Annotated in this window: 57 protein-coding genes (2 of these 57 only partly in view); 17 read left to right on the top strand and 40 right to left on the bottom strand. The window is 69.6% G+C overall.

Annotated features, from left to right (window positions below):
* Both ACPYN9_RS04850 and ACPYN9_RS04855 read right to left on the bottom strand, forming a co-directional pair.
* Positions 1-488, bottom strand: the 5' portion of a protein-coding gene (locus ACPYN9_RS04850; RefSeq protein WP_424464401.1) for a flavin monoamine oxidase family protein. 1,225 nt of this gene lie to the left of the window's left edge; 488 of the gene's 1,713 nt are visible here — the first part of the coding sequence; it begins with the start codon at positions 486-488; its stop codon lies off the left edge, out of view.
* Positions 485-1,993, bottom strand: a complete 1,509-nt coding sequence (locus ACPYN9_RS04855) for an APC family permease (RefSeq protein ID WP_424464403.1) — start codon at positions 1,991-1,993, stop codon at positions 485-487. The genes ACPYN9_RS04850 and ACPYN9_RS04855 overlap by 4 nt, the downstream gene beginning before the upstream one ends.
* 171 nt (positions 1,994-2,164) lie before the next feature.
* On the opposite strand from ACPYN9_RS04855, the gene ACPYN9_RS04860 reads away from it, so the two are divergent.
* Positions 2,165-3,673 carry a PucR family transcriptional regulator ligand-binding domain-containing protein gene (locus ACPYN9_RS04860; RefSeq protein ID WP_424464405.1) on the top strand — a complete coding sequence of 503 codons (1,509 nt, stop codon included), beginning with the start codon at positions 2,165-2,167 and terminating at the stop codon, positions 3,671-3,673.
* A 12-nt stretch (positions 3,674-3,685) separates the two neighbouring features.
* Here ACPYN9_RS04860 and ACPYN9_RS04865 read toward each other — a convergent pair whose 3' ends face one another.
* Positions 3,686-4,270: a hypothetical protein gene (locus ACPYN9_RS04865; RefSeq protein WP_424464407.1), complete on the bottom strand. Its 585-nt coding sequence runs from the start codon at positions 4,268-4,270 to the stop codon at positions 3,686-3,688.
* A 248-nt stretch (positions 4,271-4,518) separates the two neighbouring features.
* On the opposite strand from ACPYN9_RS04865, the gene ACPYN9_RS04870 reads away from it, so the two are divergent.
* From ACPYN9_RS04870 to ACPYN9_RS04885, 4 genes are read left to right on the top strand one after another with little or no spacing between them, the layout of a single operon-like run.
* A complete protein-coding gene (locus ACPYN9_RS04870; protein ID WP_424464409.1) occupies positions 4,519-6,261 on the top strand; it encodes a sensor histidine kinase in 1,743 nt (580 codons plus the stop codon).
* Positions 6,249-6,908, top strand: a complete 660-nt coding sequence (locus ACPYN9_RS04875; protein WP_424464411.1) for a response regulator — start codon at positions 6,249-6,251, stop codon at positions 6,906-6,908. Before ACPYN9_RS04870 ends, ACPYN9_RS04875 begins: the two co-directional genes overlap by 13 nt.
* A 30-nt stretch (positions 6,909-6,938) precedes the next feature.
* On the top strand, positions 6,939-7,499 hold the full coding sequence (locus ACPYN9_RS04880) for an RNA polymerase sigma factor (RefSeq protein WP_424464413.1): 561 nt from the start codon (positions 6,939-6,941) through the stop codon (positions 7,497-7,499).
* The gene (locus tag ACPYN9_RS04885; RefSeq protein ID WP_424464415.1) at positions 7,496-8,446 is read left to right on the top strand and encodes a hypothetical protein; all 951 of its coding nucleotides are present in this window, start codon (positions 7,496-7,498) and stop codon (positions 8,444-8,446) included. Before ACPYN9_RS04880 ends, ACPYN9_RS04885 begins: the two co-directional genes overlap by 4 nt.
* A gap of 84 nt (positions 8,447-8,530) precedes the next feature.
* On the opposite strand, the gene dacB is transcribed toward ACPYN9_RS04885, so the two are convergent.
* From dacB to fdhD, 21 genes are all read right to left on the bottom strand, one after another.
* Positions 8,531-10,123, bottom strand: a complete 1,593-nt coding sequence (gene dacB, locus ACPYN9_RS04890) for a D-alanyl-D-alanine carboxypeptidase/D-alanyl-D-alanine endopeptidase (protein ID WP_424464417.1) — start codon at positions 10,121-10,123, stop codon at positions 8,531-8,533.
* A gap of 71 nt (positions 10,124-10,194) precedes the next feature.
* Positions 10,195-11,394 (bottom strand): serine hydrolase domain-containing protein, encoded by a 1,200-nt coding sequence (locus ACPYN9_RS04895; protein WP_424464418.1) that lies wholly within the window; start codon positions 11,392-11,394, stop codon positions 10,195-10,197.
* Positions 11,395-11,587: 193 nt separating this feature from the next.
* A complete protein-coding gene (locus tag ACPYN9_RS04900) occupies positions 11,588-11,806 on the bottom strand; it encodes a hypothetical protein (protein ID WP_424464420.1) in 219 nt (72 codons plus the stop codon).
* A 102-nt stretch (positions 11,807-11,908) separates the two neighbouring features.
* Complete coding sequence (locus ACPYN9_RS04905) at positions 11,909-12,931, bottom strand: MBL fold metallo-hydrolase (RefSeq protein ID WP_424464422.1); 1,023 nt, start codon at positions 12,929-12,931, stop codon at positions 11,909-11,911.
* Between the two features lie 260 nt (positions 12,932-13,191).
* Positions 13,192-14,175: an agmatinase gene (gene speB, locus ACPYN9_RS04910; protein ID WP_424464424.1), complete on the bottom strand. Its 984-nt coding sequence runs from the start codon at positions 14,173-14,175 to the stop codon at positions 13,192-13,194.
* A gap of 509 nt (positions 14,176-14,684) precedes the next feature.
* A complete protein-coding gene (locus ACPYN9_RS04915) occupies positions 14,685-15,977 on the bottom strand; it encodes a M20 family metallo-hydrolase (RefSeq protein WP_424464426.1) in 1,293 nt (430 codons plus the stop codon).
* On the bottom strand, positions 15,974-16,948 hold the full coding sequence (locus tag ACPYN9_RS04920; RefSeq protein ID WP_424464428.1) for an NAD(P)-dependent oxidoreductase: 975 nt from the start codon (positions 16,946-16,948) through the stop codon (positions 15,974-15,976). The genes ACPYN9_RS04915 and ACPYN9_RS04920 overlap by 4 nt, the downstream gene beginning before the upstream one ends.
* A 10-nt stretch (positions 16,949-16,958) precedes the next feature.
* Positions 16,959-17,741 (bottom strand): amino acid ABC transporter ATP-binding protein, encoded by a 783-nt coding sequence (locus tag ACPYN9_RS04925; protein ID WP_424464430.1) that lies wholly within the window; start codon positions 17,739-17,741, stop codon positions 16,959-16,961.
* Positions 17,741-18,688 carry an amino acid ABC transporter permease gene (locus tag ACPYN9_RS04930; RefSeq protein ID WP_424464432.1) on the bottom strand — a complete coding sequence of 316 codons (948 nt, stop codon included), beginning with the start codon at positions 18,686-18,688 and terminating at the stop codon, positions 17,741-17,743. Before ACPYN9_RS04930 ends, ACPYN9_RS04925 begins: the two co-directional genes overlap by 1 nt.
* A gap of 39 nt (positions 18,689-18,727) precedes the next feature.
* A complete protein-coding gene (locus ACPYN9_RS04935) occupies positions 18,728-19,618 on the bottom strand; it encodes an ABC transporter substrate-binding protein (protein ID WP_424464433.1) in 891 nt (296 codons plus the stop codon).
* 172 nt (positions 19,619-19,790) lie between these two features.
* Positions 19,791-20,384 carry a helix-turn-helix domain-containing protein gene (locus ACPYN9_RS04940; protein ID WP_424464435.1) on the bottom strand — a complete coding sequence of 198 codons (594 nt, stop codon included), beginning with the start codon at positions 20,382-20,384 and terminating at the stop codon, positions 19,791-19,793.
* Positions 20,381-22,057 (bottom strand): thiamine pyrophosphate-binding protein, encoded by a 1,677-nt coding sequence (locus ACPYN9_RS04945; protein ID WP_424464437.1) that lies wholly within the window; start codon positions 22,055-22,057, stop codon positions 20,381-20,383. Before ACPYN9_RS04945 ends, ACPYN9_RS04940 begins: the two co-directional genes overlap by 4 nt.
* A gap of 3 nt (positions 22,058-22,060) precedes the next feature.
* A complete protein-coding gene (locus ACPYN9_RS04950; protein ID WP_424464439.1) occupies positions 22,061-23,074 on the bottom strand; it encodes a dimethylarginine dimethylaminohydrolase family protein in 1,014 nt (337 codons plus the stop codon).
* Positions 23,075-23,237: 163 nt separating this feature from the next.
* A complete protein-coding gene (locus ACPYN9_RS04955; protein ID WP_424464441.1) occupies positions 23,238-23,705 on the bottom strand; it encodes an SRPBCC domain-containing protein in 468 nt (155 codons plus the stop codon).
* A 172-nt stretch (positions 23,706-23,877) separates the two neighbouring features.
* A complete protein-coding gene (locus ACPYN9_RS04960; protein WP_424464442.1) occupies positions 23,878-25,392 on the bottom strand; it encodes an MDR family MFS transporter in 1,515 nt (504 codons plus the stop codon).
* Positions 25,393-25,487: 95 nt separating this feature from the next.
* Positions 25,488-26,702: an ABC transporter ATP-binding protein gene (locus tag ACPYN9_RS04965; RefSeq protein WP_424464443.1), complete on the bottom strand. Its 1,215-nt coding sequence runs from the start codon at positions 26,700-26,702 to the stop codon at positions 25,488-25,490.
* Positions 26,699-27,574: an ABC transporter permease gene (locus ACPYN9_RS04970; RefSeq protein ID WP_424464445.1), complete on the bottom strand. Its 876-nt coding sequence runs from the start codon at positions 27,572-27,574 to the stop codon at positions 26,699-26,701. Before ACPYN9_RS04970 ends, ACPYN9_RS04965 begins: the two co-directional genes overlap by 4 nt.
* The gene (gene modA, locus ACPYN9_RS04975) at positions 27,571-28,407 is read right to left on the bottom strand and encodes a molybdate ABC transporter substrate-binding protein (protein WP_424464446.1); all 837 of its coding nucleotides are present in this window, start codon (positions 28,405-28,407) and stop codon (positions 27,571-27,573) included. Before modA ends, ACPYN9_RS04970 begins: the two co-directional genes overlap by 4 nt.
* Positions 28,400-28,813, bottom strand: a complete 414-nt coding sequence (locus ACPYN9_RS04980; protein WP_424464448.1) for a TOBE domain-containing protein — start codon at positions 28,811-28,813, stop codon at positions 28,400-28,402. The genes modA and ACPYN9_RS04980 overlap by 8 nt, the downstream gene beginning before the upstream one ends.
* Before the next feature lie 114 nt (positions 28,814-28,927).
* A complete protein-coding gene (locus tag ACPYN9_RS04985; protein ID WP_424464450.1) occupies positions 28,928-29,413 on the bottom strand; it encodes a hypothetical protein in 486 nt (161 codons plus the stop codon).
* On the bottom strand, positions 29,410-30,273 hold the full coding sequence (fdhD, locus tag ACPYN9_RS04990) for a formate dehydrogenase accessory sulfurtransferase FdhD (RefSeq protein ID WP_424464452.1): 864 nt from the start codon (positions 30,271-30,273) through the stop codon (positions 29,410-29,412). The genes ACPYN9_RS04985 and fdhD overlap by 4 nt, the downstream gene beginning before the upstream one ends.
* A gap of 246 nt (positions 30,274-30,519) precedes the next feature.
* Here fdhD and ACPYN9_RS04995 point away from each other — a divergent pair, with 246 nt between their 5' ends.
* From ACPYN9_RS04995 to ACPYN9_RS05015, 5 genes are read left to right on the top strand one after another with little or no spacing between them, the layout of a single operon-like run.
* Positions 30,520-31,713 carry a ThiF family adenylyltransferase gene (locus tag ACPYN9_RS04995; RefSeq protein WP_424464454.1) on the top strand — a complete coding sequence of 398 codons (1,194 nt, stop codon included), beginning with the start codon at positions 30,520-30,522 and terminating at the stop codon, positions 31,711-31,713.
* Positions 31,710-32,969, top strand: a complete 1,260-nt coding sequence (gene glp, locus ACPYN9_RS05000; protein WP_424464456.1) for a gephyrin-like molybdotransferase Glp — start codon at positions 31,710-31,712, stop codon at positions 32,967-32,969. Before ACPYN9_RS04995 ends, glp begins: the two co-directional genes overlap by 4 nt.
* Before the next feature lie 2 nt (positions 32,970-32,971).
* On the top strand, positions 32,972-33,445 hold the full coding sequence (gene moaC, locus ACPYN9_RS05005) for a cyclic pyranopterin monophosphate synthase MoaC (RefSeq protein ID WP_424464458.1): 474 nt from the start codon (positions 32,972-32,974) through the stop codon (positions 33,443-33,445).
* Entirely contained in the window at positions 33,427-34,401 is a 975-nt protein-coding gene (locus tag ACPYN9_RS05010) for an NTP transferase domain-containing protein (RefSeq protein ID WP_424464460.1), read from the top strand. The genes moaC and ACPYN9_RS05010 overlap by 19 nt, the downstream gene beginning before the upstream one ends.
* Positions 34,398-34,646, top strand: a complete 249-nt coding sequence (locus ACPYN9_RS05015; protein WP_424464462.1) for a MoaD/ThiS family protein — start codon at positions 34,398-34,400, stop codon at positions 34,644-34,646. The genes ACPYN9_RS05010 and ACPYN9_RS05015 overlap by 4 nt, the downstream gene beginning before the upstream one ends.
* Positions 34,647-34,697: 51 nt before the next feature.
* Here the strand turns inward: ACPYN9_RS05015 and moaA are convergent, their stop codons facing one another.
* The 4 genes from moaA to ACPYN9_RS05035 are packed head-to-tail and all read right to left on the bottom strand — an operon-like array spanning position 34,698 to position 37,227.
* Positions 34,698-35,825, bottom strand: coding sequence for a GTP 3',8-cyclase MoaA (gene moaA, locus ACPYN9_RS05020; RefSeq protein WP_424464464.1), 1,128 nt, complete (start codon positions 35,823-35,825; stop codon positions 34,698-34,700).
* A complete protein-coding gene (locus ACPYN9_RS05025) occupies positions 35,822-36,244 on the bottom strand; it encodes a molybdenum cofactor biosynthesis protein MoaE (RefSeq protein WP_424464465.1) in 423 nt (140 codons plus the stop codon). The genes moaA and ACPYN9_RS05025 overlap by 4 nt, the downstream gene beginning before the upstream one ends.
* The gene (locus tag ACPYN9_RS05030; RefSeq protein WP_424464467.1) at positions 36,241-36,783 is read right to left on the bottom strand and encodes a MogA/MoaB family molybdenum cofactor biosynthesis protein; all 543 of its coding nucleotides are present in this window, start codon (positions 36,781-36,783) and stop codon (positions 36,241-36,243) included. The genes ACPYN9_RS05025 and ACPYN9_RS05030 overlap by 4 nt, the downstream gene beginning before the upstream one ends.
* 39 nt (positions 36,784-36,822) lie before the next feature.
* A complete protein-coding gene (locus ACPYN9_RS05035) occupies positions 36,823-37,227 on the bottom strand; it encodes a DUF1304 domain-containing protein (RefSeq protein ID WP_424464468.1) in 405 nt (134 codons plus the stop codon).
* A 54-nt stretch (positions 37,228-37,281) separates the two neighbouring features.
* Between ACPYN9_RS05035 and ACPYN9_RS05040 the strand changes: the two genes are divergently transcribed.
* The 3 genes from ACPYN9_RS05040 to ACPYN9_RS05050 all read left to right on the top strand — a co-directional run bounded on the left by ACPYN9_RS05040 (position 37,282) and on the right by ACPYN9_RS05050 (position 38,808).
* Positions 37,282-37,842 carry a TetR/AcrR family transcriptional regulator gene (locus tag ACPYN9_RS05040; protein WP_424464470.1) on the top strand — a complete coding sequence of 187 codons (561 nt, stop codon included), beginning with the start codon at positions 37,282-37,284 and terminating at the stop codon, positions 37,840-37,842.
* 100 nt (positions 37,843-37,942) lie between these two features.
* Positions 37,943-38,326 (top strand): ArsR/SmtB family transcription factor, encoded by a 384-nt coding sequence (locus ACPYN9_RS05045; RefSeq protein WP_424464472.1) that lies wholly within the window; start codon positions 37,943-37,945, stop codon positions 38,324-38,326.
* Positions 38,323-38,808 (top strand): SRPBCC family protein, encoded by a 486-nt coding sequence (locus ACPYN9_RS05050; RefSeq protein ID WP_424464474.1) that lies wholly within the window; start codon positions 38,323-38,325, stop codon positions 38,806-38,808. The genes ACPYN9_RS05045 and ACPYN9_RS05050 overlap by 4 nt, the downstream gene beginning before the upstream one ends.
* 231 nt (positions 38,809-39,039) lie before the next feature.
* On the opposite strand, the gene ACPYN9_RS05055 is transcribed toward ACPYN9_RS05050, so the two are convergent.
* The 4 genes from ACPYN9_RS05055 to ACPYN9_RS05070 form a co-directional block, all read right to left on the bottom strand.
* Positions 39,040-40,329: a glycosyltransferase family 4 protein gene (locus tag ACPYN9_RS05055; RefSeq protein ID WP_424464476.1), complete on the bottom strand. Its 1,290-nt coding sequence runs from the start codon at positions 40,327-40,329 to the stop codon at positions 39,040-39,042.
* Positions 40,329-42,596, bottom strand: coding sequence for a glycoside hydrolase domain-containing protein (locus ACPYN9_RS05060; protein ID WP_424464478.1), 2,268 nt, complete (start codon positions 42,594-42,596; stop codon positions 40,329-40,331). The genes ACPYN9_RS05055 and ACPYN9_RS05060 overlap by 1 nt, the downstream gene beginning before the upstream one ends.
* Positions 42,597-42,730: 134 nt before the next feature.
* On the bottom strand, positions 42,731-43,630 hold the full coding sequence (locus tag ACPYN9_RS05065; protein WP_424464480.1) for an oxygenase MpaB family protein: 900 nt from the start codon (positions 43,628-43,630) through the stop codon (positions 42,731-42,733).
* Positions 43,614-44,021 (bottom strand): MarR family winged helix-turn-helix transcriptional regulator, encoded by a 408-nt coding sequence (locus tag ACPYN9_RS05070; protein WP_424464482.1) that lies wholly within the window; start codon positions 44,019-44,021, stop codon positions 43,614-43,616. The genes ACPYN9_RS05065 and ACPYN9_RS05070 overlap by 17 nt, the downstream gene beginning before the upstream one ends.
* A gap of 89 nt (positions 44,022-44,110) precedes the next feature.
* Between ACPYN9_RS05070 and ACPYN9_RS05075 the strand changes: the two genes are divergently transcribed.
* From ACPYN9_RS05075 to ACPYN9_RS05085, 3 genes are all read left to right on the top strand, one after another.
* On the top strand, positions 44,111-45,037 hold the full coding sequence (locus ACPYN9_RS05075) for an SDR family NAD(P)-dependent oxidoreductase (RefSeq protein WP_424464483.1): 927 nt from the start codon (positions 44,111-44,113) through the stop codon (positions 45,035-45,037).
* An 82-nt stretch (positions 45,038-45,119) separates the two neighbouring features.
* Positions 45,120-46,586, top strand: a complete 1,467-nt coding sequence (locus ACPYN9_RS05080; protein WP_424464485.1) for an alanine--tRNA ligase-related protein — start codon at positions 45,120-45,122, stop codon at positions 46,584-46,586.
* Positions 46,587-46,657: 71 nt separating this feature from the next.
* Complete coding sequence (locus ACPYN9_RS05085) at positions 46,658-47,254, top strand: hypothetical protein (RefSeq protein WP_424464487.1); 597 nt, start codon at positions 46,658-46,660, stop codon at positions 47,252-47,254.
* Between the two features lie 57 nt (positions 47,255-47,311).
* Here ACPYN9_RS05085 and ACPYN9_RS05090 read toward each other — a convergent pair whose 3' ends face one another.
* From ACPYN9_RS05090 to ACPYN9_RS05115, 6 genes are all read right to left on the bottom strand, one after another.
* Positions 47,312-47,974: a PadR family transcriptional regulator gene (locus ACPYN9_RS05090; protein WP_424464489.1), complete on the bottom strand. Its 663-nt coding sequence runs from the start codon at positions 47,972-47,974 to the stop codon at positions 47,312-47,314.
* A 108-nt stretch (positions 47,975-48,082) separates the two neighbouring features.
* Positions 48,083-48,508 (bottom strand): NUDIX hydrolase, encoded by a 426-nt coding sequence (locus ACPYN9_RS05095; protein WP_424464490.1) that lies wholly within the window; start codon positions 48,506-48,508, stop codon positions 48,083-48,085.
* A gap of 57 nt (positions 48,509-48,565) precedes the next feature.
* Complete coding sequence (locus tag ACPYN9_RS05100; RefSeq protein WP_424464492.1) at positions 48,566-50,092, bottom strand: trypsin-like peptidase domain-containing protein; 1,527 nt, start codon at positions 50,090-50,092, stop codon at positions 48,566-48,568.
* A 69-nt stretch (positions 50,093-50,161) separates the two neighbouring features.
* Positions 50,162-50,464 carry a hypothetical protein gene (locus tag ACPYN9_RS05105; RefSeq protein WP_424464494.1) on the bottom strand — a complete coding sequence of 101 codons (303 nt, stop codon included), beginning with the start codon at positions 50,462-50,464 and terminating at the stop codon, positions 50,162-50,164.
* Positions 50,461-51,036 (bottom strand): hypothetical protein, encoded by a 576-nt coding sequence (locus tag ACPYN9_RS05110; protein ID WP_424464496.1) that lies wholly within the window; start codon positions 51,034-51,036, stop codon positions 50,461-50,463. The genes ACPYN9_RS05105 and ACPYN9_RS05110 overlap by 4 nt, the downstream gene beginning before the upstream one ends.
* The gene (locus ACPYN9_RS05115; protein WP_424464498.1) at positions 51,033-51,581 is read right to left on the bottom strand and encodes an RNA polymerase sigma factor; all 549 of its coding nucleotides are present in this window, start codon (positions 51,579-51,581) and stop codon (positions 51,033-51,035) included. The genes ACPYN9_RS05110 and ACPYN9_RS05115 overlap by 4 nt, the downstream gene beginning before the upstream one ends.
* A 246-nt stretch (positions 51,582-51,827) precedes the next feature.
* On the opposite strand from ACPYN9_RS05115, the gene ACPYN9_RS05120 reads away from it, so the two are divergent.
* Complete coding sequence (locus tag ACPYN9_RS05120; RefSeq protein WP_424464500.1) at positions 51,828-53,327, top strand: APC family permease; 1,500 nt, start codon at positions 51,828-51,830, stop codon at positions 53,325-53,327.
* 83 nt (positions 53,328-53,410) lie between these two features.
* Here the strand turns inward: ACPYN9_RS05120 and ACPYN9_RS05125 are convergent, their stop codons facing one another.
* A complete protein-coding gene (locus tag ACPYN9_RS05125; protein WP_424464502.1) occupies positions 53,411-54,862 on the bottom strand; it encodes a glyceraldehyde-3-phosphate dehydrogenase in 1,452 nt (483 codons plus the stop codon).
* A gap of 279 nt (positions 54,863-55,141) precedes the next feature.
* Positions 55,142-55,375, bottom strand: the end of a protein-coding gene (gene der / locus ACPYN9_RS05130) for a ribosome biogenesis GTPase Der (RefSeq protein ID WP_424464504.1). 1,314 nt of this gene lie beyond the right edge of the window; the window shows 234 of its 1,548 coding nt (coding positions 1,315-1,548); its start codon lies off the right edge, out of view — the gene reads right to left on this strand; the stop codon is at positions 55,142-55,144.

Consider the following 55,375-nt stretch of genomic DNA (forward strand, 5'->3'; position numbering starts at 1 on the left):
AGATCGGCGGGAGTCTCGGCGTAGAACGCCTTGCCAGCGAGTTCGATGACCGTCGACGGCGTCACCTCGGCGAGCGGGTTCGGGAACGCTTGCGTCTCGAGGCCAAGCAGGTCGACGTAGTGGTAGAACGCGCGCCCCGACTCGGGGAAGCGCATCCCACCGAGGTCAGCGATGACGCTCGGCGCCGCATCGAACGAGCGGGTCTTGAGCCGGCCGCCGATGCTGTCGGCCTCGAAGATGACCGGCTTGAGCCCCATCTTCATGAGCTCGTAGGCGGCGACGACCCCCGCGACCCCGGCGCCGACGACGGCGACCTCGGTACCGTGGCGGTGCTCGGGCACCGAGCCGAGGCCGGCGGGATGCGCGAGGAACTCGTCGTAGCTGAACGGGAAGTCGGGGTTCAGCATGGTCACGGGCGCGGAGTCCTGCGGCTGGGATGCGCCTTCCGCGCGCTGCGGGCCGCTCGGCATCGGGGTCGCGATGGTCACTTGTGCTCCTTCATGATGACGGGGGTCGCGGCCGTTGCCGCGTTGACGTAGTCGTTCTCGCTCATGGCGCCGACGATGGAGTGCTTCCGACCGTACGCGAAGTACAGGGCGACGCCCACGAGCATCCACAACCCGAACACCATCCAGGTGGTGCCTCCGAGCGTGATCATGAGGCCGAGGCACATGACGATGCCGAGGATCGGCACGACCGGGAAGAACGGCACCTTGTAGCTGCGCGGCAGCTCGGGGCGGGCGCGGCGCAGGTAGATGACCGACAGGTTCACCAGCGCGAACGCGAAGAGGGTGCCGATGCTCGTCGCATCCGCCAGCTCGCCGAGCGGGATGAACGCCGCCACGACCGCGATGATGACGCCGACGATCACGGTGCCGGCGACCGGGGTGCCGGTCGAGGGGCGGACGCGGCCGAAGATCTTCGGCACCATGCCGTCGCGCGCCATGCGGAACAGGATGCGCGTCTGCCCGTAGTAGACGGTGAGCACGACGCTGGCGATGGCGATGACCGCGCCGACCGAGAACATGAGCGCGAGCAGGGGCTGGCCGGTGATGTCGGTGAGGATGCGCACAAAGGCCGCCTCGCCGTCGTTGAACTCTGTCCACGGGAGCGCGCCGATGGCAGCGACCGCGACCAGAATGTAGACGACGGTGACGATGACCATCGACAGGATGATCGCGCGCGGCAGGTCTTTCTGCGGGTTATTCGCCTCGTCGCCAGCGGTCGAGGCGGCGTCGAAGCCGATGTACGAGAAGAAGAGGCGGCTCGAGGCCGCGGCGACGCCCGCCGCTCCCATTGGGGCGAGCGGCTCGAAGTTCTGGGTCGTGAACGCGGTGAAGGCGATGAAGACAAAGACGAGCAGCACGAGCACCTTGATGGCGACCATGACCGTGTTGACCCAGGCGCTCTCCTTCGCGCCCCGCACGAGCAGCACCATCGCGACGAGCACGAGCGCGGCGGCCGGCAGGTTGAAGAAGCCGCCGTCGAGCCCGATCGGGTTGGCGAGCGCGGGCGGCAGGGCCAGGCCGAAGACGCCGAGCGTCTCGTTGACGTACTGGCCCGCCCCGACGGCGACCGCCGCGACCGAGACGCCGTACTCGAGCACGAGGCACCAGCCGCAGACCCACGCGACCCCCTCGCCCATAGTGGCGTAGGAGTACGAGTAGCTCGAGCCGGAGACGGGCACCGAGCTCGCCATCTCGGCGTACGAGAGCGCCGAGAGCAGCGCGGCGAGGCCCGCGACCGCGAACGCGATCCACACGGCCGGGCCCGCGAGCGGCACCGCGGTGCCGAGGATCACGAAGATGCCCGTGCCGAGCGTCGCCCCGACGCTGATCATCGTCAGCTGCCACATGCCGAGCGTGCGCTTCAGTCCGCCCTCACCGGACTCGGTGAGCGACTCGTCGCTGAGCTGTTCGAGGGGCTTGCGGCGCAGAAGCTGCGCGCCGAGCGGTGTGCGTGACCTGCCGGTCGTGGTGGGTGGTGTCGCCATTGACGGCTCCCCTTCATTTCGGGAGGTACAGCGCGATCAGGGATCGATCAGCGCCGCCAAACTGTGCCAGTCGTGCTGGGCTCGGCCATCGTATGGTCGCACCACACGACGCTTCCACGGGCGATATGCTCGGTTCGTCGCGAAGATGCGACAGAATGCACGGGAGCTCGCATGCCATCACCTTCGTCGCCACACGGGCAGATCACGCTGCAGCAACTAATCGCCAGACCCGAGCTGCACCTGAACGTCGTCGTCGATGGCGCGCTCGACACGAGCATCCGCTGGGTGGCCTCGAGCGAACTGGCCGACCCGACGCCCTACCTCCTCGGGGGCGAGTTCCTGCTCACCGCGGGCGTCGCGCTGCGCGACCTCGACGACGCGGGGCTGGCCCACTACGTCACCCGCGCCGTGCGGACCGGCATCGTGGCACTCGGCGTCGGCCTCGGCCCCGTCTTCAGCGCCGCGCCGGCCGGCCTGGTCGAGGCGTGCGCCGCCCACGGGCTCACGTTGGTGCTCGTGCCCGACGACACCCCGTTCGTCGCCGTGACCCGCACCTTCGCCGAGATGACGGAGCTGCGGCGAGTGGATGCGCTGCGCACGCTCGCCGATGCGACCCGCAGGCTGCTGCGCGCCGCATCCGCCGACCAACCCGAGACGGCCGTGGCCGCGGCCCTCACCGAACGCCTCCACTCCTGGGTCGCCATCGTCGGCCCCGGCGGGGCAGTGCGCGCCCGGGCCGGACACGTGCCACCCGCACCGGTGCTCGGAGCGCTCGCAGATGCGCCAGACCCGGCACGAGACGGCGCGGCCGTCTACCCGCTGCGCAGCCTCGGCGGCGCCGCGCTCGGCACCCTGCTCGTCGAGTCGGCTCCCCCGGCCGGATCCACAGCCCACGCGTTCCTCACGACCGCGCACGGCATGCTCGAGCTCATCGCCAGGCAGCGCACCTCCGGCAGCGTCGCCCCCGGCCAGCTGCTCGTGCCGCTGCTGCTTGAGCAGGAGGACATCTTTGCTCGACCCAACGACGATCAGGACAGCGAGCTGTGGCGCGGCTTGCTCGCGCAGGCGGCCGGGGGCGACACCCGCGCCAAAACCCTCCGCGTCGTCGTCGGCTGCGCGCCCAGCTCCCCCACCCCCGCGAGCGAGCTGCACCGATGGCGGAGCCTCTTCGACACGAAGCTCGTCACCATCTCCGCGGAGCACCGCACCGTCACGCTCATCACGCGCCTCGACGTCACCGAACGGCGGCTCGCTGCGCTCCTCGACGAAGGCTGGAGCTTTGTCGTTGGTCGCCCCGTCGCGCCCGACCAGCTGCGCGCCTCCGCCGCCGAAGTGCGCGCCCTCGAACGGCGAGCGCGGGAAGACGGCGGGGTCGTGCGTGTCGGCGCCGACCTCGCGCCGGTGCACTCGTTCATCGGAGCCGCCTCCGGTCGCGCGCTCGCCGAGCGTCGCCTCGAGCCCCTGCTCGCCCTCGACACCGAGACCAGAGCCACGAGGCTCGCGCTGCTCCGCGCCTGGCTGCACGCCAACGGCCACTGGGATGCGACCGGCCGCGAGCTCGGGATGCACCGCAACAGCGTGCGGCGCGGGATCGACCAGCTGCGTGGGTTGCTTGGGCTCGACCTCGACGACGCCCGCGTGCGCGCAGAGCTGGTCATCGCCCTCGAATACGTGGAGTAGCGCGTCGAGGAGTTAGCGGCCGAGCCACTCGACCAAGACCCAGAGCAGGACCAGCGCTCCGACGACGATGGCGATCACCGGCGCGGCCGCCACGAGCACCTCACCAACGCTCGCCCCGCCTCGGAAGCGGCGGAGCACGCGCATCGGGGTAAGCGGCTCGCTGACCAGCGTGACGCGACACCCGGCCGAGCGCAGCGCATCCACGACCCCGACTTCATGCGGCGAGAAGGCCGCGACCGTGACGTCGCCGCGCCGCACGATCACTCGCGCGGCGGTGCCCGGCCCCGTCCTCGTCGGAAGCAGCAGGCGCTCGACAACGACCACCTGGTCGATGTCGGCAAGCGGGATCACCCGAGCTCGCCGCACGATGGACCTGAGCACAAGGCTGGCCCCCTCGACCCTCGCTTCGACGAACCGGCCGAAGAACACCGATCCCACGGCGAGCGCTACCGCCCCGAGGATCGCGACGACCGCGCCGCCCGCCGAGGCCCGCGCCCACGGCCCCGCGGCGGCCTCGACGAGCGCGAACCAGGCGAGACCAACGACGAGCGCCGCGGTCGCCCCGACGAGGAACCATCGCCCAGCCCGTACCGACACGCGTCTCCTCCGTTCGCCTCCCCGCGAGCGCCCTGAGCCGGGCGCTGCGCTGCCCTTGTCCACCTCGATCAGCAGGCTGCACGAGCAAGCCACCAGGGTAGCCCCGGCGACCCCGACCGACCCGGCCCGCCCCGGCCCGCCCCGGGTTAGGCTTCGTGCACGCTCCCCCAGCGCGCAGCACCGTGCATCCGCTCCACACTCGACTCGACCGGTGCTGCTCCACTTGGCCGAGTTGAGGTGACCTCGACGTGCACCGTTCCACCCAAGGCCCCGCGCTGCCGGTTCCACTGCGGACCGCGCGCGGCGACGCGCTACGCCCCGCGCTGCTCCTCATCGCCGTGCTCGCGCTGACGCTGGGCGGAACGCAGCTGGCCGTCGGAGCGAGCTCGCCCGCACCGTTCTGGGTGCCCGCCGCCTTCACCGGGGTCTTCTTCGTGTGGACCGCGGCGGGCGTCATCGCCTGGTGGCGGAGGCCGCAGAGCATGGTCGGCGGGCTGCTGCTCGTCGGCGCGGTCGCCATGTTCTTCGGCGGTGTCGGCAACCTCGGCCTGCCCGGGCTCTCGGAGCTGGGCGCCATCTTCGCGACGCTGATCCTCGCCGTCACAGTGCACCTGCTGCACGCCTTCCCCTCCGGCCGCCTGCAGGGACGCCTCTCCGTTGCGACGGTCGTAGCTGGATACGGCGTGACGCTGGTGCTGCAGGTGCCGCTCTACGCGCTACCGCCCGAGTCGACCGGCCACCTGGTCGCCGTGTGGGTGCAAGCGGGCGTCGGCCTCGCCGTGATGGTTGTTACCGCGGTGCTGCTCGTCGGTCGCCTGCGCTCCGCGGACCCGAGGAACCTGCGCGTGCTGCGCCCGCTGTACCTGTACGGCATCCTCGCGGTCCTCAGCATTCCGCTCAGCGCCAACGTGCTGCGTCTCGTCGGCACGCCAGGCGACGTGATCGGCTCGATCCAGCTCGTCATCATCGCCGGCATCCCCATCGCCTTCCTGCTCGGCGTACTCTTCGGCGGGTACTCATCGACCGTGGAAGCCGAAGCGCTCAGCGCGTGGCTCAGCCTGGCCGGCTCCGCTCGAGCCGTGGTCGGACCGGCACTCGCGCGATCGCTCGGCGACGACTCGCTCACGGTGTCCTACTGGGTCGACGACCGCGGCTCGTTCGTCGACGAGGACGGCTTCGAGGTGGATGTGCGCGCACAGGCGGCGCCGCGGCGCTGGGAAGAGGTGCACGTCGAGGCACGCCTCGTCGGCGCCGTGAGCTACGACAGCCGCATGATCGCAGACCCCGAGACGGTGCGCCGCGCCGGGCGCGTGCTCGCCATCGCCCTCGACCGCGAGCGCCTCACCGCAGCGCTCCTCGCCAGCAACGAGGCCCTGCAGCAGTCGCGCCTGCGCATCGTGGAGACCGCCGACCGCGAGCGCACCCGCATCGCGCGAGACCTGCACGACGGACTGCAGGTGCAACTGGTGCTCCTCGCACTCGAGGCGCAGCAGATCGCGAACTCCGACGACGCGCATCCGTCGACAGTGACCGAGGCGACGGAGCTGCGCCGCCGCATCGACGCCGCTGCGGCCGAGCTGCGCAGCCTCGTCCACGCGGTACTTCCCTCTGCGCTCATCGAACGCGGACTGACGGCGGCGGCGGAAGACCTCGTCGACCGGCTCGAGATCCCGGCGCGGCTGGTCAGCGACGTCGACGACAGTGCCCTCGCGCCCGCCACCGCACAGTCGGCGTACCTCATCGTCGCCGAGGCCCTCACCAACGCCGTCAAGCACGCCGACGCACGGTCGGTGAAGGTGCAGATCACGCAAGCGGGCGCGCTCCTGACCGTGACGGTGCACGACGATGGATGCGGTGGGGCACGGGTCGAGAACGGGTCCGGCTTGAAGGGACTCGCCGACCGGATCGACACCCTCGGCGGATCCTTCGAGCTGGTCTCGCCGGTCGGGGCGGGGACGCGAATACGAGTGGAGTTGCCATGCGAGTTGTGATCGGCGAAGACGAGGCGTTGCTGCGCGAAGGCCTCGGGCATGTCCTCACAAACGACGGCTTCGAGGTCGTCGCCGCCGTCGGGACGGCGGTTGAACTCGAGGTCGAGGTCGGGCGGCTGGAACCCGACCTGGTGATCACCGACATCCGCATGCCGCCGACCTTCACCGACGAAGGGCTCGTCGCCGCGCTGCGCATCCGCCAGGCCCACCCTCGTGTCGCAGTCGTCGTGCTCTCGCACTACGTGCAGCGGAGGTACGCGAGCGAGCTCATCGGGCAACGTGATGGCGGCGTCGGCTACCTGCTCAAACAGCGCATCGCCGACGTACGCTCGTTCACCGCCGACCTGCGCCACGTGCAGGCCGGCGGCACGGTCCTCGACCCCGACGTCGTCTCGGTGCTCGTGTCCCGCGCGACGAAGATCAACGGGCCCATCGGCGAGCTGACGCCCCGCCAGCTCGAAGTGCTCAGCCTCATGGCCGAGGGGCGCAGCAACAGCTTCATCGCCGCCCGCCTCGGCACCTCCGAGAAGGCCGTCGTGCACCACACGTCGAACATCTACGACGCGTTCAGCCTGCCCGTCGCATCCGACGACCACCGGCGCGTGCTCGCGGTGGTGCGCTACCTCGCCGTCGCGGGCGATTTGTAACAGGCGGGCGTTTCTGGGCATGTAGGTGATGTGAGCCCGAACAGACTCGAGAGCCAACGCGCAGAGCGCTTCTCCGCGCTGTACGACGACGCCTACGTCGACGTGCTGCGCTTCATCGCCAGGCGCGCATCCCTCGACGCCGCTGAGGACATCGCGCACGAGGTCTTCCTCACCGCGTGGCGTCGCTTCGACGACGTGCCCTCCGTTCGCGACGAAGCCCGAGCCTGGCTGTTCGGCACCGCACGCAATTGTCTGCTGCGCGAGTGGCGCGACAGCGGCAAGCGGACCGCGCTCGGCGTGCGCATCGCGGACGCCGAAGAAGCTCAGCTGCTCAGCGACGAGGCGCGGACGGCCGACACGCGCCTCGACCTCGCCGCAGCCTGGAAGCGACTCGAACCAGCCCACCAGGAGGTCCTGTCGCTCGCGATTTGGGAACAGCTTCCTTCGTCGCTCGCCGGAACAGTGCTCGGCATCAGCCCCCAGAGCTACCGCGTTCGCCTGCACCGCGCCCGGGCAGCGCTCCGTCAGCACCTCGACGACCCGACACCACAACCGCACTCCCCCTCGACTGTGACGGAGCACCAGCCATGAACGGCGACGACGACATCCTGCAGCAGCTGCGCAAGCTCGATTCTGCGGCCTTCACAACTCTGACCGAGAAGCAGCGCGAGAAAGCGCAGGCGGTCAAAGCGAGCATCCTGGCCACAGATCCCGACCAGAACCAGCAGTCGGCCCCAACGATCCGCCGAAGCAAGGGCCGCACACGCACACGCACACGCACACGCACGCGCCTCGCATGGAGCATCGGCCTCGTCGCCGTGACGGGCGCAGCCGTGGCCGCACTTGTCTTCGCTGCCACCACCTATCTCGGCAGCCAGGCCCCCGTTGTCGGCAGCGCACCCGATGCGACGAGCACTGCGACGCCGACGCCGCTCCAGGCATCGGAAGACCCGCAGCTCACGGAGCCCGAAGCCGTCGCGGCCTGTGTTGAGGCGTGGCGGCCAGACCCCTCCGTCCAATCACCAGAGCGGTACAACGCCACCTATGTCAACGACAAAGCCATCGCGAACATTGTGGACGGCGAATGGCAGATCACCCTCGTCCCGACGCAGCAGACTCAGGCCGAATGGAACCTCTACTGCAACTCGACCGGCGAGCTCGTGACGATCTACACGAACGGGTACGAGGATTGGCCGACTCTCGAGCCAACACAGACGACCACGAGCGGCGCGACGATCTTGCTAGCCGCCATCCGGGAGCCGGAAACCCTCATGGAGGCGAACATCGGTGGGACACTCGGGCTGAACGAAGGCGGCTGTTGGATCGTGATCCAGGGCGAGTACCGGACACTCCTGCAGTTCCCGTTCGGGTCGCAGCTTACTCAAGACGGTCTCAGCGTCGATGTACCCGGGGTGGGAACAGTGGGCGTAGGTGACACGATCTCGGGCGGGGGCGGCGTCGGGCCAGCCGTGCCAGAAACGCCTGCAGTCTGCGGCGGCCCCGCACAGTCCATGGTGTTCTGGCAGGCAGCCACCTGACCCGCCAGGGACGGGCGGCACGATCTTCGAGCTGGCCACCAGCTCTACCACGTCGCAATCGAGACGTGACGGCCACGCGTGCGGTCAGTACGCCTGCTGGATGATCGCCGCGACCTTGCCGACGTCGTCGTTTGCCTCGAAGACGCCGGCCATGCCGTCGTAGAAGGCCTGGTTGACGATGATCGTGAAGGCCAGGTTGCGACCGCTCTCGGTCTGCATGACACCGCCGAGGGTCTTCGTGCCGAGCCGGAGCCGGCCGTTGAAGGCGTCCGCGCTGGCGAGTGTCCCCGTCTTCGCGTACACCTTCCCCGCCGCCGGGCTGTCCTCCTGCACGTCGGCGAGGGAGCCGTCGACGCCCAGGACGGGCAGCGTGTCGCGCCAGCGCTCCGCATCCGGTCGCTCCGCCATGAGCGTCTGGATCTGCACGGCGTTCTTCGGCGTGATGTAGTTGCCCTCGAGCCCGGAGCCGTCGATGAGGGATGCGCCCGTCGTGTCGAGGCCGGCGTCTGCCCAGATCGCCTGGGCGACCCCCATGCCCTGCTTGTCGCAGTTGTTCTTCCCGGCGTCGACCGCGAGGCGGCAGATGAGGGTTTGCGCGCCGCGGTTGTAGCTGACCTTCATGACATAGGTCACCTCCTCCTCGAGTGGCAGCGACTCCAACTCGGCGACGGCGGGCAGCGCTTCGACAGCGTCCCGCTCCGGGAGCGCCGATTTGTGGTTCTCCGCGAACGGGTCCGCGCCGACGGTGACGCCCGCACGCTCGAGGGCCTCGATGAACGCCGTGCGGGCGAACGTCGCCGGGTCATCGAACTCGTACACGCGCAGCACGGGGTCGGCGTCCACGGCGATCGTGCCGGACACGACGAGCGTGTTCGGGTCGTTCGGCGACGGTTTCGGTGGCGAAACTTCGGTCTCCTCGCCCGCGGGCACCGTCTCCACCTGGAGGTCGAGCTTCCACTGGCCGACCGCTGGCGTGAGCGCCGCAGTCGCAGGCTGGCCGGCCTCCCCCGGCGTGACAAGCACGTCGAGCAGGTTCTGGTTGATGACGATCGGCGTGATCGGCTGCTCCGCGAGCGTGCCTTGGAAGAGCCGGTCGTCGATGATCACGTCGCCGCTGACCGCCGTAATGCCCGCAGCCTTCACCTGCGCGGCGAGCTGGTCGAGCCCCGCCAACGGATCCTCCGGCGTGAGCGTCGCGCCCGGCAGCGGGTTGGCGTCGTTGTGGTCGAGGTTCGTGAAGCTAACGGTGCCGTCGTCCTTCGTGCGCCCGCCCATCGTCAGGTCGCCCTGCCCGACCAGCACGAGGTCTCCGTCCAGGGTGCCGGCCGTGACCTCGCCCGACTGCTTCACTGGCGTCGTGACCGTGTGATCCGGCCCCCACTTCACCCAGGCCGCGCCCGCGCTGTACGTCTTCACGAACGAACCGGGCTCGGCGAGCTTGTCGCCGTCCAGGTCGATGAGCGTCTCTCCCGTGTCGAGGTCCTCAACCGAGATCGACCACCGACCGCCCGCGAACTGCGGCTGGTTCATGACCTCGAGCGCCTCATCCGGCAGGCCGGGCACCGACACGAGCGTCGCACCATCCCATACCGGCGCATCCGCGCCCCCGGCATCATTCGCGTCGGCCGCGACGCACCCCGTGAGCACCAGCATCGCGACGGCCCCCGCTGTCACCATGCTTGCGCCGCGGCCGAACCCTATACGGCGCATCCACCCGGCACCCGTGCCTTGGGCTGGCGCGCCGAGCCTCATGCGCCCGCTCCGTTCGCGAGCACCCCGGCAAGCGCGCGGAACCCCTGATCCGCTGGATGCGCATCCGGATTGTTCGAGACGTTCATGTAGACGACGATGCTCGCCCCGCTCGCCGGGTCGTAGAAGGTGGCCGCCGTGAAGCCGAGCCCCTCGCCGTTGTGGCCGCGCCAGCCGTTCGTCTCGCCCATGCCGACCGCGTAGAGGTCGTAGGGCGGCTTCGGGATCTCGTGCCCGATCTCCCGTAGCTCCTGCGTCTCGGGCTTCAGCAGGTGACCCTCACCCAGGGTCTCCGCCCACGCCCTGCCGTCATCGAGGGTTGAGAACAGCGAACCCGCCGGTCCCAGGATCGACGAGTTCTCGTCCATCGCGATCGCCGAGCCATCGTCGATGACGTAGCCCGTGGGATGCGGGCCCGCCCAAGCTGCCGCATCCGTCAGATACGTCGTGCCGGTCTGGCCGAGGGGCGAGAGGATGCGCGCGTCGAGCGCCTCTGCGTACGGCTGGCCCGTCACCTGCTCGATGACCGCGCCGAGCAGGTTCGTGTTGGCGTTCGTGTAGAGGTACTCGGCACCCGGCTCGAACTGCGCAGGCTCGTCGATCACGAAGCTGTTGAGCTCGTCAAGCGTGTAGAGCTTCGCCGGGTCGGCCTCGAACTCGTCCTGAAACGCCCGGGTGACGTAGTCGGCATTGCCGCTCGACATGTTCGCGAGCTCGAGCAGCGTGATCCTGTCGCCGTTCGTGATGCCGTCGACGTACTGGTCGATCGTGTCGTCGAGGCTGAGCTGGCCCTCGTCGGCGAGCTGCAGAATGAGCGTGACCGTGTACGCCTTGGTGATGCTGCGGATCGGCCACGACATGTCCGTCGTCACCGGAGTGTTCTCCTCGACGTTGGCGAGGCCCGTCGCGGTCGTCCACGAGCCCTGCCCTGGAATCCAGACGCCAGCCGCGGCTCCCGGTACGTCGTACTCGGCCATGACCGTGTCGAGCGCAGCCTGCAGCTCGTCCCGGAGCTCCGCGGGGAGCTCCCCTTCCGGCGCCGCAGGGCGCGTCACTTCCGGTGAAGCGGGGTCTGCCGTACTGCCAGATGCGTCGCCGCCCGCATTCGCGCATCCGCTCGCCAAGAGACCAACGACGGCCGCCAGCGCAGCGAAGCCGAGCAATCTCGCAGAACGTGTGGAGGCAAGTCGGGTCGGCATGAGTCCTCATTCGTCGAGGTTCCCTGAGACGTATCGGGGGAAGACATCTCAGGAATCACCCTCACGCACGACGGCACGCCGCAGAAGGGACCTAGGTCCCTGTTGTTGGCAGAACTCGCGTCAAGACGTGTGCCGGGTCAGCCTCGCGGGGGTGCGGACCGGACAAGCCGGGAGCAACTCAGCCAGCCGGAACTCAGCCAGAGGGGTTCTCCACGGGAAAGCCGTCTTCGTCGGTGCCGTCTTCCAGATCGACCTCGTTCGCCGACGTTGTCGAGTCTTCCGGTCGTGGCCCGTCAGGGTCGCCGCGATCCTCGCCCACCGCGCGCACACTCTTCAACGCGTCCCGCTCGGCCGCCTCTGCTGCGCTCGGTGTGCCGGTCGTCGGGCTGGTGCCTGCTTCGTCTGCTGTCATGCCTCGGACGCTACGCGATCAAGACCCACAGCCAGCCGGGGTTGCGTTCGCCAGTGCTCGATGCATGCCCGAATCGCGACGGCCCAGCAGCGGCACACGCCACTACACGTGCCCCGTGCGCACCGCATCCGCGTGCATCGCCGCCTGCTGCAGCGCGGAACGGAAGGTGAAGCCCGACAGGTGCTCCCAACCCGCCGACCACGTGAGGCGGGACGCAATGTCGAACACCGACGCCTCCGGCGTGGCTTCGAGTGCGCGGGCAACCTCGTCAGTTCGACGCTGGTGGTGCTGCGCGTGCTCGGCGCAACGCTCAGCGAGGCCGACGAAACGGTAGCCGTGGCCCGGCACCGCCTCGTCCATACCGAGGTCAATGACACGGCGCAGTGAGCGCTGGTACTGCAGCACCGGGTTGTTGCCGTCGACTCCTCCGAGGCCGAGGCCGGGGTGCAGGACGGGTGCAACGTGATCGCCGGTGAACGCGAGCCCTGACTCCTCGTCGGCGATCGTCAGGTGCCCCGGCGTGTGCCCAGGGGTGTGGACGGCGCGCATCCGCCGCCCCGGAATGTCGATCAGCTGGCCGTCCTCGACGAGCACGTCGGCTCGCAGCGAGACGGGCGTCGCCGACCGCCCGACGAGGGCGAGGACCTCGGGGTGGCGTTCGACCGGCACTCCCCAGCCGACGAGCCTGGCCCGTTCAGCCTCGACGTCTGGGCGGAGCCCTGCGAGGCGATGCAGCGCATCCTGCTCGGCCCGGTTCAGAACAACGGGCGCTCCCGTCGCGTCGCGGAGGCGCTCGGCTAAGCCCAGGTGGTCATGATGCAGGTGCGTTGCGACAATCGAGCGGACCTGCGCGATTCCGTGCCCAGTCGCCTCGACGGCCGCAGTCAGCGCCGCTAGGTTCTCGTCCGAGCCCGAGCCCGGATCGATGACGTGCACGCCGCCCGCATCGTCGGCCACGATCGATGTGAGCGTGCTCGGGATGCGCCCGCCGGGTGTGGGGCCGGCGGGCATCGGCATGCCCACGGTCCAGATGCCATCCCGAACGAGCTCGAGCGGAGCCACCAACCCGGCACGCCAGGCAGACTCCTGCGCGCCGCTCGTCGCCTTCACGCCGGAACCGCTCATGACGCCTTCACCAGGCGATACGAAGTCCGGCACGCGTTGCATCCCATGTCAGAAGCCTAGGACCCCTGCCTCCCGCATCTAGCGGCCAGGCAGCGCGAGCGACGCCTGCACTCGCGGCTCGAAATGGCCGCGCCTCGTGACCAACCGCAGTGCAATATCGGCCCGAACCGCCTCCGAAAGGGCAATCCGGCTCGATATTGCACTGCGGTTGGACAGTACGCGCGGCGAGCCCGCCCCGGAATGCCCGGCCCCGGGAACCGCTACCGGCGCACCGCGAACATCGACACGAGCTCGTAGACGACGTGCGCCGCAGCAACACCCGTGAGCTCAGCGTGGTCGTAGGCCGGCGAGACCTCGACGACATCAGCGCCGACCACGTTGAGATCGGCCAGGCCGCGGAGGATCTCGAGCAGCTCGCGGCTCGTCATGCCGCCGGCCTCCGGCGTCCCCGTACCCGGCGCGTGGGCGGGGTCGAGCACGTCGATGTCGATGGAAATGTAGAGGGGACGGTCGCCGATGCGCTCGCGCAGCTGCTGCACCACCGCATCCGCACCGCGCCGGTAGATGTCGGCGGAGCTGACAATGCCGAAGCCGAAGCGCTCGTCGTCGACGAGATCCTGCTTGCCGTAGAGCGGGCCGCGAGTGCCGACGTGGCTGAGCGCATCCGTGTCGAGGAGCCCCTCCTCGAAAGCGCGGCGGAACGGGGTGCCGTGCGTGTACGCGGCGCCGAAGTAGGTATCCCACGTGTCGAGGTGCGCGTCGAAGTGGAGCATCGCGACTGGGCCGTGGATGCGCGCCATGTTGCGCAGCAGCGGCAGCGCGATCGTGTGGTCGCCGCCGATCGTCACGATCTTCGCGCCCGTGTCGCTCAGCGCCTTGGCAGCCGCCTCGACGGTGCCGAGCGCCTCCTCGATGTCGAACGGGTTGACCGGAACGTCGCCCGCATCCGCCACCTGCTGCGCCGCGAACGGCGACACGTCGAGCGTCGGGTGGTAGGGACGCAGGAGCCTGCTCGACTGGCGCACGTGCGCGGGGCCGAAGCGAGCCCCGGGGCGGTAGGAGACGCCGCTGTCGAAGGGCACACCGACGATCGCGACATCGAAGTGCTCGACCTCGTCGACCCGTGGGAGCAGCGCGAAGGTCGCGGGCCCTGCAAAACGCGGCACCTGCGCCGAGTCGGTCGGACCGACGTTGCCATCCTGTGTCACCCGAGGCGGGTTCGTCCAGAAGAAATCGTTGCTCACTGTAGGGCCTCCTTGCCGCGTGCTTCTGGTCTGAAGCTAGCGAAACGAAGCCGCGAAACAGCGCGCGCTTTGCACAGGACATCCGAGGTTCAAGTGCAAACTGCACGGTGCCCTATGCCCGTGCGGCACTCGAAGGGCGCACGCGACGCCGTGCATCCGGAACGGAGAGCCCGCGGCGGACGGCATCCACGGCGTCGGCACTGGCATGGGCATCGGGGGTCGACGTCTGCACTGGGATCGCATCGGGGGTCGACGTCGGCGTCGGCGTCATCACTGCCAGCCGAAGTGCCGTTCTTGAGCACCCTAATACGGCCGTTTGGCTGGCAGCGATGACAGGCGGGCGCGCGGATGCGGCCGTTCGGCTGGCAGCGATGACAGGCGGGCGGGCGGATGCGGCCGTTTGGCTGGCAGCGATGACGGGCGGGCAGGCGGGCGGGCGGATGCGGCGACCGCGCCAGCAGGTCAGGCCCGAGGATGTCGGGTGCCGCTCAGCGGCCCGCCCACACGCTTCAACTGAGGTCGCCGCGAACCAGACGCCGGACGACGCCGGTGAGCACGTCGAGGCCGGCGACGAGGTCGGCGGGCTCCGTGTATTCGCCTTCGTTGTGGGAGATGCCGTCGACGGAGGGCACGAAGAGCATGACGGTCGGCACGAGCTCCTTCATGTTGGTGGAGTCGTGGCCCGCGACGGTCATGATCTCGTCGTTCGAGAGACCGAGCTCCTCCGCGACCGAGCGGGCGAGCTCGACGCCCTCGGGCTGGTACGGGTTGACGTCCCAGGAGTGTGACAGGGTGCGTTCGATCTCGACGCCGGCCTTGGCCTCGATCTCAGCGAAGCGGGCGTCGAGCAGTGCGTTCGCTTCGGCAAGGAGCTCCTCGTCGTCGGAGCGCAGGTCGAGCAGCAGGGTGACTTCGCTGGCGACGACGACGGGCGAGTTGGGGTACACGTCGAGCTGCCCCACGGCCGTGTGCAGCTTGCCAGGGAACCGGTCGGTGAGCTCGCGCGCGAAGACGACGAGCAGCGAGGCGCCGTAGAGGGCGTCCTTGCGGTCTTCCATGACGGTCGCTCCGGAGTGGGCTTGCTCGCCGCGAACGACAACCCGGTACTTGCTGGCGGCCCAGGTGGCGGTGACGAGCCCGATGGTGGTGCCGGCGTTCTCGAGCAGGCGGCCCTGCTCGATGTGGATCTCGGCGCAGAGCGCGGCGACGGGTCCGTTGCCCTCGCCGAGGAAGCCGGTGGGCCGGAGGGCTTCTTCGACGCTGATGCCGGCTTTGTCGCGCACGGCGAGCGCGTTCTCGAGCGGGAGCACGCCGGTGTAGACGGACGACCCCATCATGGACGGCACGAAGCGCGAGCCCTCTTCGTTGAACCAGTTGACGACGGCGACGTTGTACGCGGCGTCGGCGAGGCCACCGGATGCGGCCGCGTCGGCGATGCGGAACGCGGCGTGGGCCGCGGCGAGCACACCGTAGGCGCCGTCGTACTTGCCTGCCGTCGGCTGCGAGTCCATGTGCGAGCCGATGAGCACGTAGGGCGCGCCCGGCACGAGTTCGAGGAGGCCGAACTGGTTGCCGATGCGGTCGTACTCGACGGTGAAGCCCCGCCCTTCGAGCAGGCTCTGGAACCAGCGGCGCTGTTCGTTGTCGGCGTCGCTCGCGGCTTGGCGGTCGACGCCGCCGTGGCCGGTCGCGCCGAAGGTGCCCATGGTGTCGAAGTCGCGGAGGAAGTCGTCGTGCGCGTCGGTGGGGGTGGATGCGGTGGTGTTGGCCTGCGCCGTCGCGCGGTCGTGCTTCTCAGTCATGGAGTGCTCCAGTTGGGGTCGGCTGGTGCGCCGAGCTCGGCGATGATGTTGAGGGCCGGCTGGCGTTCGTAGCCGGCGAGCGCCGCATCCGACCACCAGGCCGTGTGCGGCGTGATGAGGGTGCCGGGGTCGGTGCGCATGGCGTCGCTCGGGTGCGGGGGCTCCCCGTCGAGGACGTCGGCGGCGTAGGTGCGAAGGGCGCCGCTCGCGAGCGCCGCCTGGACGGCAGCTTCGTCGACGAGCCCGGCGCGCGACACGTTCACGACCACAGCCCCGGCGGGCAACAGGGCCAGCGCATCCGCATCGAGGATGCCGCGGGATTCGGTCGTGAGCGGAAGGTGGAGGCTCAGCGAGTCGGATGCGCGCAGCAGCTCCTCGAGGGAGCCGACGAGCTCGACGCCCTCCGGCGCGACCTGCGCGTAGGGGTCGAAGGCGAGGATGCGCCCGAAGCTGGGCCGGGCGATCTGGGCGAGCCGGCCGCCGATGCGGCCGAGGCCGACGAGTCCGAGCGTGAGGGAGCTCAATCGACGCGGCACCTGGAGTCGAGCGGTGGCCTCGTCGGTCCACTCTCCGCTGAGCACGAGCTGCAGGCTGCGCAGCAGCGAGCGCTCTGCGGCGAGCAGGAGGGTCAGCGCGTGCGCGGCGACTTCCTCGGTCGCGACCCCCGCGAGCGTGACGATCTTCACGCCTCGCTCGGCGGCCGCATCCGCATCGATCATGTCGGTGCCGACGGAGCTCGTCGCGAGCACTCGGAGCGACGGCAGCTGCGCGATGACGTCGGCGGTGATGCGGGCGTACCCCACAACCGCCGCGACGGCGTCGAGGTGCTCGCGCGGGACCACGGCCTCCGGGCCGGGCGACGTCGGCAGCTCGAGGTGGGCCGTCGCGTACCCCGCCTCCCGCAGCAGCCGGGAGGCGGGCTCCTGCGAGAGGTCGGTGGTGTCGGTGAAGATGACGAGGGGGCGCGTCATGGCGATACTCCTACTTCAGCACGCGCGCGAGGAAGCGCTTCGTGCGCTCGTGCTGCGGGTTCTGAATGACGTCCTCGGGTGCACCCTCCTCGACGATGACGCCGCCGTCCATGAAGACGACACGGTCGCACACGTCGCGGGCGAACCCGATCTCGTGGGTGACAACAACCATGGTCATGCCCTCCTTGGCGAGCTTCGTCATCACCTGCAGCACCTCGCCGACAAGCTCGGGGTCGAGTGCCGACGTGGGCTCGTCGAAGAGCAGCACGCTCGGCTTCATGGCCAGGGCTCGGGCGATGGCGACGCGCTGCTGCTGACCGCCGGAGAGCTGCGACGGGTAGTTGTCGCCCTTGTCGCCGAGGCCGACCTGCTCGAGCAGCACCTTCGCGGCGGCGATCGCCTCGGACTTCTTGTGGCCGAGGATCTGCACGGGCGACTCGATGATGTTCTCGATCGCCGTCATGTGCGGGAACAGGTTGAAGCGCTGGAAGACCATGCCGATGTCGCGGCGGCGCTTCGCGATCTCGTTCGGGCGCAGCTCGTAGAGCTTGCCGTTCTTCTCCTTGTAGCCGACGGGCTCGCCGGCGACGCGGATGACGCCGCGGTCGGCGCGCTCGAGGTGGTTGAGGCAGCGCAGCAGGGTCGACTTTCCCGAGCCGGATGGGCCGAGGATGCTGACGACCTCGCCTGCGTGCACGTCGAGCGAGATGTCCTTGAGCACTTCGACGCTGCCGAACGACTTAGCGACGTTGCGCAGCTCAATCATGGGAGCGGCTGTGGTGAATGCGGGCATCAGCGGAGCGCCTCTCTGCGGTTGGGTAGAAGCGAGCTGAGCACGCGCTTCCACACGGGTTCGGGCGTCGCGAAGCCGCGCGACTTGCCGAGCTTGCGCTCGAGGAAGCCCTGGCCGATGCTCGCGACCGAGGTGAGGATGAGGTACCAGATGCTGGCGACGAGCAGCATCTCCATGCGGCTGAAGTCGGCTGCGCCGATCTGCTGGGCTCTCGTGAGCAGATCGCCTGCGCCGATCACCGACACGAGCGATGTCTCCTTGAGGAGCGTGACGAGCTCGTTACCCATCGGCGGAACGATGGAGCGCAGCGCCTGCGGCAGGATGATGCGGAACATGATCTTGCCCTGCGTCATGCCGAGTGCCTCGGCCGCTTCCTTCTGACCCGGGTCGATGGAGATGATGCCGCCGCGGATGATCTCCGACATGTACGCGGACTCGTTGGCCGCGAGGCCGAGCACAGCAGCCGTGAGCGGCAGGATGAGCGCGTTCGTGTCGAGCTGCACGAAGATGAGGTCGATCTGCGGGAAGAAGAGCGCCAGGTTGAACCAGATGAGGATCTGGACGAGGATCGGCGTCCCTCGGAAGATCCAGACGAAGCCGCTCGAGATTGCGCGGAGCACTCCGTTGCTGGAGATGCGCATCACGGCGAGCGTGATGCCGCCGATGATGCCGAGGATCATGCTCACCACGGTCAGCATGATGGTGATGAGGAGGCCCTGCATGATGGCCTCTGCGAAGACTCTCGAGCCGACCTTCTCCCAGCGGATGCTCGATCCCGTCGCAACGTCGTACGCGAGCTTCGCGAGGAAGATGAGCACGATCGCGGCGAAGACCCATTGGCCGTAGTGCCGGAGCGGAACGATCTTGGGGGCGTCGGCCGCGGGCGCGGCGGGGGCGGTCGAGACCGCTCCCGTCGCGCCCGTGGAGGGGCCGGTCGAGTGTGTCACTGTGCTTCAGCTCCGTTGTGGTTCTCGGATGGGGTGCTGCTACTTGGCGCCGTTGATGACGACTTCGGTGACGGCTCCACCTACCTGGCCGTGGGCGGCCAGGATTTCGGTGTAGGTGCCGTCGTCGACGAGCGACTGGAGGGCTGCCTGGATGGCGGCGCTCAGTTCGTTGTCCTTCGCGACTGCCATGCCGAGGGGCTCAGGCTGGAAAGGATCCTCGTTGGCGAGCTCGAAGCCGCCTGCCTGCTCGACGTTGTAGCTCGCGACGGGGTACTGGCTGACCGACGCCACTGCACGGCCGGACTGCACCTGGATGAGGGCATCGTTGTCGGTTGCCTGCGCCGAGATCTGGATCGGGTTGGATGCGCAGATGTCGGTGTTGAAGGCTTCGAGGATGCCCTGCTGCGCGGAGTCGCGGAGCACGGAGACGGCCTTGCCGCAGAGGTCGGCTTCGGCGGAGATGCCCTCCGGGTTGCCCTCGGCGACAACGATGCCCTGGCCCGCGTTGAAGTAGTCGACGAAGTCGTAGTTCTCCTGGCGCTCCGGGGTGTCGGTCATGGCGGCCACGACGACGTCGTAGCGAGCCGTGTCGAGCGACGGGAGGAGCGTGTCGAAGGCGACGTTCTCGATGGTGACTTCGAGGCCGAGCTTCTGCCCGACGGCCTTGATGAGGTCCATGTCGAGGCCGATGACGGTCGAGCCGTCAGCGTCGAGGTACTCGTAGGGCGGGTAGTACGCCTCGGTGCCGACGGTGAGGGTGCCGGCGTCGGCGATCTCCTGCGGGAGGAGTGCGACCGCGGCCTCGTCGACGGCGACCTCGGAGACGTCCGCCTCCGGGGCGTCGCCGGACGAGCATCCTGCGAGCAGTGCGGTGAGTGCGACGAACGAGGCGCCTGCCAGGCCCGCCTTCGTGAGCTTCTTGGATGCCATGTGAATTTCTCCTTCTCTTGATCACCAGCGGTGATCATCTGTAGGCAACATGCGTAATCTAGGAGGCAACTCGCCGCTCGAGGCGTCAAGTCACGCAGGGTTTACAAGGGTGTTACGTACCGAGCGAACGCTCGGTCTGTCCAGGTGTTCGACAGTACTGGGTGGATCGGGCTCAGGTGGTGCCTCCCCACGCCGCGGGAGCGAGCACCCAGAGGAGCTCAACCCCCTCGGTCGAATCGCGCGTGTGCCACGTGTGCGGCTCGCGCCCGTCGAGCGTGATCGAGTCACCCGCTTCGAGTTCCCAGGTCTCGGAGGCGAGCACCACCGTGATCGATCCGCGCAGCACGTGCAGGAAGTCGACCTCGCAGTTCACGGAGTAGAGCTCCTCGCCGCCGGTGCCCGACATTCCGGCGTCGACGCGCGAGCGCACGACTTGGAATCGGGGGTCGTTGCGGGGGCTGAGCAGTCGCTCGTAGACGTTGGTGCCGCCGAGGTTGATCTGCGGCGCGTCTTCGAAGCGGACGAGCTTCGCGTCTGGTGCGCTGAACAGCTCCCCGACCTCGATGTTGAGCACATCGCACAGTAAGACGAGCGTCGAGACGCTCGGCGACGTCTGGTCGCGTTCGACACGGCTGAGGAAGCTCTTGCTGAGGCCCGTGGCGCTCGCGAGCTGCTCGATCGTCATCTGCCGAAGCTGGCGCACCGAGCGGAGCCTGCCGCCGATCGCGGCCGGCTCGTTGCGCGGAACGACGGGCAGGGCTCTCATCGGTGCACCACAGGCCGGTGAGTGTGCGTGGGCTCGAAGAGCTCCAGCGTCGCGGGCAGCACGAGCACGCGCGGGCCGGGGGTGCGGATGCTGTCGGCGAGTTCGTCCGCGAGCGTCTCGAGGTCAACCGCTCGCGACTCGACGCCGAACGCGCGTGCCACGGCCAGGTAGTCGGGGCCGGTGAGCTCGGTCGCCGTCGCCCTGCCGTATGCCTCGTTCATGTAGCCGCGCAGCACCCCGTAGCCGCCGTCGTCGACGACGAGCCAGGTCACGCTGAGCTGCGATTGCGCGAGCGTCGAGAGTTCCGCGACCCCGTAGAGACCGCCTCCGTCACCAGAGACGGCGACCACGGGGGCACCGTTCGGGAGGTCGCGCGATCGCGAGGCGAAGGATGCGCCGATCGCGGCCGGCAGACCGAAGCCGAGGCCCCCGCACTGCCCGTTCTCGTACACGCCGCCGCGCGCATCCCACGCCGACCAGGCCCAGTAGGCGCTGATCGTCATGTCCCAGAAGGTCGCCACGTCGTCGGGAATCGCCGAGCGCAGCGTGGCGAGGAGCTCGCGCTCCGTGTCGAGCGGCTGCGCGTCCAGCCGCGTGCGCACCGTGACGAGCAGCTCGTCGATGGCTGGGCGCGCATCCGGACGCTCACCCGTGCCCGCTGCCCGCAGGCGGTCGAGCAGCCCCTGCAGCGCGAGCCCCGCGTCGGAGCGCAGCGCGATTGTGCCCTCGTGGTTCGCGCCCAGCACCCTCGCGTCGGCGTCGATGTGCACGACGACGCCCTTGGGCGCGAGGCGGAAATAGTTGGACGACAGTTCGCTGAGGCCCGTGCCGATGACCAGCAGCACGTCGGCGTCCTCGAGGAATTCCGTCGTTGCGATGTCCTCGATCCATCCCTCGGCAGAGAGCGGATGCGCCCAAGGGAACGCGCTGCGGCCGCCATAGGTCGTCACGACCGGGGCCTGCAGCTGCTCGGCGACCTCGACAAGCAGGTCACTCGCGCCGGAACGGACGACCCCGCCACCCGCGTAGATGCGCGGCGACGTCGAGTCCGCCAGCAACCGCGCTACGGCCGCGAGCTGCGCATCCGGCGCCTCGGGCGCCAACGCGTAGGCGTCGGCCGCGATGCCGCGCAGCTGGCCGTCGACAAGCTCGACGCTCGCCTGCTGCACGTCGTGCGGCACCTCGACGTACACCGGGCCCGCTGGCGCGCTCTGCGCCGTGCGCCACGCCTCGACGAGCATCGGAACAATCTGGTCGGCCGCGCGGATGCTCCAGGTGCCCTTCGCGATGCCGCGGAAGTGAGCCTCCTGGTCGCGCAGCTCGTGCAGGTACCCGTGGGCCTGACCGCCGATACCGGGCGTCGGGACCTGCGCCGAGATGAGGAGCACGGGCGAGCTCGCCGTCGCCGCCTCCTGCAGGCCGGGGAGCGCCGTCAGGGCGCCAGGTCCCGCAGACAGCAGGAGCGGCGTGACCGTGCCGGTCACTCGAGCGTGGCCATCCGCCATGAACGCCGCGTTGTTCTCGACCCGCGCCCCGAGGTAGTCGAGCGAACTGTCGCCAAGCGCGTCGAACATTGGCAGCGCGTGCTGCCCCGGGAGCCCGACAACCCGCTCAGCGCCGAGCGCCTCGAGCGTCCGGATGACGAGCTCTCCGCCGGTGACCTTCTCTGACATCGCTTACCAGTCCCTCTGCAGTTCCATGGTCGAGCAGTGCAGCCCGCCGCCGTTCTTGTTGATCTCGCGGTACGTCACCGGAATGATCTCGACGCCGTGCTTCGAGTTGAGCAGCTCCGCCGTGCGCGGCAGGTGCGACGGGAACAGCAGCTTGCGGCGGTCGAGCGTGAGCAGGTTGCACGCCCAGTCCTCCTGCGGCGCCACATCCACCGTCTCGATGCCGAGCTTCCAGAGTGCGTCGAGGAAGTCGTACGGCGCGATGCGGGAGTTTACGAGCGCCAGGTCGTCGTCGAGCATCGCGCAGCACAGGTCGAGGTGGATCTGGTAGCCGGGCATCTGCGAGTGGATGAGGGTAATGCCCTGCTCCTCGAGGATATTCCGCAGCTGCCGGTAGCCCTCGACGTTGCAGCGCACGGACGTGCCGAAGAACGCGAGGTCGGGACGGACCTTGATGAAGCTGCCGCCCTCCACAAGTCCCGTGCCCGTGATCGTGCCGAGGATCGGCATCCCCTGCGCGGCGACGGTCTGCGTGATCGACTGCTCTTCGCCGCGGCGCATGCGTGGCGCGAGTCGGCCGATGATCGCGCCACCCGGGATCGTGACGAGCGGGTCGCGCGTGAAGACCGACTTCGTGAAGCTCGGCGCCAGGTCGGGCGCCATGACGACCTCGACCTCGTTGTCCTCGAGCACCTGCACGAAGCTGTCGAACTCGGCGTGCAGCTTCTCAAGGTCCGGGAACTCGCGACCCGACCAGTACCAACGGCGGTCCGGGTCGACGTACGCGCCGATCTCGGGCATCCACGTCGACTCCCCGGCTCGCTCGACGGCCTCGAGCCCCGCGCTCGGGCGTCGCATCATGATCGTGCGCAGCCGCCCGACCTCGTCTTGCGCGCCCCACTTGCGACCCCAGTAGGTCGGCAACTCGGAGTCGGCGAGGAAGCCCGGTTCTGCCTCGGGGCCGAGGAGGCGGTGGAAGGCGCCGTCGGACATCTCGAGGGTGGGATCGACGTCGGTCATGTGAAAACCTTTCGTGGTCGCGTCGTTGCGACTCCAAGAAGTTTCGCTCACGACATCATGCGTTGTCTAGTGCGAAACTACGTGCGCGTGTTTCCGGGGGCGTGACGCGCGTGTTTCCGGCCCGTAACTTCTGCCGAGCCGCGGGTGCATCCGCCTCCCTGCCTCAGAGCAGCGGCAGGTCCTCCGCCGGGGCCTCGCCAAGGGCCTCACGCAGGAGCGGCAGCGCAGCCGTCCACGCCATCGTCTCGATCTCGGCCGACGACGAGTCAGCAGCAAGCCCCTCGAGGTCCTCGAAGCCCGAATGCCTGACCGTCAGCGCCGAGCCCCCGTCGGCCGGTTCGATCGTGAACTCCACGACCGTGCTGTTCTGCGGCTTCGGGTCCTCCTCCGGCACCGCGGCGAGCCGATAGCCGAACCGCCGCGGCGACTCCACCAGCGTCACCTCGCCCCGGAACGTGCCGTGCTCGGGCCAGTGCACGGCGAGCACACCGCCGGGCTCCGCCTCAATGGTCGCGCCGCCGAACGCGTACCAGGTCGCAAACGACTCCTGGTCGGTGAGCATCCCCCACAGGCGCTCGGGAGCGGCCTCGAAGGTGATGGACTTCTCGACGATCTCGGGGGCGTCAGCCATGGTCGCTCCTCAGCTCGATGGATGCTCGACTCCCCATCTTCGCAAACCTCGTCGAGCGGCGCGCGCGACCGGCATTCGACGCACACCCGCCGAAACGGCGACAGGGCCCGGCCCCGGGAGCTGTACCGGTGTCGGGCCCTGTCGCGTCGCTGACTGCGACCGCCGAACGCGCCTAGTGCGCCGCGGGGATCTCCGCGTCGGCGCGCTTCGGCGTCGACTTCACGAAGAACGTGCCGGCGATGGTCACGAGCGAGATGCACGCGCCGACGAGGAAGGCCGAGTGGATACCCTGCGCCTCCGCCGCGATCGGGCCGAAGCCCTGCCCGGCGGCTGCGACCGTCGAGTTCGCCATGACGACGACGAACATCGCGGTGCCGGCCGCGCCCGCCAGCTGCTGCGCCGTGGACACGACGGCGGAGCCGTGCGAGTAGCGGGACTTCGGCAGGTCGCCGAGCGCGCTGGTCATGAGCGGCGTGAACATGAGCGCGAGCCCGACCGAGAGGGTCACGTGAGCGGCGATGACCATCCACTGCTCCGAGTTCTCGCTGAGCATCGTCATGCCCCAGATCGCCAGGCTCACGACGATGGAACCCGGGATGATGAGCGGCTTGGTGCCGAGGCGGTCGAACAGGCGTCCGACGATCGGTGCGAGCAGACCCATCGTGAGGCCACCAGGCAGCAGGGTCAGCCCGGCCCGCAGCGTGTCGTAGCCGAGCACCTCCTGCATGTAGATGGGCAGCAGGATGATCGTGCCGAACAGCGACATGAAGCTCACGGCGAGCAACACGAACGAGACCGTGAACTGGCGGCTCGTGAAGACGCGCAGGTCGAGCAGCGCGGCGTCCTTGCGGGACAGCGCGATCTGGCGCCAGATGAACGCGCCGAGCGCCAGTGCCCCGACGAGGATCGGCACGAAGGCGGGGACGACCGCGGTCGCGGAGCTCTCACCGAGGCCCGAGAAGCCGTAGACGAGGCCACCGAAGGCGAAGGCAGAGAGGATGACCGAGAGCACGTCGATCTTGGCTTGGCGCGGCTCGGTGACGTTCTTGATGAACAGCGCGCCCAGCACGAGGGCGACGATGGCGATGGGCAGCACGAAGCCGAACATCCACCGCCATTCGAAGACCTGCAGGATGAGGCCGGAAACGGTGGGCCCGACGGCCGGTGCCACCGAGATGACGATCGAGATGTTGCCCATCGTGCGGCCTCGACGCTCTGGCGGGACCATGTTGAGCACCGTCGTCATGAGCAGCGGCATCATGATGGCGGTGCCGGAGGCCTGCACGATGCGGCCGAGCAGCAGGATCTCGAATCCTGGCGCGAGGAAGCTCAGCAGCGTTCCCAGCGAGAAGAGGATCATCGCCGCCATGAATACCTGGCGAACGTGGAAGCGCTGCAGCAGGAAGCCGGTGATCGGGATGACGACGGCCATGACGAGCATGAAGGCGGTCGTGAGCCACTGCCCCGTGGCCAGCGGGATGCCGAGGTCGGCGTTCAGGGCCGGAAGTGCCACGCCCATGATCGTCTCGTTGAGGATCACGACGAAGGCGGAGACGAGCAGGAGCGGGATGACGAAGCGAGTGCGGGGGTCGGTGCCCTGATGGCTCGCTGCATCGGCCGGGGCCGCGGATGCGGCTCCGGCTGGGGTCGGTTCGGCGTCGCGTGTCGCGGTGCGCGAGTCGGTCACAGTACTCCTTGAAGGGTTCAGAACGTGGCGCGCGGGCACGCCCGCACGGTTGCTGTTAACACCGCGGATGCACGCGGCATTCCCCGGCGCGTCGCTCAGCGCGTCGCGGCGAACGCGACGTGCGCTGGTGGCAGGTGGGCGATCACCGACTGGCCTTCGTGTAGTCCCCCTGGACTGCGTGCGCCGGTATCGAACGGGAGCCTCGCCGTGAGACGGGACGGCTGCCGCTGGTCGCCGATGAGCAGTGTAGCCGTCATCGAGCCGAGTCCTCGCTCGAGGCGCTCGACCTTCGCAGCCCAGACGTTGGACTGCAGTCGAGGGTTCGACGCGGATTGCCGCGCGTCCGCAGCTCGCAGCCCAGCGTCGCGCTCTTCGGGGAGCAGCAGCTGGACCCGGTCGCAGCGGATGCTCGCGAACATCCGCTCCCCCGGTTCGGCGGGTGCTGTGGGCGCGGTGGGCCCCGCATCCGCTCCCGCCGGACCCGCTCCCACCGGATCCGCCCCCGCCGGACCCGCGAGTCGGCCCTCTATCGCGCCAAGCGCTGCGTGCACGGCCACACCAGCGCCACGCCACTGCACCTCGAAGCCCGTACGGCCGACAAGGGCCGCGACGTACGCCGTCGCCGGGCCGTCGGCGAGCGCCTCAGGTGTACCGAGCTGCGTGATCCGCCCCCGCTCGACGACCGCGATCCGGTCGGCGAGCGCCGCCGCATCCGTCGCATCGTGCGTGACGACCAGCGCGGCCCCGTTGAAGCTGGCGAGCACACGACGCAACTCCGAGCGGACCGCAGATCGCGATTCGACGTCGAGGGCCGCGAGCGGCTCATCCAGCAGCAAGACCTGCGGCGAGGTCGCGAGCGCTCGTGCCAACGCGATCTTCTGCGCTTGGCCGCCAGAGAGCTGCCCGGGGCGGCGGTCGGCGAGCTCGCCGACGCCGAGGCGCTCAAGCCAGGCAGACGCGGCGGTGCGGGCCTCCGCCCGCGCGGATCCGCGAGCCCGAAGTCCGAAGGCGACGTTGTCGAGCGCGCTCAGGTGGCCGAACAGTGCGTAGTCCTGGAAGACGACGCCGAGGTGCCGCTCCCGCGCACTCAGCCGCACCCCGCTCGGGGCCTCCTCGGCCAGCACCGGACCGAGGCGCAGGGTTCCTCGTTCGAGCGGAGCCAGACCCGCGATCGCGCGCAGCAGCGTCGACTTTCCCGCCCCGTTCGGGCCGAGCACCGCGAGCACCTCCCCGGGGTGCACGTCGAGCGCGTACTCCGCCCGGAAGCCGCCGACGACAACGCTCGCATCGAGCGAGAGCCCGGCGGTCACTCCGGTCCTCCCCGACCTCCGGCCACGGCCTCAGCCTCGGCCTCGGCTTGAGCTCGTGGGGCGGTCGCCGTGACGCCCCCGATCCAGCGGCCCCGCAGCGCGAAGAGCACGAGCACCGAGACGACGAGGAGCAGCAGCGCCAGCGCGATCGCCGCATCGGGGTCAGACTGCATAGCGAGATAGGTCGAGATCGGCATCGTGCGCGTCACCCCCGGGAGGCTGCCGGCGAGGGTGATCGTCGCGCCGAACTCACCGAGGGCGCGAGCGAAGGCGAGCACCGCGCCAGCGCCGATCGCAGGCGCCACCATGGGCAGGGTGACGTGAGCGAACGTGAACCAGCGCGTCGCACCGAGCGTCGCCGCCGCATCCTCGACACGGCGATCCGCCCCGAGCAGGGCACCCTCGACTGCGATGACCAGAAACGGCAAGGCGACGAAGGTCTGCGCGACGACAACGGCAGCGCTCGTGAACGGCAGGCTGAAGCCCGTGAGCTGCGCGATCGGGGCGCCAAGGAGACCGGAGCGGCCGAACAGCAGCAGCAATGCGAGGCCGCCGACCACCGGCGGCAGCACGAGCGGGACAAGCACGAGCACGCGGACCACCCGATAGAGACGCTGGCCAGGCACCTGCGCCAGCGAGGCGAGCCACCACGCCAGCGGAACCCCGATCACCAGGCAGGCGACCGTGGCCAGAATCGCGCAGGAGAGGGACAGCCAGAGGGCCTCGCCCACGGCGGGCTGCGCGACGACGGCAGGCAAATCCGACCAGGGCACTCGCAGCACCAGGGCCACGAGGGGCAGCACCAGCAGCGCCAGAGCGACGGCCGCGAACGGGGTAAGCACCCCTGGAGGGCGCCGGATCTCCCCGCTCATGTCAGGCTGAGGAAGCCGGCTTCCTCGAAGACCTCGACGCCTCGAGCCGTCAAGATGAACTCGGTGAACGCGGCGGCCGCTTCCGGGTTCGGAGCTGCCTTGAGCGGGACGATGCCGTAGTTGTTGACGGCGTCCAGCGCCTCCGGAAACTCGATGGCCTCGACCTCGCCCGCAGCGCTCTTCGCGTCGGTCGCGTACACGAGACCGGCATCAACCTCGCCGAGCCGCACCTTCGTCAGCACCGCCTTCACGTCGCTCTCAAGCGTGTCAGGCTTCGGAACCACCTCGGTCTGCTCGAACACCTTCGCCGCCGCCGCCCCGCAGGGCACCTCGGCATCGCAGAGGGCGATCTTCAGCTTCGGGTCGGCGAAGTCCTCGAGCCCGGTGACGCCCGCCGGGTTGCCCGCCGGGGTCACGATGACGAGGGCGTTGCGGGTGAACGTCGCGGGCGTCCACTCGACGAGCCCCGCATCCACCACCGACTTCATGGTGGTGTCGCTGGCCGACGCGAAGACGTCGACAGGCGCCCCGCCGGTGATGATCTGCTGCGCGAGCGTCGAGCTGCCCCCGAAGTTGAGCGTGACGCTCACGCCAGGATGCTCGGCCTCGAACTCGTCTGCGAGCTGCGTAAACGTCTCGGTGAGCGAGGCGGCCGCGTACACCGTGACGGTGCCAGTGGGGCCCGTCTCAGTGGGCGACGGCGAGGTCTCAGCGCCCGCCGAGGGCCCCGGATTTGTGGCGCTCGGAGCGCAGCCCGCGAGCGCGGCCAGAAGCACGACACCGGCCGTGGCCGCGAGGGCGCGCACCGTTCGGAATCTGCGGGTCTCAGACACTGTGCACTCCTTCGATTCCCACATTGGTGGCCTTCACGCTGGCCACAACCACGCTGCCGACCTCCAGGGCGAGCTCGTCTGCGGCCTCGCGTGAGATCAGCGACACGATCCTGAAGGGTCCGGCCTGAACGTCGACCTGGGCCATGACCGTGTCGAGCGTGAGCTTCGTGACAATGCCGCGCATCCGGTTGCGAGCGGATGCAGGTGGCAGGTCGCCGAGTTCGGCCCGGCCGCTGCCCTCGGCCAGCTCCTTCGCGAGTGCGGCCAGCTGCAGACCCGAGACGGTCTTCGCACCGGCCTCGCCCTGCAGGTCGAGGCGACCGCCTGCGCCCCAGCGACGCACGGTGTCATCGCTGACCCCGAGCAGCGCGGCTGCTTCGCTCACGCGGTATCGCTGATCTGGCATGGGGGCATCATCTCACGCGAGTCCGCACGTGCGAGTCGGTCCGGCTCGTTCGACCCGCAGATGCGCTCGCGGAAGCGTTCAGCCCGCTCGGCTGCGCCAGACCGCCGGCGGCACCTACCGCAGAATCTCGACCAGCAGCACCCAGGCGTTGAGGGTGGCGCCGGCGAACGTCAGAAGGAACCCCGCGGCGATCCAGTACAGCGACTCCTCCCAGGTCCCGACCGCGAGCGCGCCCCCGATGAGCATGGGCAGCACCTGCAGCACACTCCAGACGGCGCGCAGCACGTGGTCGCGCAGATGCCCGTGCGGGGTCCTGAAGCCGATGACGCTGGTCCGCCAGTAGAGGGCGGCGACCACCAGCGTGAAGGCGATCGTCACGGCCCCAAACGCAGGGAGGCTGATCCCAGGGATCAGGCCAGCCGCGCCGACGATGACGATCAGCAGCAGCGACGCGATCGTCGCCCCGGCCCGAGACGGCATGCTCGTGATCTTGATGATCGTCGCGACATTCACCGACATGGCCACGATGATGAGGCCGGCCAGCGCGGCGCCCGCGCCGACGGTGGCGACGAAGAAGCTCTCCCACGCGTCGACGTTCACGGGCGTGCGTCCATGCCGTCATCGGTGTGAAGGATGCGGTCCGGCCGCGAGTAGAGCACCATCGACTCCCCGCGCAGGAAGCCGATGAGCGTCATACCGCTCGCCTCAGCAAGTTCCGCCGCGAGCGACGACGGCGCCGAGACCGCTGCGAGGATCGGGATGCCCGCCATCTTCGCCTTCTGCACGAGTTCGAAGCTCGAGCGTCCGGAGACCTGCAGCACCGTGCCGGTCAGCGGCAGCCGGTCGTTCTGCACTGCCCACCCGATGACCTTGTCGACGGCGTTGTGGCGTCCGACGTCTTCCCGCAGCACCAGCAGCCGACCCGTCGCGGCGTCGAAGAGGGCCGCCGCGTGCAGCCCGCCGGTCTTCTCAAAGACGGCCTGCTGCTCACGAAGCCGCTCGGGGAACGTCACGAGCCGCTCCGCATCCAGTGTCACCGGGTCGCCCGACACATCGTAGCTCGACGTCAGCTCGACGGCGTCGATGCTCGCTTTGCCGCACAGGCCGCACGAGCTCGTCGTATAGAAGTTCCTGGCGAGGTCCGGGTCGGGGCTCGGCGTGCCCGGGGAGAGGCGCACGTCGAGCACGTTGTAGGTGTTGAGCCCGTCGGCAGTGCCGTCGGCGCCCGCGCAGTACATCGCAGACTGGAACTGCTCGCCGCGCGCGATGACGCCCTCGGAGACGAGGAAGCCGGCCGCGAGCTCGAAGTCGTTGCCCGGGGTGCGCATCGTGATCGCGAGCTGCTGCCCGCCGACCCGAATCTCGAGGGGCTCTTCGGCCGCGAGGAAGTCGGCCTTGGTCTTCGGGGGCTGCCCGAGACTCAGCCGCGTGACGCTCCGTCGCACCGTGATCCGACCCACGCGCTCATGCTAGCCCGCCACCGCGCATCCGCCCACACTCCCCGCGAGTTGCCCCAAACGGTCGCTCTGCGACGCTCGACAGCGACCATTTGGGGCAGCTCGCGGCACCGCGGGCACCGCGGCAGGGTCGGAACGCGCGTCGGCGCGGGTGGGGGCGGCGGCGCGCGGGCGGGATGCGGGGCGCGGGCGGGATGCGGGGCGCGGGCGGGCGGCGGCGCGCTCGGGATGCGGCGGTAGGGTGACGCCATGCGTCTCGCCCCGCTTGTCGAACCGTCCCCCGAGCTCGGCGGCGACGAGCTCGCCCGCACCGCACGGCAGCGTCGTCTGCCCGAGCTCGGTGAGATCGGGCAGCGCCGCCTCGCCGCGAGCCGGGTCGCCGTGCTCGGTGCAGGCGGCCTCGGCGCGCCAGCCCTGCAGTACCTGGCGGCCGCGGGCGTCGGCACGATCGGCGTCATCGATGCGGATGCGGTCGAGCCGAGCAACCTGCACCGGCAGGTCATCCACGGCATCGGGGACGTCGGCGAGCGCAAGACCTCGAGCGCCGCGCGCAGCCTGCGACAGCTCGCGCCGCAGGTGCAGGTCATCGAGCACGACGAGCGCCTCGACGACCGCAACGCGGAGCGCATCCTCGGCGCCTACGATCTTGTGCTGGATGGCGCCGACAACTTCGCGACCCGCTACGCCGTGGCCGACGCCTGCGAGCGTCTGGGGCTGCCTTTGGTCTGGGCCTCCGTGCTGCGTTTCGACGCGCAGCTGAGCGTGTTCTGGTCGTCCCCTCCCGAGCCGGCGGACGGCGTCACCCTCCGAGACGTCTTCCCGGAGCCCCCGCCGGCGGGCTCGGTGCCCTCGTGCGCCGAGGCCGGGGTGCTCGGCGCGCTGTGCGGCATCGTGGGCTCGATGATGGTGGCCGAGGCGATCAAGCTCATCACCGGCATCGGTGAGCCGCTGCTGGGCAGGCTCGTCGTCGTCGAGGCGCTCACGATGCGCGTCTCAGAGGTGCCGCTGCGGGCGGCTTCCCGCGAACATACGGCACCCGCCGGGCAGGGCGCGGCGCGCGAGCCGAACGCAGCGCCGTCGCCCATCAACTTCGACCCGCTGCGGGATGCGCGCGGCAGGTTCGTCGATGTCCGTGAGCCCGACGAGTACGCGGCCGATGGAGTGCCGGGCGCCGTGTCGCTGCCGCTCAGCGAGCTGCTGCAGCTCGAACGAGACGAGGCCGCACTGCGAGGACGGGTCCACAGGCTCGTCGGCGAGGACGCGGGCACGAAGGACTCCCCGCTGAACCTGTACTGCGTCTCCGCCGCACGCGCGCGCCGCGCAGCGCTGCTGCTCGCCCCCTACGGTCTCGAGGTGCGCGTGGTGCAGACCCCAGCGCTCCGCGAGCTGCGGGCTCTGCAGTCGCCGCGGGCGGGAGCCGCTACGGACGGAGCGGGAGCATGATCGAGGTCGAAACCCAGCTGGCGCGGGTGCTTGCGGAGACTGAGCAGCTGCCGGTCGAGCGTGTCCCCCTCGCGGCTGCCCACGGCCGGGTCATAGCCGAGACGGTCACGGCCCGGTACTCGCTCCCGCCCTGGACGAACTCCGCCATGGACGGCTACGCGGTCCGCGCCCTCGACGTGGCGGCCGCGAGTCCCGAATCCCCCGTCACCCTCGCCGTCGTGGCGGACCTGCCTGCTGGCGCATCCGCCAACCCCTCCCTTGGTCCGGGCCAGGCCGCGCGCATCATGACCGGTGCTCCCGTCCCGTCGGACGCCGATGCGATCGTGCCCGTGGAGGCGAGCGACGGTGGCGTGCGGCGAGTGCGCATCACCTCGCCCGCCGCCCCCGGCGCGCACATCCGCGTCGCAGGGGAAGACCGAACACCAGGCGACCCGCTCGTCGCGGCGGGAGCACGCGCAGGCGCCGAGGTGCTCTCGGCGCTCGCCTCCGCCGGCTACGGCACCATCGAGGTCGCCCGCCGCCCCCGCGTCGCCGTCATCGCGACGGGTAGCGAGCTCGTCGCGCCCGGTGAACCGCTCGAGCGCGGTCAAATTCCGGACTCCAACTCGCTACTCATCTCCTCGCTGGCCGCGGAGCATGGGGCGGAGCTCATCGACGTGCTGCGCGTCTCCGACGAGACCACGCACCTCGAGGCCGCACTGCACGAGCTCGCCCGGCGCTGCGACGTCATCGTGCTCACAGGCGGCGTGAGCATGGGCGCCTACGACCCCGTCAAAGAGCTCCTCTCCCCTGGCGGCCAGGTGCGGTTCGAGAAGGTCGCCATGCAACCGGGCAAGCCGCAGGGGTTCGGCCGTCTCGCGGCCCCGTGGGTTGGCGACGGGGAGGTCGGCCCGCTCGTGTTCGGCCTGCCAGGCAACCCGGTCAGTGCGTGGGTGTCGTTCCTCGTCTTCGTCCGACCCTGCCTGCGTGCCCTGCAGGGCGCATCCGTCGTCGAGGACCCGACGTTGAGCGCCGTCGCGGAGGTCGGCTGGCGCACGCCGCCGGGCCGTCGACAATACCTGCCCGCGCGCATCCGCACGACCGACGCGGGGGTGTCGGTCTCCCCGGCAGCGGCGCGCGGCTCGGGCTCGCACCTGGTCGGCAGCCTCGCCGATGCGAACGGCTACGCGATCGTCGGGGCCAGCGTCGAACGCGTCGAGGCTGGCGACGTCGTGCAGGTCGTCCGGCTGATGTCGGACGTGGATGCCAGACTCTGAGCATGACGAACTTCACGCACCTTGACGCCGCCGGACACGCTCGCATGGTCGACGTGACCGAGAAGCAGCCGACCGTGCGGGCCGCCACCGCATCCGGCATGGTCTACTGCGGCGGGCAGGTGCTCGAGGCCCTCACGAACGACGCCGTGCCGAAGGGCGACGCGTTCGCCGTGGCCCGCATCGCGGGCATCCAGGGCGCGAAGAAGTGCGCTGAGCTGCTGCCACTCGCCCACATCATCGGCGTGCACGGCGCCACCGTCGACCTCCAGCTGCGCGACGACGGGGTGCTCATCACGGCGACCGTGCGCACGGCCGACCGCACGGGCGTCGAGATGGAGGCGTTCACCGCCGTCTCCGTGGCGGCGCTCGCGCTCGTCGACATGGTGAAGGGCATCGATAAGTCGGTGACGATCGGCGACATCAAGCTCATTGCGAAAACCGGCGGAAAGTCGGGGCCGTGGACTCGCGAGCAGTAGCACCTGACTCCCCCGACGCGGGGCAGGAGGCCGACTTCGACGCCGTGGTGCTCGCCGGCGGCCGCGGCTCGCGGCTCGGGGGCGTCAGCAAGGGCGAGCTCGAGGTGGGCGGGCGGCGGCTGGTCGACATCGCCGTCGCCGCAGCCCACGACGCGGGCGCCAGCCGCGTGTTTGTCGTCGGCCAGGTGGCAGTGGATGCGCCTGCCGTCGTCGTGCGCGAGGAGCCCCCGTTCGGAGGGCCCACGGCTGGCCTCGCCGCCGCGCTCCCTGCCGTGGCGGCGTCCCGCCTGCTGTTGCTGGCCTGCGATCTCCCGCGCGCGGCGGACCTCGTCGCGTTGCTCCTCAACGCCGATGACCGGTCGCCCGGTGAACCCGGCCGGACTGCGGAGGGTGACGGGCGGGTGATCGTCGACGCCGGTGGGCGCACGCAGTGGCTCGCGGGCCTCTACCGCACGGCGGCGGTCAGGGAGGCGCTCGACGCCGCGACCGCCCGGGGCGATGTCCACGGCCTGCCGCTTCGACGCATCCTCGAGCCCCTCCACCTCGAGCGGCTGCCCGACACCGACAACGCCAGCGACGACATCGACACCCCAGAGCACCTCGCCGCCGTGCGTCGCGCGCACGATGCTGCTCGCACCGACCACCGCACGCCCCCGGAGAGAGGACCCGCAGCCATGAACGACACCCCGAAGCACCTGCCCCCGGAGGCGCTCGACGAATGGCTGGCCGAGGTGCAGCGCCTGCTCGAGCTCGACGACCGCCTCGAGGTCGGCGCGCTGCTCGACGTGGCCAGGGACGTCGCCCACAACGTCGCGCGGCCGGCCGCCCCGCTCACCACCTTCGCCCTGGGCCTCGCGCTCGGTCGCCAGAGCTCCGCCGCCGACTCCCCGGAGGTCTTCGCGAGACTCGCCGAACTCGTGACCGCTCGCGCCATCGCCTGGGAGCGCGAATCATGACCGCGCCATCCCGAGTGCGCGTCTTCGCGGGCGCCGCGGAAGCCGTGGGCGGCAGCGAGTTCACGCTCGAGATCAGCTCGATCGGCGAGCTCCTGGCCGCGCTCAACCCGGGCGGCGACGCCCACGTCGCCGAGGTACTCGCCCGCTGCTCGTTCCTCGTCGACGGAGCACGCACGTCCGACCCCGGGGCCCAGCTCGCGCCGGGGGCGTCGGTCGATGTGCTCCCACCGTTCGCGGGCGGCTGACGCCGGGCCCGTGACGAGCCAGCACCGCGTCCGGATCTGCGCGAGCGCCCGCTAGCCGCCGATCGCGTTCATCCCGCGGGCCGGCTGCAGGAAGCTCGGGTCGTTGATGGCGTGACCAGGCAGCTTGTTGTGGATGCACGAGCGCAGCGTGGCATCGACGGCGAGCTCGGATGGCGTCCACTGCCCCGCCGCGTGCCGCTCACGCCCGCGGTCGTCGCCGTCTGCGGCGAAGCCAGGGTCGGCTCGCAGGATCGGCATGAGGTCGTACTCGCTGGTCGAGAACAGGCAGTTGCGCAGCTGACCGTCGGCGGTGAGCCGCAGTCGGTCGCAGTTGCCGCAGAACGGCGCGGTGACCGAGGCGATCACGCCGACCGTGTGGGGGCCGCCGTCGATCGCCCACCGCTCTGCGGGTGCCCCGCCGCGACCGGGCACGGGCTCAAGCGCGAACCTCGCCGAGAGCGCCTCGAGCAGCTCTTCTCGGGTCACCATCTGCGCGCGGTCCCAGGTGTGTCCCGCGTCGAGCGGCATCTGCTCGATGAACCGCATTTGCGCGTCGTGGTCGAGCGCGAACTCCACGAGCTCCACGATCTCGTCGTCGTTCACGCCTCGCATCGCGACGGCGTTCAGCTTGAGCGGCCGAAGCGAGGAGGCCTGAGCCGCACGGATGCCGGCCAGCACGTCGTCGAGCTTGTCGCGCCTCGTGAGCGACGCGAAGCGGTCGCGGCGCAGCGTGTCGATGGAGATGTTGAGGCGGTCGAGGCCCGCGTCGATGAGCTGCGGCAGCATGCGCGGCAGCAGGATGCCGTTCGTGGTCATCGCCACCTGGACGGGGCCGGCCGGCCCTTCGATCTGGGAGACCCGGCGCACGATGTCGACGACGTCGCGTCGGAGGAGCGGCTCACCGCCGGTCAGCCGGAAGGTCGTGATGCCCGAGGCCGCGGCCAGCTGCGCGATGCGCACGATCTGGTCGGTCGTGAGGATGCTGTCCTTCTCGAGGAACTCGTTGCCTTCGGCCGGCATGCAGTAGGTGCACCGCAGCGAGCACTTGTCGGTCAGCGAGATACGCAGGTCGCGGTGCACGCGCCCGTGGGTGTCGACCAGCGGGTCGCCCGGGGCGGCGGGCAGCTGCGCCTCCACGAGGCGAGGGCGGCGCGAGATGGTGACGGGTACGGCGGTCATGGCAGGCCGACCCATGACGCACTGCCGTCGGCTTCGTGCTGCTGCTTCCAGATCGGGACCTCGGCTTTGACGGCTTCGACGAGCGCGCGGCTCACGTCGTAGGCATCGCCGCGGTGGGCACTCGCGACGCACGCGATGAGCGCGATGTCGCCGACGTCGAGGTGGCCGATGCGGTGGCTCACTGCGACGCGAACCCCCTCCCGAGCGTGGGCGGCCGCAAGGCGCTCGAGCACGAGCTGCGCGTCGGGATGCGCGGTGTAGTCAAGCGACACGACCTGGCCGGCGGCCTCGGGGTCGTGGTCCCTGATCTGACCGATGAAGGTCACGACGGCACCCGCGTGCGGGTCGTCGACGGCCGCGAGGTGCTCGGAGAGGAGCAGCTCGTCGGTCGTGACGCGGGCGAGAGGGCTGGGACTCACGAAGGGTGGTCACCGCCGCGCAGCTGGTCGAGGAGGTGCGGGATGAGGGGCGCGAGCAGGGCTGCTCCGTCGCGCGCCGCCCCCGGTGAGCCCGCGAGGTTGACGACGAGGCTCGGGGCCCCGCGGCCCGGGCGATCGATGATGCCGGCGATGCCCCGCGAGAGCACGGCCGTCGGGACCGTGTCGCGTGCCGTGGCGCGCAGCGCCTCGGCGATGCCGGGAAGCTCTCGGGTGATGAGGGGCCAGGTGGCCTCAGGGGTCTCGTCGCGGGGCGAGAGGCCCGTGCCGCCGAGCGTCAGGATGACGCGCGCATCCGCATCCGCCGCCTGCGCGATGGCTTCGCGGACCACCGTGGCCCCGTCGGCAACGACACTGAGCGTCACCGAGGTGAAGCCGTGGCGGGTGAGCGCTTCGACCGCCGCCGGACCGGAGAGGTCTTCGCGCTCGCCGCGTGCCGACCGATCGGAGACCGTGATGACGGCGATCGCCGCCTGCTGCTCTGAGTCCGATGCCTGCGGCTCGGGGGACGCTTCCTGCATGGCTCGAGCGTACCCGCTCGAGGCTCGCGAGAGCCCAGCTCAGCCCGCGAGCGCGCCGGTCGCCGCCGCGACGCTGAGCAGGGCGACCGCGATGAGCGGGAAGGTGCCCTGCATGGCGCCGGCGCGCAGCTTCGTGCGGTCGTTCGTGATGAGGACGATGGCGGCGAGCAGCATTGATCCGGCGCCGGCGAAGACGAGCGTGGCGCCGACGGCGTGCTGCCCTGCGACGACCAGGACCACGCCGAGCCCGGCCATGATCGCGAGGAAGAGGTTGTAGAAGCCCTGGTTGTAGGCCATGGGCTTGAGGGTCTCCGCGACCTCGAGTGACGGCACGCCGAAGGTCTTCCTCGTCGACGCCGCGGTCCAGCGGACCGACTCGAGGACGAAGATGTAGACGTGCAGGAGAGCCGCGAGGACGGCGAAGACGAGGGCGGCGACAAGCATGGGGGCTCCTAGATCGGTGTATTCTGTAACGAACGTTACAGTATCGGGGGCCACATGGCACGCACCACAAGCTTCGACCACACCGCGGCCGTCACCGGCGCGAGAGCGTTGTTCTGGCGCGTGGGCTACGACTCCGCCTCAACGGGCGACCTCGAGGCAGCCACCGGCCTGAGCCGTTCGAGCATCTACAACACCTTCGGCAGCAAGCGCGCACTGTTCGACGCAACCGTCCAGAGCTACCTCGACGACATCGTGCATCCACTGCTCACCCCCTTGCTCGCCGACCCTGTCGCACCCTCCGCACTCGACGACTACCTCGAGCGACTGTCGCGGGCCGTCGCCCAGCAGGATCGACGCGACGACGTGCGAGGATGCCTGCTTCTCGCAACGACCTCCAGCTCACTCTCAGACGACCCTGAGATCCGCGCATCCGTCACCGACTACCGCTCGACGCTCGAGGATGCGATCACCCGGGGCGCGATCGCAGCAGGGCACACGCGCCAGACCGCGACCCTCGTGACGGCGGCACTGGTTGGAGCGTTAACCATCGCTCGAGTCGACAGCACTGCCGCGGTCGATGCACTCTCGGCAGCGAGGGACCTCGTCGCCCCCTGAGTTCGCGCGCGGCTCTTCTCAACCCAACGGTTGACAAATGCCAGATCGAGGAGCATGCTGGTTTTATCAACCATCCGGTTGAGAAACCGAACGGAGGGCAATGAACGCCGACGCACTCTCCCCCGTCTTCGCTGCCCTCGCCGACCCGACCCGACGAGACATCGTGGCCAGACTCGCCGAAGGTGACGCCACCGTCGGCGAGCTCGCCGCCCCCTACGACATCTCTGTGCAGGCCGTCTCGAAGCACCTCCGCGTGCTCGAGGACTCGGGCCTCGTCACCCGCGCCAGCGACGCCGTGCGCGCACCCCGCCACCTCGAAGCGGAGGTCCTCAGCCTCATGACCAAATGGATCCAGCGCTACCAGGCGACCGCCGAAGCCCGATTCCGCCGGCTCGACGCGCTCCTCGAAGCCTCCGCGGCCGAGCATCCCTCGCACGAAGCACCCAGCCCCACCCCACCGCCCACGAAAGGAACCCCATCATGACCAGCACCTCAGCCAAGGACACCGTCGTCACCGTCGGCGAGGACCTCCCGAACGTCGCCGTCACGCGCGAGTTCGACGCCACACCAGACCGCGTCTTCCGCGCGTTTGTCGACCCCGACCTCTTCACCAAGTGGGTTGGACCGCACGAGGTCGCCACGAACGTCGACCACTGGAACGCCGTGACAGGCGGCGCCTACCGTTGGGTGAACCTGCAGGACGGCGAGGAGATCGCGAGCTTCTACGGCTCGTTCCACGAGATCCGCGAGAACGAGCGCATCGTGCAGACGCAGACGTTCGAGATGATGCCAGACAGCGTGCTGCTCGAGACCATCACGTTCGAGCCCCGAGAAGGCGGCCGGACGCGGGTCACGAGCGTCAGCCTGCTCGACTCGTTCGAGGCGCGTGACGGCCTGGTCGCCAGCGGCATGGAGTACGGCGTTCGCGCGGGGTACGAGAAGCTCGACGCACTCCTCGCCGCCTGACGAGCAGGCCGGCCCTGCCTGACGCCGTCCGACGCCGTCCCTCCGCAAGCATCCGCACTGCCTCCCGCCCGCCACTGACCAACCTGCGTGACGAAAGCCTCGAGATCCAGCACGGCGTGCCGGGTTCGGGGCTTTCATCACGCAAGTTGGTCAGGCGTTCAGGCGGCGATGCGGTCCGGCGGTCGGCGGCGATGCGGTCCGGCGGCGAGACGCGCACCGCGCCTCCGCGCCTCAGGCCGCGAGCGCCGCCTGAGGCAACCTGCTGAAGAGCCGGTCGAAGACGGCGAGTCGGTCGAACTGCAACGCGTAGTCCCTTGCCTGCACGGCGAGCAGCCTGCGCTCGGCGGCCGTCGTCTCGAGCACGGCCGTGTTGAGCGCCTCGGCGATCGCCGTCGGGCTGTTGACGGGCACGATGAGCGCGTGCTCGCCAACGGCTTCCCCTACCCCGCCCGTGACGGTCGTGATGACGGGGCCCCCGCCGGCCAGCATCTTCTCTGCGAGCGCGATACCGAACGTCTCGATGAACTCGGGGCGTGGCTTCGTCGGCAGCACAAACGCGGCGCAGCCTGCCATGAGGAACGGCTTCTCCGCGTCGCCGACGTCTTCCAGGAAGTGGATGCGGTGCGCGAGCGGCGAGACGGCCCCGATGGCTTTGAGTTCCTCGGCCTGCGGCCCGCGGCCGGCGATGACCAGCTGGACCTCGGGGTCGTCGGCGACGCGCGACTGCTCGAACCCGGCGATGAGGTCCTCGACGCCCTTCGCCTCGGTCAGCCTGGAGAGGAACATGACGTAGCGGTCCCTCGTGAGGCCGCGCGCCTCGACGGCCGAGGTGATGTCGGCGTCGGCCAGGCCGACGTAGGCACTGGAGTCGATGGCCGGGTAGGAGATCTCGATACGGCTCTCGCACTGCGGCGCGTAGCGGGTGCCGTGCTGGGCGTCGACCTTCGCGGCCTCCCCCACGATGAGGTCCCTCGTGTATTCGGACACGGCGACGCACACGTCTTGGGAGAGGTAGGCGGAGAGGATGTGGGCGGCAGCACCCAGGCGCCCCTCTTCGACGGCGTGCTTGACGACGTTGGTGACGTCGGAGCCCACCGCCTCCGCGATGGTCGTCACGTTGACGGGCAGGCCGGTCGACCGCGCGACGGTGAGTGCTTCGGCGACGGCGAGCGTGTGCGGGCTGAGGTAGAGCGACATGCAGACCGTGGGGACACCGTCGGTGAACAGCTCGACGAGGCGTCCGACGAGTCCGGCGAGGTAGCGGCCGTCTGGCACCTTGTAGTCGCCGACGGGGGCCGGGCGGTCGACGAAGATGCCGTCGCTGTAGGGCATGACGGTGTCGAGCGGCTTGAGGGGCAGCCCCGCGGATTGGAGCCGCTCGATGGGCCAGGTGACGATGCGCACTTCGTCGAAGCCGCGCAGGCGCGCCGCCTCGGCGAGGTTGCGCGCTTCCACGGAGTGGCCGCAGATGACGGGATCGGCGCGGACGACGATCACGAGGCGGTGCTGGATCTTGTTCATCAGGGTCCTTCCGGGGTTGGTGTCGAGGGGTGTGCGCCGACGTGGGGTGGGTGTGCTGTGGTGGTTGCTGGGGCGGGGAACGAGGTGGGCAGGTCGCCTGCTCGGGTCCCCCAGTCGCTGGGCTCGGTGCCGAGTTCCAGGTGCAGTTCCTGGGCGGCCATGAGCTCGCTCGGGGACAGCCAGCTGCGGCTGAGCGGTCGTCCGTCGAGGTGGGCGCTCTGCACGTACTGCACTGGGCCGCCGTGGGCTGGCTCGCGGAACCCGGTGGTGGTCACGCGAAAGCGCTCGCCATAGACCGCGATCGACGTCTCGGCGAAGGCTGGAGCGTTGAGGAGGAAGCTGGCCTGGCCTGCGACGGGGAAGAGCCCGAGCGAGGCCCAGACGTACCAGGAGCTGAGGCCGCCGGAGTCGTCGTTGCCCGGCAGGCCACCTCGCCCGGTGGCGTACTGCTGCGTGGTGACGGCGTGCACGATCTCTGCGGTGCGGTCTGGCCTGCCGGCGTAGTGGTAGGCCCATGGGGCTTCCATGTCTGGCTCGTTGTTGAGGCCTTCGAAGCGCCCGAGTGCGTAGCCCGCGGCGAGTTCCTCGACGGCGGGCGAGCGGCCCGGCTGGGTGACGGGCGGCGCGCCGTAGCCGAAGAACTCGTCGAGCTGCGCCACGAACCCCTCCGGTCCGCCGCTCAGCTGCATGCGCCCGGCCATGTCGTGCAGGATGCGGAACGAGTAGTTGTGCTTCGACCCCTCGTAGAAGGTCGAGTCGACGAGGAGCCCTGTGGTGGGGTCGAAGGCGTTTCGCCATTGCCCGGCGCGCTTCTCGAGCTGCTGCACGAGCTGCAGGTCGCCGACCCTGGCGGCGACGCGGGCGGTGCACCAGTACCCGAAGGCGAGGTCGAGCGTGTGGGTGATGGGATGCGCGGTGCCTCGGAGCAGGAATTCCTCGCCGTAGGTGCGCCGAAGGTCGTCGGCCATGTGCACGAGGGCCCAGTCCCAGTCGATGCCGGGGAGTCCGAGCTGGCAGAGGTCGGCGAGGAACGTGTGGGCGAGCGCGCTTCCCTGCCGGGAGAAGCGGTCGCTGCCTTTGGCCATGCGGTAGCCGATGGGGAAGTTGCCTTCTTCTTCGCAAATGGTGAGCAGGGCGTTGGCGAGTTCGACGGCCTTGTCGGGGCGCAGCGCGGTGAGCAGGGGCAGCTGGGTCCGGTAGATGTCCCACATCGTCGACAGGTCGAAGACGAACGGGCCGTCGCTTGGCCAGAAGGGGCTTTCTCCCCAGGCGAAAGAGGGCTTGACGAACGAGTGGTAGAGGGCGGTCGAGAACACGGTCTCGCGCTCGGTCGAGCTCGTTTCGACGTTAATCTCGTCGAGGAGCCCCTGCCATTCGCGTTCGGTCTCGGCGGCACGGTCGGCGAAGCGCGCCTCTCCGTCGCCGCAGTCCGCCCTGAGGTTGCGCTCGGCCTGCTCGACTCCGCGCAGCGAGAACCCGATCCGCACCTCGACGACCTGCCCCTCGTCGCTCGGGCCGGCCCACATGAGTCCGAATGGGCGGAGCGTGGTGGGGCGGATGTGGTCGAAGTCGAGGCGAGTTCCGCCTGGCATGAGGCGCCGGTCGTGCCACAGCATCTGCCGCCACTGCGGCGTATCGCACTCGATGTGCACGGCGAGCGGGGCGCCCTCTGCGACGATCTCGCCCGTTGCGACGCCGGGGCGGACGGTCTCGAGGTGGGCCCGCAGCGGCACGGTGGCGCCGTAGGGGATGGCGAGGCCGCCGAGCGAGAAGTCGACGACGACCCGGGCGCTCGCGTGCTTCGGGAAGGTGTACCGGTGCACGGCGCTCTTGGGGCCGACCGTGATCTCAGCGCGGATGCCGTTGCCGAGGGTCGCCGCGTAGTAGCCGGGCGACGCGTCCTCGTCGTCCAGCGACCAGGTGCGCCCGAGCACGTCGAGGGGCTCAATCATCGGGGTCACCCGGAAGTAGTTGTAGTACTTGCGGATGGCGCCGGTGCCGGACTGCTGGAAGTGGGTGAACCCGGAGGCGAGCGGTCGGTCGTAGATCGTCTCGGGCACTCCCTCGAGGCTGAGGTCGTAGCGGCCGTAGCCGGTCGGGTAGGCCCCGGAGTAGGCGCACGCCGACACCATCCCGAGCGGGTACGTGGCGCCAGGGTGCGTGTTGCCGATCTGCGGCTTCGGCCACCACCAGGTGGCGGCCAGACCCGTCTGCGGCGGCAGCGCAGTCGGCTCTGTGCCGATGAACGGGTCTACTCGGGTGGTCATGGTGCGAGCCTGGACGGGCACTGCTACGGGAGTGTGGACGTCACGTTACGTTCCCGCGTCGGGAGTCTGTGCGCGACCTGGGTCGCTGCGGTCGGCGTGCGGTGGCGGGGCCGAGCGGGTCGCAGCGCCCTGACTCACACCAGCGGCTGTCCGCGGCGGATGCGCCTGCGCACGTCGGCGAGGAGCAGCCGGTACACGAGCCCTGAGACGGCCAGCGGGAGCGCGCGCTCGATGCGCACGAGGGCGGCGCGCTGGCCAACGAACCACGCCTCATCGGCCGGGGTCCAGCGCACGCGAAGAGCGCGGCGGAATTCCGGGGGCAGGAAGCCGATGGTGAGCCGCTGGTGCCAGGCGCGCATGCGCGCTGGGAGAACCTTTGCCGCGAACTCGAGGCGCGAGACGTCGAGCAGGTAGGCGCGCACCTCGTCGTCGACGTGCAGCTTGGCGACCTCGCCGCTCCAGTAATCCTCGAACGCGGCTCGGGTGCCGGGCCAGGCCTGCGGCGGCATCTGCAGGGTGGTGCCGAACACGCGCCCCTCGAGCAGGAAGCGTTCCGCGACGTCCACCGCTTGCGGGCCGTCGACGAGCTCCAGCACGTCGCGCGAGCCGACGAAGAGGCACGCGGCGACCCACTTCTGCAGGTCGACCCACAGCGCCGAGTAGTCCTGCGTGGCCCGCGGGTCGCGGTAGGAGCGGACCTGCGCGTGCTGCCGGGTGACGGCCCGGCGGTAGAGCCTGCGCTCCTCCGGGGTGCCGAGGACAGCCACGGCGAGGTAGCTGAGGGTCGTCCTCGTGCGCTTGAGCGGATGCACGTCGAGGCGACCGCTGGTCACGCGGCTGTGCGCGACGCCTTGCCCGACGGCAGGGTTCGAGAGCTGCATGATGACGTTGGCCGCGCCCATCGTGAGCGCGAGGAGCCGGGAGCTGCGTGGGAGCTCCACGCAGACGATGTCATCAACCGAGGAGGCGCTCCAGCGACCGTCGCCGCGTCGTGCGCCGCGTTCGGCCGGAGCGGCTTCAGGCGCCTGAGGCACTCAGGCTCTTCGCGATGGCCTTGAGCTCGGTGCTCGAGCATCCGGCGAGCGGCGAGGCGCGCTTGAGCGCCGCGATGGCCAGCTTCCGCACCCGCTTCCCCTCGGCGGTGAGGGTCAGCACGCGCGATCTGCGGTCGTGCTCGCCCTCGCGGCGCTCGACGAGCCCGCGGTCGACGAGGCGGTCGGAGACGAAGGTCAGGTTCGACGCGTTGCAGTGCAGCTTCGTCGCGAGCTCCTTCATGGCTGGCGGCTGGGCGTCGGGATCGATCGCCCACAGCGCCTGCGCCGTGGGGAAGGTCAGTCCAAGGGCTTCGAGTTCGCGCTCGGCTGCCTCGTTGGTGCTCTGCGCGGTTTCGTAGACGGCACGAAGCGCCCGTTCCAGCGAATCCATATTCAGTACCTTACGCCACGGAAATATTTCAGCAATCGAAGCGTTGTACTCTGAGTCTCGAAACGTTCGAGGCTTGAAGGAGTGTGACGATGAAGACCTTCGCCATCACCGGTGCCACGCAGGGAGTCGGCTACTTCGCCGCCGAAGAGCTCGCTCGCCGCGGCCACCACGTCGTTCTGCTGGGACGCAACCCCGACAAGCTCAACACCGCCCTCATCTCCATCACCGAGCAGGTGCCTGATGCGAGCACCAGCCGCATCCTGCTCGATCTCACGTCGAGCGAGTCCATCGCCAGCGCTGCTGCCTCACTGAGCGCCCGCGAACGCCTGGACGGCGTCCTCCTGAACGCCGCCCACATGGCCCCGGGTGCCCAGCGCGAGCGAGACTCCGCGGGCCGCGAGCTCACGATGTCAACGAACCACCTCGGCCACTTCGAGCTGACGGCGCAACTCATGGATGCGCTGGTGGCGCCGGCGTCGCCGGGCGACGAGCTCGAGGACGGCCCGCGACGCGTCGTCGCGGTGGGCAGCCTCGCCACGCGCATCTACCCGTTCGACCTCGAAGATTGGCAGAGCACGCACCTGTACGAGCCGAAGCGGGCGTACGCCGCGTCGAAGCACGCGCTCGAGATGTTCACGTTCGAGCTCGACCGCCGCCTCCGCGCGGCCGACGCCCCCGCCGAGGCCCTGGTCGTCGATCCGGGCATCCCGGTCAACGGAGCGACGCCGACTCGCGCGGGCGTCAACGAGCCGACAGCCTGGCAGCGCTTCGCCTCCCGCATCGCCGGCCCCTTCGCGCACGGCAAGCACCGTGCCGCCGCGATTGCCGTCCATGCGCTCACGAGCACCGACGTCGCCGGCGGCGACTACCTCGGACCGGCTCGCACCACGCGCGGCGCCCCGGTGAAGCTGGACAAGCCAGCCACGCAGCGAGACCGCGAACGCGCCGAGCGCCTCTGGCGGCTGAGCGAGGAGTCGACCTCGGCCACCTTTCGCCTGGCGGAGACGGTCGCCTAGCTGACACGTCGGGGGGGGTCGGGCCGCCGCCACGAACGGACATCCCGCGCACCCGCATCCGCAGGTATGAAACACTCTGCACATGGACGCGCACGAGATTCGCAATGCCTACCTCGCCTACCAGGAGCGACTCGGCCACGTCCGTATCGACAGGGCCCCGCTGATCCCTCGCGGCGACGGCTCGACGCTGTTCACGGGCAGCGGCATGCAGGCCCTCCTCCCCTACCTGCTCGGTGAAGATCACCCCGCCGGAACCCGCCTCACCGACAGCCAGCCGTGCGTGCGTGCGCAGGATATCGACGACGTAGGCGACAACCGCCACACGACGTTCTTTGAGATGCTCGGCAACTGGAGCCTCGGCGATTACTTCAAGGCAGCGCAGATCCCCGCCTTCCTCTCATTCCTCGTCGACACCGTCGGGCTCGACCCGAACCGCCTGTACGTCACCGCGTTCATCGGCGACGACGACGCCGGCATTCCGCGCGACGACGAGGCGGCGCGAATCTGGCAGGCCGCCTTCCAGGAGCGCGGCATCGAAGCTGGCATCGTGGCCATCGGCAGCCAGGCGGACGGCGATGCTCGCGGCGTCAACCCGGGCGAACGCATCTTCTTCTACGACGGCGGCGAGAATTGGTGGTCGCGCGGGGGCTCGCTGGCGGCGACCCCGATCGGCGACCCGTGCGGACCCGACAGCGAGGTCTTCTACGACTTCGGGCCGGAGCATCACGACCCCGCGTACGGCAAGGCGCATCCGGCCAGCGACAGCGGCCAGTTCATGGAGATCGGCAACCAGGTCTTCATGCAGTACCGGCGCCTCGAGGATGGCTCCTTCGCGGAGCTCGAGCGGCGCAACGTCGACTTCGGCGGGGGCCTCGAGCGCATCGCGGCGGCCGCCATCCACTCCCCCGACGTCTTCCGCATCTCGCTGCTGCGCCCCATCGTCGAGCACATCGAGCGACTGAGCGGCGAGACCTACGAAGAACACACCCTCTCGATGCGGATCATCGCCGATCATCTGCGCGGAGCGACCTTCCTGGCCGTCGACGGCGTCGTGCCGTCGAACAAGGAGCAGGGCTACGTCATGCGCCGCCTCGTGCGGCGGGCCATCCGCGAGGCGCTCATCCTGGGCATCTCTGAGAACTTCTTCGCCGAGCTCGTGCCAACGATCGCCGACCTGTACGTCGACGACTACCCGGAGGTCCGCGAGCGACGCGACGAGGTCATCGCGGTCCTCGTCAAGGAGGAGCGCTCGTTCCGGCGCACGCTCAAGGGCGGGCTCAAGGCGCTCGCCGCGTACGAGGGCTCGACGCTCACGGGCGCGGACGTCTTCCTCCTCTCCGACACCCACGGGTTCCCCCGCGAGCTCAGCGTCGAGGAGGCGAGGCGCCAGGGCATCGAGGTGGCCCCGGAGTGGGAGGCGGAGTTCCTCGCAGCGCTCGAGGAGCAGCGCGCCCGCTCTCGCGGCGCCACGAAGCTCGGCGCCGCCGGCCTGCCACGCCAGGACGCGACGGCCGGTTCGGAGCAGCGGGCCGGCAAGGACGAGGGATGATGTTCCGCTGGCGGAGGAAATCGCGAACGTCGTCGACGAGTCAGCAGACGAAACCCAAAAAAAAGACGGGCTTGCCGCCCGTCATCTTCCCTGAGTTGTCGGAGGCCATCGACGACGGCATGCTGCTCGCGCTGCGCATTGTCCGGCTCGACGTGAAGAACGCGATCATCAAGCGCACGGTCGGTGAGAAGGTGCCGTTCGAGGCCGCCGATTACCGGGATGCGGCGAACGCGTCGCTCGACCGGGTGCTTAAGGAGCTGCGTTACTCGGCGGAGCGGGTCGCCGGCGTGCGAGACCGTGCGCGACCGGGCAGGTCGCTGAGCGCGCACGACTATCGGCACGCCGACATCGAGACGCTGAGCTTTCGGGAGCGCGCGTCGCAGGCGGTGAGCGAGCGCATCGAAGCCGACCGCGAGGACCAGGCGTACGTTGACGGTCTCATCGAGCAGGCGAGAGCGGATGCGTGGACTGAGATCTCTGCGCACATCGAGCACGAGCTGCTCGACCCCTGGTCGAAGGACAGCCCGCGGATGCAGCTGCCGTCGTCGCCAGAGGACGACCCGGAACGCGGGAGCCGGTTCGACGAGCTCGAGAAGGAGCTCCGAAAGCTGGCGCGTGAGGCGAAGATCCAGGAACGACGCGACGCGAAGCAGCGCGAGCGCCCCTGAGCTCTCGGGGGGAATCTCCCGGCCGGGATGCGCCGACCGGGACCTCGCGCACGGCGCCTACTTGGCGAGGATCGCGTACAGCGCCTTGCGGGCGTCGTCGAGCACCTTGGTGGCTTCTTGCTGTTGCTCGTCGGTCGCACCGAGCCGGAACTGCTGCATGACGCCCATGAACTGCATGGCCGACTCTCGGAGACTGGTCGCCGACTCGGACATTCCGGCGACGCCGCGCCACCCCTGCTCGAGCTCTTCTGCGTGCTCGGACACGTAGGTGCGCCCGGACTCGCTGAGCTCGAACACCGGCTTCTTCTCGGTGCCGCCCTGCTCGATGAGCTCCTCGTCGACGAGCTGCTGAAGCGTCGGGTACACCGAGCCGGGGCTCGGACGCCAGACGCCGTCGGTCTTCTCGGCGATGCCCTTGATCAGGCCGTAGCCGTTCGATGGCCCCTCGGCGAGGAGGGACAGGATGGCGGCGCGGACGTCGCCCTTGCCCGCGCGCCGGTGGCCGCGAGGGCCGAACTTGGGGCCGAATCCTGGCCCGTGACCTCCTGCAGGGCCGAAGCCGGGACCAAAACCGCGACCGGGACCGAACCCGTGCGAGAAGCGACGGACACGTTCGTCGCGGCCGGCCTCGTTGTGGAAGCCGGGGGTGCGACCCCCGTCGTGGGCGTGGGCTCGCTCGGCGTCGAACGGGTGGTGCGTGTGTGTGAAGTGCTTGCGCATGGCTGAACCTTTCTGCCGGAGCTGCACGGTGCAACTCCGATAGCTCGACGATATATCGGTGAATGTTCGGTGTCAAGCGATATATCGAAGAATATTCAGACGCGGCGGTCAGCGCCTCGCCTCGCGACGCCTCCGCAACTCCGGCATCACGCATTCGCTGAGGAGCGGGGCGAGATCCGCGAGGTCGGCATCCGGGCCCGGGTACGCATCCACCCACCGAAGCTCATCGATCTCCGCCCGAGCGCGCGGAACCCCCGCGAGCGCGGCCAGGTACACGGTGCCGAGCAGATCGGTCGCGGCCTCGTTGGCCGCCGCGGTGCGCCACTCGCCGAGGAACGTGACGTCGGCGTCGGCGAGCGAGATGCCCACCTCCTCCTCGATCTCTCGGATCGCCGCCGCCTTCGGCGACTCCCCTGGCTCGAGCTTCCCGCCCGGCAGCATGAACTTCGTGGTGCCACGCTTGCGCACCGTGAGCACCTGCCCCTCGGAGTTCTCGAAGCAGATGGCGGCGACAGTCAACAAGGAAGCGGGCACACACCCAGGATAGGTGCGTGCCCGCGATCGTCGAAGGATCTTCCTCTGAGGTCGGCGCTACTGCCCCAGCTCACCGACCGTGACCTGGACCGTCTGCTCTTGTCCGCCGCGAACCAGCACGGCCTCGACCTGCGTGCCAGGCTCGAGCGCGCGGATCTGCGCGGTCAGGTCGGTGGAGCTCGAGACCCGGTGGCCCCCGAAGGCGGTGATCACGTCACCGGCCTGGATACCGGCCTGCGCCGCCGGTCCGCCGGCGGTCAGCTGGGCGACGTAGGCGCCGGCGACGCTCGAGTCGGCCGCGGTGGGGTCGGTGACGCTCGCGCCGAGGAATCCGTGCGCGACCGTGCCATCGGCGATGAGCTGGTCGGCGACGCGCTGCACGAGGTTCGACGGCAGCGCGAAGCCGACGCCGATGTTCCCTGCGGATTCGCTGCCGCTGCTCGCACCGGCGATGGCGACGTTGATGCCGATGAGTGCGCCGTCCTGGTTGACGAGCGCGCCGCCCGAGTTGCCGGGGTTGATGGCCGCGTCGGTCTGGATAACGGGAAGTGCGACGGATGAGGTGCCTCGAGTCGACGTCTGCCCCTCGGACGAGTTCGGGTCGCCGCGCCAGAAGTTGTACGGGCTGTTCTCCTGCGTGCCGTCGGACTCGACCTCCTCTGGCACGGCGGAGGAGCTCACGAGGATGCCTCGGTCGAGGGCGCTCACGACGCCTTCCGTGACGGAGTCGGAGAGCCCGAGCGGTGCGCCGATCGCGACCGCGACGTCACCGACGTTCAGCGTGTCCGAGTCGGCGAAGGCGATGGGGGTCAGGGAGGTCTCCTCGACCTTGATGATGGCCAGGTCGAGGACCGGGTCACCTGCCACGAAGGTGGCAGGCAGCAGCCGACCGTCGCTGGTCTGGACGGACAGCTCTGCGCTGCCCGTCGCACCATCGATCGTCGCGACGTGGTTGTTCGTCACGATGTACCCGGCCCCGTCGACGACGACGCCGGAGCCGCTGGCCGCCGCCTGTCCGGACGACGCAGAGATGGTCACGACGCTGGGCGAGGCGACCGCGGCGATGCTGGTCACCAGCGTCGCGTCCTGTGGGTTGTTCACGGTGATGGACTGCGAGCCACCAGAGGCCGCCGTGACCTGCGAGGAGCCGAAGCCGCCGACCACGGCACCGCCGACGCCGCCGCCGACGACACCGCCGACCAGGAGCCCGGCGGTCAGCAGGGCGATGGTCCCGAACCGGCGCTTGCGAGGCGGTGCATCCTGCGCGGTCGTTGGGCTCGCGGCCGGCCCGAAGCCGCTCGACGGGTACTGGTTCGAGCCGTACTGGGCCGTCGCGTAGTCCGGGGCGGGGTACTGCGCGGTCGGGTTCTGGTACTGCGCGCTTGGATGCTCGGGGCCGGCGTGGGGCGCGCTCGCCGCCTCACCGGGCACGTACTGGGCGGGCTCGCGCCAGCCGGACGCGGAAGAGTACTGCGGCGCAAACGAATGCCCCACCGGGGTGTGCGCAGACGGTTGGGAGAAGGGCCCCGAGGTCGACTGCTCGCCGTCCTGCGGGTTGGTTTCCGGGGTGAAGGGGGTGGACATAGGTGGTTCCTTTCGACACCACCGAGCATCATGCCCCTCGCTATGGCCTTCCTATGGCGAAGCTGTGGCTCAGCTTCGACCCGAGATCGCGTGGACCCGCACGCGGACTCGCACGATCGTTCCCTCGGGAAGCTCCACGAGCGCTGCGGCCTTGATCCGCGCCGCGAGCGCCTCGACGATACGCCCCTGGGGCCGAGACGAGTCGACGCGCACGCGCACCGTGATCAGCACCCCGTTGTCGTCAGTCCCGACCTCAACGTGCAGCGAACCGAGGTGAATGCCGACGATGGGGAGGAGCTCCACCACGCCCGGGGTCGCGAGAGCGGCGGCCTCGACGACCTCCGCGACACGCTCACGCTCACGCTCGATCATTCTTCACTCCTCACATCGGCGATGACGATATCGATGCCGGTGATCCGGAGCGTGGTGTGACGCTCCAGCGCGTCTGCGATCGCAGCCCGAACCCGATCCGCCAGCGGGTGCAGCGGCTGCAGGCCGAGCACGGTCACCGACACGGTCAGCTGCACCGGCGCACCTGGCTCCGTCACGTCGCCATCAAGCACGCAGCGCCCGATGAGCACGCCGTCGATGGCGTCGCCCGTCCGGCGGACCAGCTCGCGGACGACCCCCTCGCTCTGCGTGAACTCGAACTCCGGCTCCTGCGACGCGAGCGGGATCTCGCGGCCGGCGCGCGCATCCATCGCGATCCCCCGCAGCATCGACTGCAGCCACGCCCCGCTCGGCGCGGGCGCCGCAGCGGATTCCGCCTCGAGCAGCTCCTTGGAGGTGCGCGTGACGCGCTCGAGCGCCGCGAGCGCCCGCTCGCACTCAGGGTCTCCCTCGATCTCCGGGTTGTACGGCAGCCGACCCGCATCGAGGTACTCCGACAGCTGCGTCAGGGTGTAGCCCCCCGCGCCGATCGTCGGCTCGACTTCTTCGCTCATGCCCATTCCTCCATGCCTCGCAGCAGCGCGAGCCTCGCCCGCGAGAGGGCTCCTCGCACCGTGGATGTGTTCGTGTCGAGCTGCTCGGCGATCTCCGCGTACGTGAAGCCGGCCGTCTCCTTGAGGATCCAGCACTGCCGCTGGAGCTCCGGGAGCGACGCGAGCACGCGCGACGCCGCGTCGAGCTTCGCGTTCAGCTCCAGCTGGGCCAGCGGGCCGAGCTCGCGGGCCACCGGAGCGTCGACGTCGTCGATGTCCTGCTCGAACTTCCGCCGCCGAAGGCGATCGGTCGACTTCCGGGCCGCGATCTGCACGAGCCACGCACGCACAGCATCGGGGTCGCGCAGCAACTCCAGCCGATTCCAGGCCACGATGCACGCATCCTGGACCGCGTCTTCGGCATCGGCGCGCGACGACAGCAGCCTGATCGCCGTCGCGAGCATAAGCCCCCAGTGGCGGCGGATGAGCGTCTCGAAGGCACGCTCGTCCCCGTCCCTGGCACGAGCGACCAGCAGCGCGTCTGGCGCTTCTGCGAGGTCAGGCACGGAGCCTCCTTCGCGACATCCGGAGCAGCGAGCGCGATGGGAATTCAGCGCACCCGCCGGAACCCGGTCCGGCAACGACGACGAAGGGGTGTTTCCGTCGTGTCTCCGGCAACAGTAGGGCACGCCCGCCGAAGGCTTCCTGCGTTCCCCCGGAATGTTTCCAGCAGGTAAACTCCACACGCGCGCGGGTGCCCGCGCGTGGTCCTAAAACACTGGGGGAACACCTTGAGCTTTTTCCAAAGCCTGATGCGAACGAAGAGCATCGAGGCCTCGCTTGCGGACTCGCACTCCGAGGAACGATCGCTCAAGCGATCTCTCGGCGTGTGGGACCTCGCAATCATGGGCGTCGCCGTTGCCGTCGGCGCCGGCATCTTCTCCGTCGGAGCGAAGGCGGCCGCCAACAACGCCGGCCCGTCGATCACGATCGGCTTCCTGCTCGCTGCCGTCACCTGCGGCCTGGCCATCATGGCCTATGCCGAGTTCGCCTCGTCGGTGCCCGTCGCCGGCTCCGCCTACACCTTCACGTACGCGACGCTCGGCGAGCTGCTCGCCTGGATCATCGGCTGGGACCTCATCCTCGAGATGCTCTCCGCCGCAGCGGTCATCGCCAGCTACTGGGGCGTCTACCTCCAGGAGGTCGTGAACATCTGGGGCTGGGACATCCCGCCGAAGCTGAGCATCTTCGGCCTGTTCGAGCTGAACTGGGCCGCCTTCTTCATCGTCGCCGTGCTGACCACGCTGCTGGCGCTCGGCACGAAGCTGTCGTCTCGTGTGAGCGCCGTCCTCACGATCCTCAAGGTCGCGACCGTCCTCTTCGTCATCGTCGTTGGCGCGTTCTTCGTGAAGGTCAGCAACTACACGCCGTTCATCCCGCCGTCGCAGCCCGCTGCGGAGTCGGAGACCAACGTCTGGCACCAGTCGCTGTTCTCCTTCATGTCAGGCGCTGAGCCGAGCATGTACGGCGTCTTCGGACTCCTCGCCGGCGCATCCATCGTCTTCTTCGCCTTCATCGGCTTCGACGTCGTCGCCACGAGCGCCGAAGAGGTCAAGAACCCGAAGAAGAACCTTCCCCGCGGCATCTTCCTCGGCCTCGGCATCGTCACTGTGCTCTACCTCTCGGTCAGCCTCGTCATCACCGGCATGGTCTCCTACAAGGACCTCGCGGCATCGGAGGCTCCGTCGCTCGCGACCGCGTTCGTGCTCGTCGGCGCCGACTGGGCCGCGCAGATCATCTCCATCAGCATCCTCCTCGGCTTCACCACCGTCATCCTCGTGCTGCTCATGGGCCTCGCCCGCGTGCTGTTCTCGATGAGCCGCGACGGCCTGCTGCCGCAGTCGTGGAGCATCACCAGCGAGAAGCGCAAGACGCCGATCCGCCTGCAGATTGGCGTCGGCATCGCCGTCGCGCTGCTCGCCGGGCTCACGAACGTCGATTGGCTCGAGGAGATGATCAACATCGGCACGCTCTCCGCGTTCGTGCTGGTGAGCCTGTCCATCCTCGTGCTCCGCAAGAAGTACCCGAACCGCGAGCTCGCCTACCGCATGCCGTGGTCGCCGTTCCTGCCGATCCTCTCGGCGGTGCTGTGCTTCTGGCTCATGCTCAACCTGTCGACGCTCACCTGGCTCCGCTTCGCTATCTGGCTGGCGATCGGGTTCGCAATCTACTTCCTGTACAGCCGCCGCAACTCGCGGCTCGGCAAGGAGCGAGCCTCGTACACCGAGATCCTGGGCGCAGAGCTCAAGTAGCCCGAGCCTGCACCAGCACAACAGCGACGGCCCCGCTCTCCAACCGGAGAGCGGGGCCGTTCGCTTGACGAGGCGACTCGCGCCTAGAGCTGCGAAAGCTCCTTGCGGTGCGGCACGATGGGCGGCTGCACGCCACCGAGCTGCTCGATAATGCGCACCACCTGCGTCGAGTAGCCGAACTCGTTGTCGTACCAGACGTACAGCACGAGGTTCTTCCCCTCGGCGATGGTCGCCAGGCCGTCCACGATGCCGGCCCGCGTCGTACCGACGAAGTCGGTGGAGACGACCTCGCTCGACTCGATGTAGTCGATCTGCTGACGGAGCACCGAGCTCAGCGAGACCTGGCGCAGGAAGTCGTTGATCTCCCCGCGGGTGGTGGGCCGCTCGAGCGTCAGGTTGAGCACGGCCATCGAGACGTCCGGCGTGGGAACCCGGATCGCGTTGCCCGTAAGCTTCCCCTCGAAGTGCGGGAGGGCCTTGGCGACGGCCTTCGCGGCGCCGGTCTCCGTGATCACCATGTTGAGGCCGGCCGCGCGCCCACGCCGGTCGCCCTTGTGGAAGTTGTCGATGAGGTTCTGGTCGTTCGTGAACGAGTGCACCGTCTCGACGTGGCCGTGCACGACGCCGTAGCGCTCGTCGATGACCTTGAGCACCGGGGTGATCGCGTTCGTCGTGCACGATGCGGCCGAGAGGATGCGGTCGTCGTCGGTGATGCCCGCGTTGTTGATGCCGTAGACGATGTTCTTCAGTTGACCCTTGCCGGGCGCGGTCAGCAGCACGCGGCGAACGCCGGGGCTCTGCAGGTGCTGGGAGAGCCCTTCTGCGTCGCGCCAGCGGCCCGTGTTGTCGACGACGATGGCGTCACGGATGCCGTACGACTCGTAGTCGACGGTTGCGGGGTCGTTCGAGTAGATGACCTGGATGACCGTGCCGTTGGCCTGGATCGTGGATGCATCCTGGTCGACCGAGATAGAGCCGGCGAACGCGCCGTGCACGGAGTCGCGGCGCAGGAGGCTGGCACGCTTCTCGAGGTCGTTGTCGCTCCCCTTGCGCACCACGATGGCCCGCAGGCGCAGGCCACGTCCGGTCCCGGCGTGCGCGATGATGATGCGCGCCAGCAGGCGTCCGATGCGGCCGAACCCGTAGAGCACGACGTCGGCCCCGGAGTCTGGCGAGCCCGTGCCGATGACCTCGAGCAGCTGGGTGGCGAGGAAGGTGTCGAGGTCCTCCCCCTGCGCGGCGAACCGAGTCGCGAGCTCGCCGAGGTCGATCGAGGCCGTCCCGAGGTCGAACTCCTGCAGGCGCTCGAGGATGGGCAGCGTCGCGTCCAGCGACAGCTCGACGTCATTGATGCGTCGCGCGAAGCGGTGCGCCTTGATGATGTCGATGGCGGACAGGTTGATGAGTCGGTGACCGTAGATCGAGGTCACGACGTTTCGTGTGCGGTACAGGTTCCCGATGAGCGGGATCATCCGCTCGGCGATGCCGACTTTCTCCAGCCACTCGTGCTGCGTCTGCTCGGACTTTTCCATCATCGAATGGGACCCCTCAACGTCGAAAGTTCACGCCTGACAACCAGGCACAAGCAAAATCGTACGGTTCTGCGTCCCACGACGCGGGCGAAACCGCGGCCGCGAGCGTCCTCGTCTTCACGTCAGGTGAAAAATCGCCGTTCTTTCCGAACGACGCGTGCCGCCACTCGCCGATGTGGCCCTCCCGGTCGCCGCGACGGAGGAAGGGCCAGCCTCCTCGCCCCAGACGGGTCGACGTGGACTGGCCCCACCGAGCGCGAGCGCTCGATCAGCTGCGCTCGATCAGCTGCGCTTGGCCCGCTTCTCGCGGACGCGCATGTTCGTGATGATGGGTGACCCCTCGAAGCCGTACACCTCGCGCAGGCGTCGCTGAATGAAGCGGCGGTACCCGGGGTCGAGGAACCCGGTCGTGAAGAGTACGAATGTCGGCGGCCGGGTCTGCGCCTGGGTGCCGAACAGGATGCGCGGCTGCTTGCCGCCGCGCAGCGGGTGCGGGAACTCCGCCGTGAGTTCCGC

Origin of the sequence: Pseudoclavibacter helvolus, from assembly GCF_049707175.1 — a bacterium.
GTDB lineage: Bacteria > Actinomycetota > Actinomycetes > Actinomycetales > Microbacteriaceae > Pseudoclavibacter > Pseudoclavibacter helvolus_A.

Bases quoted from the DNA above. Each gene is read 5' to 3' on its own strand.
- ACPYN9_RS04855 (WP_424464403.1), bottom strand. From the start codon at position 1,993: ATGGCGACACCACCCACCACGACCGGCAGGTCACGCACACCGCTCGGC.
- ACPYN9_RS04860 (WP_424464405.1), top strand. From the start codon at position 2,165: ATGCCATCACCTTCGTCGCCACACGGGCAGATCACGCTGCAGCAACTA.
- ACPYN9_RS04875 (WP_424464411.1), top strand. From the start codon at position 6,249: ATGCGAGTTGTGATCGGCGAAGACGAGGCGTTGCTGCGCGAAGGCCTC.
- ACPYN9_RS04885 (WP_424464415.1), top strand. From the start codon at position 7,496: ATGAACGGCGACGACGACATCCTGCAGCAGCTGCGCAAGCTCGATTCT.
- dacB (WP_424464417.1), bottom strand. From the start codon at position 10,123: ATGGTGACAGCGGGGGCCGTCGCGATGCTGGTGCTCACGGGGTGCGTC.
- ACPYN9_RS04895 (WP_424464418.1), bottom strand. From the start codon at position 11,394: ATGCCGACCCGACTTGCCTCCACACGTTCTGCGAGATTGCTCGGCTTC.
- ACPYN9_RS04900 (WP_424464420.1), bottom strand. From the start codon at position 11,806: ATGACAGCAGACGAAGCAGGCACCAGCCCGACGACCGGCACACCGAGC.
- ACPYN9_RS04905 (WP_424464422.1), bottom strand. From the start codon at position 12,931: ATGAGCGGTTCCGGCGTGAAGGCGACGAGCGGCGCGCAGGAGTCTGCC.
- ACPYN9_RS04915 (WP_424464426.1), bottom strand. From the start codon at position 15,977: ATGACTGAGAAGCACGACCGCGCGACGGCGCAGGCCAACACCACCGCA.
- ACPYN9_RS04920 (WP_424464428.1), bottom strand. From the start codon at position 16,948: ATGACGCGCCCCCTCGTCATCTTCACCGACACCACCGACCTCTCGCAG.
- ACPYN9_RS04925 (WP_424464430.1), bottom strand. From the start codon at position 17,741: ATGCCCGCATTCACCACAGCCGCTCCCATGATTGAGCTGCGCAACGTC.
- ACPYN9_RS04935 (WP_424464433.1), bottom strand. From the start codon at position 19,618: ATGGCATCCAAGAAGCTCACGAAGGCGGGCCTGGCAGGCGCCTCGTTC.
- ACPYN9_RS04940 (WP_424464435.1), bottom strand. From the start codon at position 20,384: ATGAGAGCCCTGCCCGTCGTTCCGCGCAACGAGCCGGCCGCGATCGGC.
- ACPYN9_RS04945 (WP_424464437.1), bottom strand. From the start codon at position 22,057: ATGTCAGAGAAGGTCACCGGCGGAGAGCTCGTCATCCGGACGCTCGAG.
- ACPYN9_RS04950 (WP_424464439.1), bottom strand. From the start codon at position 23,074: ATGACCGACGTCGATCCCACCCTCGAGATGTCCGACGGCGCCTTCCAC.
- ACPYN9_RS04955 (WP_424464441.1), bottom strand. From the start codon at position 23,705: ATGGCTGACGCCCCCGAGATCGTCGAGAAGTCCATCACCTTCGAGGCC.
- ACPYN9_RS04970 (WP_424464445.1), bottom strand. From the start codon at position 27,574: ATGAGCGGGGAGATCCGGCGCCCTCCAGGGGTGCTTACCCCGTTCGCG.
- ACPYN9_RS04980 (WP_424464448.1), bottom strand. From the start codon at position 28,813: ATGCCAGATCAGCGATACCGCGTGAGCGAAGCAGCCGCGCTGCTCGGG.
- ACPYN9_RS04995 (WP_424464454.1), top strand. From the start codon at position 30,520: ATGCGTCTCGCCCCGCTTGTCGAACCGTCCCCCGAGCTCGGCGGCGAC.
- glp (WP_424464456.1), top strand. From the start codon at position 31,710: ATGATCGAGGTCGAAACCCAGCTGGCGCGGGTGCTTGCGGAGACTGAG.
- moaC (WP_424464458.1), top strand. From the start codon at position 32,972: ATGACGAACTTCACGCACCTTGACGCCGCCGGACACGCTCGCATGGTC.
- ACPYN9_RS05015 (WP_424464462.1), top strand. From the start codon at position 34,398: ATGACCGCGCCATCCCGAGTGCGCGTCTTCGCGGGCGCCGCGGAAGCC.
- moaA (WP_424464464.1), bottom strand. From the start codon at position 35,825: ATGACCGCCGTACCCGTCACCATCTCGCGCCGCCCTCGCCTCGTGGAG.
- ACPYN9_RS05030 (WP_424464467.1), bottom strand. From the start codon at position 36,783: ATGCAGGAAGCGTCCCCCGAGCCGCAGGCATCGGACTCAGAGCAGCAG.
- ACPYN9_RS05035 (WP_424464468.1), bottom strand. From the start codon at position 37,227: ATGCTTGTCGCCGCCCTCGTCTTCGCCGTCCTCGCGGCTCTCCTGCAC.
- ACPYN9_RS05040 (WP_424464470.1), top strand. From the start codon at position 37,282: ATGGCACGCACCACAAGCTTCGACCACACCGCGGCCGTCACCGGCGCG.
- ACPYN9_RS05045 (WP_424464472.1), top strand. From the start codon at position 37,943: ATGAACGCCGACGCACTCTCCCCCGTCTTCGCTGCCCTCGCCGACCCG.
- ACPYN9_RS05050 (WP_424464474.1), top strand. From the start codon at position 38,323: ATGACCAGCACCTCAGCCAAGGACACCGTCGTCACCGTCGGCGAGGAC.
- ACPYN9_RS05055 (WP_424464476.1), bottom strand. From the start codon at position 40,329: ATGAACAAGATCCAGCACCGCCTCGTGATCGTCGTCCGCGCCGATCCC.
- ACPYN9_RS05060 (WP_424464478.1), bottom strand. From the start codon at position 42,596: ATGACCACCCGAGTAGACCCGTTCATCGGCACAGAGCCGACTGCGCTG.
- ACPYN9_RS05070 (WP_424464482.1), bottom strand. From the start codon at position 44,021: ATGGATTCGCTGGAACGGGCGCTTCGTGCCGTCTACGAAACCGCGCAG.
- ACPYN9_RS05075 (WP_424464483.1), top strand. From the start codon at position 44,111: ATGAAGACCTTCGCCATCACCGGTGCCACGCAGGGAGTCGGCTACTTC.
- ACPYN9_RS05080 (WP_424464485.1), top strand. From the start codon at position 45,120: ATGGACGCGCACGAGATTCGCAATGCCTACCTCGCCTACCAGGAGCGA.
- ACPYN9_RS05090 (WP_424464489.1), bottom strand. From the start codon at position 47,974: ATGCGCAAGCACTTCACACACACGCACCACCCGTTCGACGCCGAGCGA.
- ACPYN9_RS05100 (WP_424464492.1), bottom strand. From the start codon at position 50,092: ATGTCCACCCCCTTCACCCCGGAAACCAACCCGCAGGACGGCGAGCAG.
- ACPYN9_RS05105 (WP_424464494.1), bottom strand. From the start codon at position 50,464: ATGATCGAGCGTGAGCGTGAGCGTGTCGCGGAGGTCGTCGAGGCCGCC.
- ACPYN9_RS05110 (WP_424464496.1), bottom strand. From the start codon at position 51,036: ATGAGCGAAGAAGTCGAGCCGACGATCGGCGCGGGGGGCTACACCCTG.
- ACPYN9_RS05120 (WP_424464500.1), top strand. From the start codon at position 51,828: ATGCGAACGAAGAGCATCGAGGCCTCGCTTGCGGACTCGCACTCCGAG.
- ACPYN9_RS05125 (WP_424464502.1), bottom strand. From the start codon at position 54,862: ATGATGGAAAAGTCCGAGCAGACGCAGCACGAGTGGCTGGAGAAAGTC.